The organism is Hahella chejuensis KCTC 2396 (assembly GCF_000012985.1).
Taxonomy (GTDB): Bacteria; Pseudomonadota; Gammaproteobacteria; order Pseudomonadales; family Oleiphilaceae; genus Hahella; species Hahella chejuensis.
In genome coordinates, this window is the sequence record NC_007645.1 from 2,664,906 (window position 1) to 2,722,576 (window position 57,671).

Below are 57,671 nucleotides of genomic sequence, written 5' to 3' on the forward strand. Positions count from 1 at the left end.
ATGCGTCGGCTGTCATACGGCTAACAGCGAATTGCCTCATGGACGCCCAGGCGCCCAGGCGCCATCTATCAATGTCGGCGCGGCCACCACCGGACAGCCTTTCCCGAATACGGCCCCTGCGTTGTTCACCGATATGGGCGAAACGATGGCGGAAACCTACGCCCGAATTAACGGGTTGCGTTACCTGAATCCAGACATTGTATTTGACGATGAGTGGACCGACGCTAATATTACTGCAAAAGCGGAGAGTTTCAGTTACGCCTATGCCGATTTGGCTGGTAGTGCGCCTATAACAAGCGCATGCGCCTCCCCTAAGGATGCGAAATGTCGTGTGGTGATTAATTACGAGACCCATATTCATCCTCTATGGGGTAAAAATCGTCAGGTCTTGGATGATGACGGAACTACTGTGTTGGCGGATAACACTTGTAACACATGCCACGGACTCACCGACGCCATGACGATGGTTCAAGTTCCCGCAGCACAATTGGATTTAGGCGATGGGCCTTCTACAGATCAGGCGGACCACTTTAAATCGTATCGTGAACTGCTGTTCAACGATGCGGAGCAGGAGCTTATCGAAGGAGTGCTTGTGGACCGTCAGGTTCCTGTCCTGGACAATGAAGGCAACCCAGTATTTGAGACGAATGGCGACGGCGATCTGATTCTGGATGACGATGGCAATCCAATCCCGGTGACGACCACTGTCGCTGTCAATCGCTCGATGACGCCGCAGGGAGCTGTCGCCAGCACTCGCTTTTTCGCGCCTTTCCAGACAGGGGGAAGCCATGAAGGATGGCTTGACCCGGTCGAGTTGAAGTTGATATCCGAGTGGCTGGATATTGGAGCGCAGTACTATAACAACCCATTTGACGTTCCACAGGACTAAAGACACTTGTTAGCGGTAAGAATATTCCCGGTTTGGTTGATTATCCTTTGTTGCTTTTCACTGAAGAGTTTTGCTGAAGACGATTATCAGACAGTAGATGTCGCCGAGCCCTACCTTGAGTTCCGTACGGGACCAGGTCGGGGCTACCCGGTGTTTTTCGTCGTCGAGCAAGGCGAGCAAATTGAAATTCTCAAACGGAAAACCGAATGGTTCAAAGTGCGCAACGCCAAAGGGCAGGAAGGCTGGGCCAGCCGTGCGCAGATGGAAATGACTCTGGATGGAAGCGGCGAACAGGTCGCTTTCAGCGAGCCGCGCTTTGACGACTTTTCCTCACGTAGCTGGGAGGGCGGCGTCGCTACCGGCGACTTTGGCGGCGCAGCGGTGAACTCCATGTATGTGGGTTACCTCTTCACTCCCAATTTATCAACAGAGCTTTGGGCTTCTCAGGTGTTGGGCGACTTTTCCCAGATCATGATCGCGGACCTGAATATTGTGCACCAGCCTTTCCCTCACTGGCGTATTTCTCCTTTCTTCACGTTGGGAACCGGCGCCGCGTTCATCAAGCCGAAAGCGACGCTGGTGAATGAAGACAACAGGGTTGAGGAAGCCGTACATTACGGGCTCGGGGTCAGATGGTACATGACCAACCGTTATTTTATCCGGATGGAATACAAAGACTACGTGGTCTTCACAGACCGCGACGAAAACGAAGAAGCAGAAGAATGGAAAATTGGATTAAGCGTATTTTTCTAACCAACGGCCGGCGCCCGGTCGCCGGCGCCGCACTGGCGTGCGCGATAGCGGCGGCGGGCGCCGGGCAGGCGTTTGCGGAGGAAGCGGATGCGGAGTCGGAGCCAGTTGTTAAACCGCTGATTGAGCCAGAAGTGACGCCGCGCCGCGTTCAGGAAGACCTGATTGACACGGAAGACTTTGAAGTCGGCGTATACACTGGCCTGATGAGTGTGGAGGACTTCGGCGTTAACTTCGTGATAGGCGCGCGCGTGGCTTACCATATTAATGAAGACCTGTTCGTTGAGGGCAACTATGGCTTTACCGACACCAGCGAGACCAGCTATGAAAAGCTGAGCGGCTCCGCCAAATTGCTGAAAGACGATGAGCGCGACCTGACTTATTACAACCTTTCTCTCGGATATAACATTTTTCCTGGGGAAATATTCCTGGGCAGTAAATACGCCTTCAATACCAATTTCTATGTCGTGGGTGGGTTGGGCAGCACTCAGTTCGCCGGCGATGATCGCTTGACGGCCAACTTCGGCTGGGGGTTTCAGGTGTTGGGGACTGACTGGTTGTCCCTGCATCTGGGCATGAGAGACCACATTTTCGACACCGATATCCTGGGCGAGGACAAGAAAACCCATAACCTGGAAATGACTACAGGCCTGTCTGTTTTCTTCTAGAAAGAGACTGGGAAGGATGGCGTCGTAGAAAGATTTGTTTGAGGAGTTAATGCAATGAAAACGAAATTCTTTAAAAGTGTGGCGGCGCTCTGCTTTGTGCTCTCCGCTTCCGTTTTGTCTCTGGGCGCGGGCGCTGCGGAGATCAAAGGACCGGCGGCGGACTTTACGCTGAAAAGCTCACTGGGCAAGAATCTGCGCCTGCAGGAATATCGCGGCCAAGTGGTGCTGATCAATTTTTGGGCTTCCTGGTGCGGCCCCTGTCGTCAGGAAATGCCGATACTGGAAGATATTTACAAGAAGTACGAAAAATTCGGCTTCACCATTTTCGCAGTGAATGTGGATGAAGATTCTTCTCTGGCTAACGAGTTCCTGAAAGACACCAAGGTCACTTTCCCGATTCTCTACGACAACCAGAATAAGGTCAGCCGCTTGTATGACGTAAAAGCGATGCCGACAACGGTCATCGTGGATAGAAACGGCAATATGCGATACCTGCACAAAGGCTACCAGCCAGGTACGGAAGATCATTACGTCAAAGAAGTCAAAGCGCTGATTCGCGAGTAAAACAACAATGAAAAAGTGGCTATTCCTGCTGTGGGCTCCCATGATTTTGGGAGGCTGCAGCAGTATCGAACCCTGGGTCATGCCTTATGAGCGTAATAACCTCGCCGACCCGATTATGAGCTTTGGCCGCATAGGCATTGCCGGCTCTTATATGCATCACGTCTATCAGGCCCGGGAGGGCGCGCGCGGCGCTGAAGGCGGTTCCGGCGGAGGCTGTGGCTGTAACTGATATGAGAAACCTACACCGCATTGTAGCGATATTCAGTTTATTGGCGACGGCGTTATCCGCCGGCGCCGCCGTATTGCCTGAAGAGAAAGCGGAAGCGATGTATCACCGCTACGAAGGCGGGGGTATGGAGATCGACGGTCCATCCGTCCTGGTAAGAAAGAACTTCGACGCCAGCTTCTCTTTGAGCGCCAATTATTATGTCGACTCAGTCAGCTCCGCATCCGTGGACGTACTGGCGCGGGCGACTCCCTATGAAGAAGAGCGGACGGAAGGCGGCCTGGGCGTGGACTATTTGTACAACAAGTCCATCATGAGCTTCGCTTATACCAACAGTCAGGAAAATGATTTCGACGCTGAGTCTATCCACTTCAATATCAGTCAGGACTTTTTCGGCGATCTGACCACCCTGTCAATGGGCTATTCGAAAGGGTGGGATAACGTACGGAGCAAACTGGACCCGTCTCTAAATGAGGAAGTGGATCGGCAACATTACCGTCTTGGCGTCACGCAGGTGCTGACCAAGAATGCGCTGCTCAACCTGGATATTGAGACGGTTACGGATGAAGGCTATTTGAATAACCCATACCGGGTATACCGTTTCCTGGATAGCAGCAGCCCGAAAGGCTACGAGTACCGAATAGAGAAGTACCCGAAAACGCGCACCAGCAACGCCGTGGCGCTGCGAGGCATGTACTACCTGCCATATCGGGCGGCTATCAAAGGCGAATTCCGGTATTTTTCCGACTCATGGAACATCAAGGGCTACAACTATGAATTGGCGTACGTACACCCGTTCGGCGATCAATTCATTACCGAATTCAAGTTCCGCCACTATGAGCAAACCAAAGCGGAGTTCTACGACGACCTGTTCGAAGGCGAAGACGTCCGTACTTTTATGGGGCGCGACAAGGAACTGAGTACGTATAGCGGCGACAGCGTCGGCGTTGGTCTGACTTATGAATTCAATAAAGGTTTCTCCTTTATCGAAAAAGGCAGCATCAACCTGTTTGTCGACTTTATGAAATTTGAATATGAGGACTTCCGCGACGTGACGCGAACCGGCTTTGCGCCTGGGGAAGAGCCTTTGTACGAATTTGACGCCACCGTGATTCGCTTTTTCGTCACCGCTTCCTACTGATAGCGGCGATGTTATCCATTACAGGATGCGATCAATTAAATTGGGATTGAAAGTATGAATTACAAAAACAGCCTGGCCCATGCATTGTTCCTGATTTTGCTGCTGTTGTCGGTCATGGCCCGGGCGGAGGAGGGCGCTGAAGACGCCGTCCCCGCTGACGCGATGCAGCTAGCGGATGACGCCGGCATGGCCTCCGTGGACCCCGACACGCCTATCGTGGATCAGGTGCAGTCGCTCAAACAGAAAGCGATTGAGTTGAACCGCGACCTGTTCATTCTTGAGGAAGACCTGCTGTTTCCCGCCAGTACGCAGTTTGTCGTGTTTCTTTCCGTCGACGTTGGCGAGTTTTTCCAGCTGGATGCGGTGGAAGTCAAAATCGATGGCGAAACGGTGGCCAGTCACCTCTATACCCAACGTCAGGCCAAGGCTCTGTACAAAGGCGGTATGCAGCGTTTGCACATTGGCAACCTGAAGACCGGTGAACATGAAATTACCGCATTTTTCACTGGAGTAGGGCCCGATAACCGCGATTATAAGCGCGGCGCCACACAAAAATTCGCAAAGGGCTCAGACATCAAAACGCTGGAGTTGCGCATTACCGACTCGACCAAGAAGTACCAACCTGAATTCACCGTCGTCGAATGGGAATAACTTTAACTGCGTCTGGTAGCCGGTAGTCACTGAGGCAATGAAAAGAATACTTAGAAAAACAATACCGTCTCTTCTCGTTCTGGCGAGCCTGGGGCAAAGCGTTTTCGCTGCGGATGAGAAGAAGCCTGAGCGGGCGCTGGATCTGCAGTACGGTAAAGTGCTGTTCGAGTTCTATCAGCAGCGTTATTACGGCGCGCTCACGGATTTATCGATCGGTGAGCTGCGTAACAATATCATCCATCATGGCGATCATCCTCAGGTGCTGAAAGGCGGCATGCTGCTTTCTTACGGCATGGTGGATGAAGCCAAGCGTATTTTTGAGAGTCTGCTGGAAGGCAAGGTGACCCCGGAAGTCCGGAACCAGGCCTGGTTTTATCTTGGTAAAGTGTATTACCAGATGCGGAAATGGGAGAACGCCAAGTTTTCATTTCAGCGCGTTGATCGCGAATTGTTAGAGGATTCCGACTCGGAGTTGCTGGAAGAGTATTTTTACCTTCAGGGACAAACCGCACTGGGGCTGGAGGATTTGAAGGCGGCGGAAGCGTTTTTACAGCCGTTGCCGAAAGACTCATACTGGCGCGCCTATTTGGAATACAACCTGGCTCTGAATCAAAGAAAAGCTGGTGATCTGGATGCGGCGCTGCGCCGATTGGCGAGGGTTAGCGCGCCGACGCCTCAGGAGGAGGACGACCCCAACGAGTTTTACGCGTTGCGCGACAGAATCAGCCTGACTACTGGCGTGCTCAGAATGGAGCAAAACGACTACGCCGGCGCCATGACGGAGTTTCGCAAGGTGCGCATCAATGGTCCCTGGTCGGATCAGGCTCTGTTCGGATACGCCCTGGCGGCCTCCAACTCCGGCGAATTCGGTCTGGCGATCCAGTCACTGCAGACTTTGAGCAGCAAGCAAGCCGCTAACCCCATCATTCAAGAATCTCACTTCGCCATTGGTTACGTCTATGAACAGCTTGGGCAGAAAGTAAAAGCGCTCAATGCCTACGCCAATGCCGTCACTCAGTATCAGGAAAGTCTGCGCCTGCTGGAAACCAATATCGCTGAGCTGGATGAAGATCGCTTGTTTGACAGTCTCGAATTTGGCGGAAATCCGGAGTTGCATATTACCCGCCTGGACGATGACAACATCCGCGTAGATGAATACGGGCGTCTTGATGTGCGCCCGGCTACCTACAGTCTGGCTCATCTGGTCGCCCAGGAAGAATTCCAGCGCGTGCTCAAAGAGTTGCGTGAACTGACCTTGTTGCAAAACACCCTGAACGAATGGCTGCGCAAGGTGGACAACTTTGACGTGATGATTGATACCCGCAAAATCGCCAGGGAAGAGCGCATACGGGAAACCCGGGAAAAAATGGCTTCACTGGACGCTGACCGCATTCGCGCTGAGCGCGACGCATTGGCGCAGGTCATTGCAGAAGGCGAGGCTGCTGGCGATGGCGCCTATTTCCTTACAGAAGATCAGCTGGGTTATAAGGCTATTATTGAGCGCTCCAGACGCACAATCGAATTGATGCGCCAAGATCCCGACTGGGTTGAAGATGTACCGGAATATGAAGAGAAGTTGCGTCGTATGGAAGGTTTCCTGAACTGGACCGTCAGCGAAGAGTTTCCCGAGCGGCTATGGGGAGCGAAGCAGGAGCTGGCGGCGCTGGATACGGCGCTGAAGGAATATTCGCTGCGTAGTGTGAGAATCAACAACCTTATCGCCAAGTCAGAGCAGTTGGAAACCCTTGAACAAAGGGTGGATAGCGCCAAGCCCCGCCTGCAGGAGTTGAGCGATCAGGTGCGCCGCGCGCTTACCCGGGCGAAAACTACTGTCAGCGACATGGCGAGAGATGAATTGTTGCGGCAGCGAGATCAGGTCAACTATTACATGACTTCCGCAAAACTGGCGCGCACTCGTCTGTCCGATGAACTTCTCGACGGAGAAGGGGGCGGCTTATGAGGGCGTTGACGTTAACCGCCATCGCGGTCGTGGTGAGCGGCTGTTCGCTGTTTTCCGGTTCTGAGGAAAGTCGTCGCGCTGCGGATCAGCCGACAATCGCCGATTTGAAGCCTGCGATCATTGAGGATCAGGGCGAAGAAACGGTGAACATCAATATTGATGAAGTCATCGCCAATTACACAGATCTGCTGACCGTTGTCGAAGATCCGGAAACCCGCACCAAGATTCTCTACCGACTGGCGGATTTGCAGATGATCCGCAATGAAGAGTCTTCCGTGACGCAGGAAGTGGTGGACTACTCGGAAGGCTCGGCGGCTTATTTCGCTGTGGCCATTTCCGCGTATGAAGGGTTGTTGAAGAAATATCCTAATCGGGCGGAAAACGACCAGGTGTTGTACCAGTTGGCGAAAGCCTATGACCTGGAAGGGCGTCGCGATGACTCCTTCAACGCGCTGAACCGCTTGGTGAAAGAGTACCCGCGTTCATCTTACTTCCATGAAGCGCAGTTCCGGCGCGGCGAGATACTGTTCACTAATGGCGACTATGACGCCTCTCAGCGGGCTTTTGAGTCGGTCATTCGCGGCGGCGCCAAAACCGGCTTTGAGCAACAGGCGCTCTACATGCATGGGTGGAGTCTGTTCAAGCAGGGGGAGTACGAGACCTCTCTGGACAGCTTTGTCAAAGTGCTGGATCTGGTGATGCCGGAATCGGATGACTTGGACGCGTTGTCTAAAGAGTCCCGTACTCTGGTGGAGGATCAGCTGCGGGTAATGGGCTTCGCCTTCAATTATCTGGATGGGGTGGATACCGTTACGAGTCTGTTTGCGAGAGTCGGCGCGCGTAGCTATGAACACCTGATTTATCAGCAATACGGCGAGCTGCTGGTCAAAGAGGAGCGTTATACGGATGCGGTTTCCGTCTATCGACGCTTTATCGAACTGCATCCACTCAGCAAATGGTCGCCTTATTACCAGGAGCGCGTCATTCAAACGCTCATCGTGGCGGGCTTCGGCAGCTCGGTGCTGCCGGAAAAGGCGGCGTTTGTGAAAAACTATGGCGTCACCAGCGATTTTTATTGGCGGCAGCAGGACGAGAAGGTTAAAGCCTTCACCGCCGACAAATTGCGCGTATATATCGACGAATTGGCGACGCATCATCACGCCGCCGCACAGACGCTGGACAGAAATGTTGCTGCAGGCCGCAATGGCAGAGCGAAAGGGCTGGACGGTAAGGAAATAAGCGCACAGCAGGCGCGTACGGCCATGCGCGATGAGTACGCCAGCGCCGCCGCCTATTATCAGGAGTTTGTGGATACCTTCCCGCAAGATCCGAAAGCGCCCCAGATGGTGTTCCTGCGTGGCGAAACCTTATTCGCTGTGCAGCGATACGAAGAAGCGATAGTCGCCTACGAAAAAGCGGCGTATGAATACCAGGGCTTCGCCAAAGGCGCAGAGGCGGGGTATGCGGCGATCACTGCTTTTGATGAATTGGCGTCCGGCTCTGCTGAAGCTGAGCGCGCGCAGATTGAACTGCGCAAAATTGAAAGCCAGATTCGCTTCGCCCAATCCTATGCGTCTGATCCTAGAGCAGGGGCCGTAATGGCGTCGGCGGCGGAGAAGCTGTTCGCCATGAAGGATTACCCCCGCGCGATCGACGTGGCGCAAAGGCTGACGCAACGCACGCCGCCGCCGGATAATGCGTCATTGCTGGGCGCCTGGTTGATCATCAGCCACAGCCAATTTGAACTCAAGCAATATGCGGAAGCGGAAAAATCCTATTCCCGCGTATTGGCGCTGATGCCGGCGAACGACAAGCGTCGCGGCGAGATCGCAGAACTGCTCGCCGCCAGTATTTATAAACAAGGCGAACTGATGCTGGCCGCCAATGACGTCAATGGCGCGATTGATCAGTTTTTGCGTGTTGGACAGGCGGCTCCCACAGCGTCAGTGCGCGCGAATGCGGATTATGACGCCGCCACCTACATGCTGCAGCAGGGCCAGTGGGATAGAGCGATCTCTGTGTTGAATGGTTTCCGCCAGCGTTATCCGCAGCATGAACTGGCGAAAGACGTACCCGCCAAGTTGGCGATGGCTTATCGCAATACCGAACAATGGGATGCGGCGGCAGGTGAGTTGGCGGTGATATCGCAGAGTCATCCTGACGGCGAAACCCGACGAGAGTCGCTGCTGTTGTCGGCGGAACTGTATGAAAAGAGCGGTCAGACTCAGAAAGCCATAGACACCTACCGGGATTATGCTAACAGCTACCCGGAGCCGGCGGATATGGCGGCGGAGGCGGGCTACACGTTGAGCGAGCTGTACGCCAAGGCGAATGACCCTATCAAGCAGCGTTTCTGGCTGCAGAAGGTGGTGCAAGGGTACGACGCAGCCGGGTCGAAAGGCTCTGATCGTATGCGCTATCTCGCGGCGAAGTCCTCCAGCGTCCTGGCGGATGACGCTTTCATACAGTTCAAGAGCATCAAGCTGACGGCGCCGCTGCAAAATTCTTTGCGCTCCAAACAGGAGGCGATGAAACGGGCGATGGCGGCTTACAAGAAAACAGCGAATTATCGTATTGCGGAATTCACGACACGTTCATCCTTCCGCTTGGGAGAAATCTATTCTCAGCTCAGCCGCGACTTGCTGGACTCTGAACGTCCCCGCAATCTCAATGAGCTGGAATTGGAGCAGTACCAGCTATTGCTGGAGGAGCAGGCGTATCCCTTCGAGGAAAACGCAATTGAACTGCATGAGGCGAACGCGCAGCGGAGCTGGAGCGGAACCTACGATGAATGGGTGAAAAACAGCTTTGAAGCGTTGAAAAAACTGTTCCCCGCACGCTATAAAAAATCGGAAGAGATCCCAGAGTTCAGTGAAAACATTCTTTAGTCGTATAAGCAGTCTTCGCGTCGGTTGTCTGGCATTGACTCTGTTGCTGGCGGCCTGTTCCGGCGCGCCTCAGAAACCGTCGAACAACGGCGGGGCGACAGGGGGGGCGGACCTCTCTCAGGTTCCCGAAGGCGCCCGCAATCAGTACGCCGCCGCATTGCGTGATCAAAAAGCCCGTAATTTCGGCTCCGCCCTGAAGAAATTTCAGACGGTCAGCGAAGACTATCCGCAGTTGTCCGGCCCGTACATCAATATGGGCATCATCTATATGAATACCGACGCGCCGGATCAGGCGCAGGCGATGTTCGAAAAGGCAGTCAGCGTGAACGGACTGAACCCGGAAGGGTATACCCTGTTGGGATATCTGGCCCGTCGTCAGGGGAAGTTCACGGAGGCGGAAGAATATTACCGCAAAGCGATCGCCGTTGACGGTTCCTATGCGCCCGCCCGGTTGAATCTGGGCATTACCTATGATTTGTACATGGGCAAACTGAAGGAAGCATTGGAGCAATATCAGATTTATCAAAGCCTGCAGGCGCAACCCGACGATGAAGTGAATCGTTGGATTGTCGATCTGCAGAGCCGACTACAGTGACAGGAGGGCAGGGTATGAGTCGTCAATCCCAGCCTAAGAACGTTTTTATCAGTCTGGCTCTGGTCGCCTCAGTCTGGGCGGTGAGCCCGGCGGCGCAGGCGGAGACAGAAGTGATTACCGTGGATGGCGCAACATTGCGTGGCAATCAGGAGCAGCCTCAGGTGCTTTATATTGTGCCCTGGAGGAAGCCCCGTAAGCTTGCGGGGTTAGGCGACTCCGCCGCGTCGTTGATCAACGATGAAGTATTGAAGCCGATTGACCGCGAAGAATTCGTGCGGCAGGTGGATTACTACGAACTGTTCAAAGACGATGCCTCCGCGCCGTCCGAAACGCCTAAGTAAGCTGACGTCCCCTAAGAGTTTTCCCCTGCCTCTTTTCTTTAAGTTGTCGCATCTGCCGATAAGCGCCCGCCCATAATGATTGGGCGGGCGCTTGCTCAGGACTCCGACTGAATCTTGATATCCAGCGCCTGCAGGACTTCCGGGTTAGGGTAGCCGTCTGCAATCATGCCCTGTTTTTCCTGAAATGCGCGGATGGCGTCTCGGGTGGCCGGGCCCATAATGCCGTCGGATTTACCCGCATCGAAACCTTTGTCTGTAAGCTTCTGCTGCAAGTCTGCGACGGCGGTTAAAGGCAGGCGCGGCAACTCAGGCGGCGTTTGCCGCAAACGACCTGCGCCGGCGATGCGGTCTGCGAGGTGGCCTACCGCGATGGCGTAGGATTCAGAGCGGTTCCAGCGCATGATGACTTTGAAGTTATCGTAAACCAGGAACTTGGGGCCAAGGTGGCCGGAGGGAATGATCAGAGCCGCCTGTAGGTCCAGATTCGGCATTTCGCGACCATCCGCATCAAGAACGCCTAATTCACGCCACTCGGACAAAGTTTTGCTGCGCTTCAGGCCTGCCTCGCCATAAGCGAAATTTTCCGGCAGCTTGACCTCGCGCCCCCAGCGAAAGCCGTTCTGCCAGCCTAAGCCATTCAGAAACAAGCCGGCGGAGGCGGCGGCGTCAGGCAGACTGCCCCATAGGTCGCGCTTACCGTCGCCGTCTCTGTCAGTCGCGTATTGGAGATAGACGGAAGGCATGAACTGGAAGTTACCCATGGCGCCGGCCCAGGAGCCAAGCATCTTGTCCACCGTCACATCGCCTTTCTCGATGATTTTCAACGCCGCCATTAATTCGCCGGTGAAATAGCCGCTGCGACGTGGATCACAGGCGAGCGTGGCGAGTGAGTCAAGAATGGGCATCTTGCCGGTGTAACCGCCATAGTTGGTTTCCAATCCCCAGAATGCGACCAGGTATTGAGCGGGGACGCCAGACTCTTTGGCGATCTGGTCGAGCAGGGGGGCGTGTTTGGCCAGCATTTCGCGGCCTTTGTTCACCCGTTCATCCGTAACGCGGCGATTAAGGTAGTTGGTGAAAGTGTCGATAAATTCAGGTTGCTTGCCGTCAAGTTCTATGACGCGCTCACTGAGCTTTACCTGACCTAACGCTTCGTCGACGATTTTCTCGGAAATCCCTTCCTGTTTCGCTTTTTCCTGCAGCCCCGCCACACATTCTGCGAAGTCAGCGTGGGCGGTATATGGCAGGGCAAGACCAATAGTAAGTAATAATAGACGGGATTGTTTGCAGAACCGGGTTACTGCAGGCATAGGACATCCTTCATCGGGAACTGGAGAAAGCAAAACTTTCGCAAGTGGCGCAGAGGGAGTCAATAGTTGCGGCCCGGGGCGATGCGCGCCAGGCCGTTAAATATAATTTAGAAAGGAATTTAAAGCGTGAAGATCTTGGATTGATTAGCGCTTACCGCACTCACGGGTGACGAAGTTGACTTGCAGCGCATCCGTGGCGCTCATACCCCATTGTCCGGTCAGGTCCCGTGGATCAACATCTTTGACTGCTTTACGGCTGTAGTTGGACTCAGTTTCCTCAGCGGGTTTGGCGCTGAGCTTTTGCAGCATTTTGATAAGTTTCATGGTTTGATCCCCCGAATCACTGTCTTTAACGCAGTGGTATCAATGAAAGCGGCGTGCGGTTGCAAACCCCGTCAGAGAAATTGATTGCGTATTGACCGGGTTACCTTGTGTGTAATCGAGCGCCGGGGGCGATATAGGCTGCTAAGGTCTACTCATATAGGGATGGTTACTTTATAATCCGCGGCTTTGAAGGTCACCGCGTTAAGCGTAAGAGTAGTGTTTACATGCCCCATATTCAGTTTATTAATAGTGATAGCCTGCTTAAATGGCTAAAAGACCTGGAAGTTGATCACTACCTTTGCGGGCAGTGTCAGGGTGTGCACATCGCCGACCTGCAAAGTCAGGAAGGGGTGTTGGAAAGTCGGGTGTTTCTGGAACAGGAGTGTCTGATATTTACTACCGAAGTGGAGTTGCGGGCGTCCGCTCTGTTGAATCTGGTTGCTGAATTGCCGCGTTTGAATGGCGCTTACGCCAATATCAAGACATTCGCTGACTTGGCGGATGATGGCGCTCCCCGGGTGATCATGTGCGATACCTTATGGGTGTCCGCAGGCGTCACCAAAGAGCAGTTGGGGGTTTTTCTGAGAAACGCCCTGGAAGCCAAGCAGGATATTCTTCGCGAGTGTCTCGACTGCGGATTTATCGCCACGGCGGATGCTGGCGCGCCCTCTGCGCCGATGGAACGCGCACTGCATTGATCCTTTCTCCGCGCAGTCCCGGCGTCGTCGGGTGCAGGAGCGCGGTTGCACTGTCCGTCGTCAGGAATTTGCCGCTTTACGGGCGAAGACGAAGAACTCCCGATTACCGTCTCCCCCTGTGATGGAGCTAGGAAAGTAATCCATCACTCTAAGTCCTGCGTCCGCGCAAGCCATTTTGATCTTCTCTTCCACTTCAGTATAAAGACTTGCGTCTTTCACGATGCCGCCTTTACCCAGACCGGCCGGGCCGACTTCAAACTGCGGTTTGACCAGACTGATCAGCGCGCCGTCATTGGCGAGCAGCGCAGCGACAGACTTCAACACCAGCGTTTGCGAGATAAAACTCAGGTCCATGACTGCAAAGTCATAACCCGCTCCATCATCAGTTAATTCGAGCAGGGAGAGGGGAATCTCTTTGGCGTTGATCCCTTCAAATACCCGGACTTGAGGGTGGTCCCTCAAGGATTGCGTCAACTGCCCGTGTCCGACTTCCACGCCCACCACCAGGGCGGCTCCTTGCTTGAGCGCGCAATCCGTGAATCCGCCGGTGGACTGGCCCACGTCCAGCACGGTTTTACCCTTAAATTCGGCTCCGACCTGCGCAATGGCTCCGGCCAGTTTAAGCCCGCCTCGGGAGACGTATTCTTGCAACTCGTTATCGAGAATTTTTATTTTGACGTCGCTGAGTACGGTCTGGCTGGGTTTGGTTACGGCCTCCCAGCCAGCGCCGACTTGCAACATGATTTTTCCGAGACTGATCAGCTCTCTGGCCTGATTGCGCGAGCGACAGTAACCCTGATCCACCAATAGTTTGTCGATTCGGCTCGCTTGCACGGTGGAGGTGGGGAAGCGTTCTGAAATATCAGGCATTTTTCCGTCTTGTACGTTTAGGGCGTTGTGAAATGATCACACCTGTGCGCAGACGATTCTGTCCGAACTGGGACATGCGGTCGAACTGGGCGCGGGCGATGGGGATGTACTGGTTGTCGATGGCGAGACGGTGCGACTCTTCATCCACATCCGGGTCATGAATATATACGAAATCTGAGTCGACGGCGCTGATCATCACCCAATGCGGCGCTTTTTTCTGGTCGAAGTGGTAGGTGCTGATCAGCACCAAGGCCAGTTTGCCTTGCTTGATTTCCCGTTCCAGGATTTCCTGAGTCAATACAGTGTTGTGAATGACGACATCGGTTTCGTCGAGCTGATGCATAAAGTCTTTGTGCACCAGCTTTAATACTTCTTTTTTCTCCGTGCGTCTGACGCCCTCGAGAAATAGCGGGCCTTCGTAATTGACGTAAATCTCCGCATTGAAACCGCGCTTATGAGCGGCCAGCGCGAGCCCATGGGGGCCGCAACCGCCGTGCCCGGAGGTCATGAATATGGTGGTGGCCTCGCGCCAGATCTGTATCTCTTCCCAGTTGCGGGGAATATATTCCGTATTCAGGGTCGCCATGGCCATCATCAACGACGCCGGGCCGCAAGTGAAATCCGTGCTTTGGCTATAGTAAGGGATCTGCAGCGTCTGATTCAGCGGCGCGAAACGAATGATCTGTTTCTGGAAACGATAGGCGTCCCGGTGATCTTCGTAATAATCGTGATAAACCCCAAACTGGCGATAACCGAGCTTCTTATATAAGCCGATCGCTTCCTGGTTATCGGTGCGTACTTCCAGGCGCATAAAAATACAGCGGCGCGATATCGCCGACTGCTCCGCCATATCCATCAGCGCCCGCGCGACGCCCTTGCCGCGGGACTCCGGAGCGATGGCGATGGAGTAGAGGCGGGCGAGACTGGTGCCGCGATGGAATAACGTAATCGCATAGCCGCACAGCTTCTCATCCATCTCACACAACACCACCGAAGCGGATTCGGATTTGATCATGTGGCGAAAACTTCTGCGGCTGAGCCGATCCGTCGTAAAGCATGATTCTTCAAGCTCCACCAGCTCGTCAAGATCTTCCATATGGGCTTCCCGATAGTGGGGCGCCAAAGAGCGAATTACGGTTTGCGGCTGGTTTTTATTCATGCTTCTGAAATAGTTGGGGGTAAGTTCAAATATGTAGTGGACAGGCTAATTAAGTTAAGCAAGACTTAGCAGAGATGCGCAAGTCTAAAGTGAACGCTCGTCATTTAATAGCGCTATAACTCCCTATCCCCAATGCTCCCGGAGGAATCCCAAGCCGTATGTCTCGTCTTTACATAGTCGTTGAGTCTTTAAAGGATTGGACCCCCTATTATCCAAGTGAAGACGTAATATCATTTGAAGACTACCTGGCTCTACCCATCAACAAAAATGACCGCGTCAGACTGATCAACCTTTGTCGCAGTTATAAGTATCTCAGCAAAGGCTACTACTGCTCATTGCTTGCCGAGGCGCGGGGACATCATGTCATTCCTTCCGTGCGCACGCTGAACGAAATTGAAAAGCGCTCGTTGTATTCGCTGATTCTCGACCTGGATGACGACACTGCGCTGTCGGCGCTGAAGAAGCTGGCTAACAAACCGGATCAGGAATTGACGTTCCGCTGTTTCTTCGGCAAAACCAGTGATCCGGATCTGGAGCCATTGGGCGCGCTAGTATTTGAGAAACTGCCTTGCCCGGTGGTGGAAGTGGAGATTGAGCAGAAAGGCGGCTGGAAATTGTCCGCTATGCGTCCAATCAGCCATAAAGGCTTTGACGATCAAGAGCAGACGCTGTTCGCCAATTCATTGGACGCCTTTAGCCGCAAAGTCTGGCGCAAGCCCAAAGAACGTAAGAAATATCGCTATGACATGGCGGTATTGGTTAATCCTAAAGAGGAAATGCCGCCCAGCGACAAAGGCGCGCTGAAGAAGCTGGCGAAAGTGGGCAAACAGCTCGGTGTGGCGGTGGACCTGATCGAACCCAAGGATTATCAGCGCATTCCTGAATACGATATGTTGTTCATCCGTGAAACCACCGCGATTGATCATCACACCTTCAAGTTTTCCAAGAAGGCGGAAGCGGAAGGTCTGATCGTAATGGATGACTCCACTTCCATCATGCGCTGCACCAACAAAGTGTATCTGGCGGATTTGTTGCGGGCCAATAGAGTGCCGACGCCCAAGACTTTGATAGTCAGCAAGGGCGACAAACAGCAGTTGCTGGCGGCGGCGCAGGAACTGGGCCTGCCTATGGTGTTGAAAATCCCGGACGGCTCGTTTTCTCGCGGCGTGGTAAAGGTTGAGTCGCCGGAAGAGTTGGAGCAAAAAGCGCATACGCTGTTCAAGCAATCGGCGCTGTTGTTGGCGCAGGAGTTCATGTACACCGATTATGATTGGCGGATCGGCGTGCTGAACGGCAAGCCTTTTTACGCCTGCAAATATTTCATGGCTCGTAACCACTGGCAGATTTATAAGCACGGCGAAGGTTCCACTGCCGCTGGCGCCTGGGCTACGCTGCCGACTTATGAAGTGCCCAAAGTCGTATTGAATGCGGCGGTGAAGGCCGCGGGGCTGATTGGCGATGGTCTGTATGGCGTCGATGTTAAGCAGAAAGGCAATCGGGCGGCGGTTATCGAAGTCAACGATAATCCGAGCATCGAGTCTGGCGTAGAAGATAAATATCTGGGGGACGAGTTATACCGTATTATCCTCGAAGAGTTTATCCGTCGAGCGGAAAAGAAACACAATTCCTAAGCGACGGAATTTCTGTCATTTTCATGCTTGAGCCCGCCATCTGACTTTGTTATGATGCGCGCCACTTGTGAAGAACAGCTGTTCTTGACTTGCTATGGTGGCTCTGCCGGTCCCCTCGCAACAAGAAACCGTGAACCTGGTCAGGCCCGGAAGGGAGCAGCCACAGCGGTGGATCTGTGTGCCGGGGTGTGGCTGGTAGGGCTACCTCCAACTCCTCCCTCACGTATCTAATTTCCCCGTTGATTTCACGATTCCTGCGATGGTTTTCCTGCGTCTGCGCAAAGTCGTTTCGGTGACAGAAAACCCCTTGCATGCTAATGTATGCGTTTGAATTTTCCGTTCTTCCAAAGAGAGCGCCGTATAGGCTATGGCGGGCCGGGTGAGCAATTTGAAGCAATATCGTAATCGCTATGAATCGATAGGAGTGGCATGGCATATCAGGTTCTAGCCAGAAAATGGCGTCCCGGCAATTTCGCGGAAATGGCGGGGCAGGAGCATGTTCTCAAAGCGCTGACCAACGCCCTGAATCAGGACCGTCTGCACCACGCGTATCTATTCACCGGTACTCGCGGCGTTGGTAAGACCACGGTTGCGAGAATTTTCGCCAAATGCCTCAATTGTGAACAAGGCGTTAGCGCTATTCCTTGTGGAGAGTGCGGGGTGTGCCGGGAAATCGCCGAAGGCAGATTCGTTGATCTGATTGAAATCGACGCGGCGTCGCGCACCAAGGTTGAAGACATGCGTGAGCTGCTGGACAATGTCCAGTACGCGCCTACCCGCAGCCGTTATAAAATCTATCTCATTGACGAAGTGCACATGCTCTCCAATTCCAGCTTCAACGCCCTGTTGAAGACCCTGGAAGAGCCGCCGCCTCACGTTAAGTTTCTGCTGGCCACCACTGATCCGCAAAAACTACCGGTTACTATCCTGTCGCGCTGTTTGCAGTTCAATCTCAAGAATCTGTCGCCGCAACGTATCGTTAGCCACTTGACCCATGTGTTGCAGGCGGAGAATGTGCCTGCGGAAGAAGCGGCCTTGTGGGAACTGGCGCGTGCGGCGGAAGGCAGCATGCGGGACGCAATGAGTCTTACTGACCAGGCCATCGCTTTTGGCGATGGCAAGCTGGAGGCGAAAGACGTCATTGAAATGCTGGGGACGATTGAGAAGCATGTAGTCATTGACTTGTTGCGCACCATCGCCGCGCAGGACTGTGCTGCGATGCTGGCGCAAGTCAATCATATGGCCCAGTTCGCGCCGGATTACGCCTATGTGCTGCAGGCGCTGGCGGAACTGCTGCATCGCGTGGCGGTGGAGCAGGCGGTGCCTGGCGGCGTCGACAACAGCTTTGGCGATCAGCAGCAAGTCTCCGAACTGGCGCAAACGCTGACGGCGGAAGATACCCAGCTTTATTACCAGATTGCCTTGATGGGGCGTAAAGATCTGGCCCTGGCGCCTGATCCGCGTACGGGATTTGAGATGGCCTTGTTGCGGATGATCGCCTTCCGCCCGAACATCAAATCAGCAAGGCAGATTCAAGCGCCTTCCGCTGCTTCGTCCGCAGCCTCGGCTGACGACGATAAGGAAAGCGCTCAACCCGGGCCATCCCAGACTGAGACGGCTGTAGCGGCGCAGCCGGCTCCAGCTGTAGAAGCCACGCCTGAGCCCAGGCAAGAGATTGCAGCGCCGCAGCCGGAACCGCCGCAGCAGGTTGCGGAAAAACGCGATACGCCGTCGCCGCAAGAGCCGCCCCGCCAGGGGCTCTCACAACAAGGGCCACAGAAGCAAGAGCCGTCTAATCAGGGGGAAGCGCCGGTCATTGACGCTGCGCCTGTAACGCCTGCTCAACCCATAGAGCGGCCACCCCCCGGGCATTCTGAAGCAGAACCGCCGCCAGTAGATGATTACGATGCGTACTTCGCCGATGATCCAGGGCCTTCCGACGCGGACTATGGTTTTTCTGGCTATCCAGCGGAAACCGGTTATCCCGACGATGGAAGTCATGCCGCGCCAGTGGCGAACCCGCAGCCAAAAGAGGAGAGACCTCAGGCGGCTGCGCCAGCCCGGGAGCCACAGGGAAGGGAGGCAATAGCCCCGCCCCCAAAGTCAGTAACTGAGTCTGTTCCAGGCCTGCACCCAGGACCTGGGGAGGCTGGGTCGGTGAATACGACCCCTCCCGTTGTCGCCGCGAATAGCGTTAAGAAGTCCCCGGCGGGTCCGCTGACGCCGCCATTGGAGGGCGAGCCTACCATGCAGGGAATGGTCTGGAAGGATGCGGTCAAACGCCTCGCCATTAGCGGAATGACCGCCACTCTGGCGCAGCGCTGCGCACTGGAGGCGGTGACCCCGGGCCTGGTCATATTCACGATTGATCGCGAGCATCTCGACTTTTTCAATGAGGCGCAACGCGAGCGCTTGCGCGCAGCGGTGTCGGAATTCATGGGCGAAGCGGTTAAAATCGAAGTTTCAGCCGGCGAATCGAAATGGTTGACGCCGCTGCAGTATGCGGAGCGACGCAGGGCGGAGCTGCAACAGCAGGCGGAGACGGCCATTCGCAATGACCCCAATATTCAGATGATGGCGGGGCGTTTCGGCGCAGCGGTCATCGAAAACAGTATTGAGCCTATTATTCAGGAGTAGACATATGATTAAAGGTAACATGGGCGACTTGATGAAACAGGCCCAAAAGATTCAGGAACAGATGCAGAAAGCCCAGGAAGAACTGGCTAACGCGGAAGTGAGCGGAGAGTCCGGCGGCGGTTTGATCAAAATTGTCATGAATGGTCGCCATGATGTGAAAAAAGTGGAGATCGACGCCAGTTTGATGCAGGAAGAGAAAGAAATCCTGGAAGATCTGCTGGCGGCGGCTGTGAATGACGCCGTGCGTAAAGTGGAAAAGAACAACCAGGATAAGATGTCCAACATGACTGCAGGTCTGGGCATTCCTCCTAATTTCAAAATGCCGTTTTAATGACGGAGTAGCATCCATATATGTCTTCCAGTCTGACGCCCGCCATTGATCAGTTGGTCCGTTGTCTGCGATATCTTCCCGGGGTGGGGGCGAAGACCGCCACTCGTATGGCGCTTAATCTACTGGAAAGAGATCAGGGTAGAGCGGCGGATTTGGCCATTGCCATCAGCGATGCGCTTACCAGAGTGAAACGCTGCTCGCGCTGCCAGAATTTTTGCGAAGCGGAATTGTGTTCAATCTGCGAAAGTCCTAAGCGGGATGATCGCGTGCTCTGTGTAGTGGAGTCGCCGACAGACGTGCTGGCGATTGAGCAGACATCGGACTATAGCGGTCGTTACTTCGTGCTGATGGGGCATTTGTCGCCGATAGACGGCATTGGCCCTGAAGACATTGGCGTCGATAAGCTTAAGCAGCTATTGCAGGAAAGCGCCGTCAGCGAGCTGATCCTTGCCACCAACCCCACTGTGGAGGGCGAAGCGACAGCGCATTTTATCGCCCACATCGCCAAAGACTTGAACATTCCTGTGTCCCGCATCGCCCACGGCATCCCCCTTGGAGGAGAGCTGGGCATGATTGACAGCGGCACGTTAAGTCACGCACTGCAAGGTCGAAAACCTTTTGCCTAACGATACGCCTCTCTCCGCTATATATCCGCCGGATTATGAAAGTCGCTGGATAGATACTCCCGCTGCGTTGCAGGAAGCATTGCTGCGCCTGGAAAAGACCGACTGGCTGGCGGTGGATACGGAATTTATCCGTGGAACCACGTTTTATCCCGCGCCGGCGTTGCTGCAGCTCTATGATCGCCAGTGCGTGTATCTGGTGGACATGCTGAAAATCACCGATTGGAGCGGTGTCAGTCGACTGTTCGAGAGTCGCGACATTCTTAAAGTAGTGCATGCCTGCAGTGAGGATTTGGAGTTATTTAACTGTGTTGGCTTATCCCAGCCATGCGGCTTGATCGATACACAGGTCGCCAATGCGTTGCTTGATGGTGAGCTGAACGAAGGGTTGCAGTCGCTGGTGCGACAGAATCTGGGTATTGAGCTGGAGAAGCACGCCACGCGTTCAGACTGGACGCAAAGACCGCTTACAGACAAGCAAATTCAATATGCTCAGGAAGATGTGGTGGTGTTGTGGCCGCTCTATCAGAAACTGGCGGAAGCGTTGCGTCTGTCCGGCAAGTATGAAATTGCGTTGGAAGAGGGCGAAGCCATGCGTCTGGCGGCGGCCGGCGTGCAGGATATGGGACGCTATTACTTGAAGTTGCGTGGCGGGTGGCGTTTGCGCAAAGGCGCTCAGCAATTATTGGCGAAGCTGGCGGCATGGCGTGAGCAGGAAGCAAGAGGAAGAGATATCCCGCGTAAGAAAATCTGCCCTGACGATGAGTTAATCGCAATCGCTCAACGCCGGCCCCGAACCTTGGGACAGCTGACTGAAATTACTTCCATCCAGGGCGCAGGCCTGCGTCGTTATGGGGCGGAGCTGGTGGGGATGGTGCGTGAGCATATGAAGGCCGATGGCGATGAGCCTGAGACTGGTTTTGAAATGATACGTCCGCCGATTCCGCGGGAATATCAGGACTTGGTAAAGAAAGTAAAAAAACTGACGCAAAAGCTGGCGCGAGAGCATCGCATCAACGTGGGTCTGCTCGCCAGTCGGGGATTGCTGGAAGAGTTTGTTTATTGGCATATCCAGGGCGGCGCGGGAACGCAACCGCAGTTGCTGCAAGGCTGGCGCGGTCGGATTTGCAGTGCGCCGCTCGAACGCTGGCTGCAGGACGACAGGTCGGTCCCACCACGGCAATCACCGTAAGACCCCGGTTATTCGCGTAAGGCGTAAAGTTAGTTATTGAGGTAAAAACAGATTATGACTCCGGATCGCAGACTGATTTCTATCTTCAGAAGCTCCAAAAAAGAGGAAATGTATGTCTATGTAGATAAGAAACAGGGCGTCGGCGCATTGCCGGAAGCGCTGTTGCAACTTTTTGGCAAGCCGCAGCATGTTTTTGACCTGTTGCTGACGAAGGAAAAGCCGTTGGCCAGAGCAGACGCGGCGGAAGTCATGAGCGCCATCGATGAAAAGGGGTTTTATCTGCAGATGCCGCCCGTCCAGGACGATTACATGATGGATGTAGTGCGTGCGCGTGAACAAACTCCAGCTGTAGGACGCAAGGATCTTGATGACTGAGGCGCGCTGGTGGGAACAGCCGCTGGATAGGCTGAGCCACGCGCAATGGGAGTCGCTCTGCGACGGCTGCGGCAAGTGCTGTCTGCATAAGTTGCAGGATGAGGACAGCGACGAGCTATACTTCACCGCCGTGGCCTGCCGTTATCTGGATGCTGAAAGGGTGCAGTGTAGTTGCTATACTGCGCGCGCATCGAAGAATCCGGACTGCCTGATTATCTCGCCGGAGAATCTTCCCAAAATTAGCGACTGGTTGCCAAAGACATGCGCTTATCGTCTGCGTTTTGAAAACCAGACGTTGCCAGCCTGGCATCCCTTGATCAGTGGGGGTCCGCGTTCTGTAGAAGCTGCGGGGCAGTCCGTGCGACATAGAACGATAAGCGAAGACGATATCGACCCGGATGATTGGGAAGAACTGATTCTTATCGATATGATTTGAACGCTTGAAGCAACTGTTATTGAAAAGTAGAAAATTATGCTGACAGATTTTGGTTATATCGCCGGTTGGGTTGCTTATCTCGTAGCGGCGCTGGCTTTATACGCATTAATGATGCCGTTGTTCAATTGTTGTGGTCCCCGTCCCGTGCAACTTTTCCTGCGCAGCCTGTTGGCGGTGGTGCTGTTTACGCCAGCGATGTCCGTTCCCAAAGACGGTCTGTGGGCGCCCGCCCATATTGTCGCCGCCTACAACTGGCTCCAGCATGATGATAACGCCGCCTTGCAAGCGGGCCTGCTGATGTTGGCCGCCTGGTGCGTCATCGGTCTGCTGTTCGCGCTGCAAGTGGTGCTTGGCAAGCTCTTCGTCACCGCCAAACCCGCGCCAGCTAAGCCTAGACGGCGTACATAATTACTTTAAAATCAATTAAATCCCTTCGCTTTTTTAAGCAATTCCTGCGTATTTTATTGTTGTTGCAACAAAACCTGCTATAACTTGAAGTAAGGATGGCCGCGGGCACGGCCGCGCTGCGCCCGCCAGCGGTCGATATTTCCAGCGGAGACGGCTGCTGAGCGGCTTCATTCGCCTGCGCCAACTTGGAATACGCTCGAATATGACATTGCTTTTCCGCCAGATTCTCGTTTGCCTGTGTTGTAGCTTGATGCTGTGGCGAGTCGCTGCTGCGCAGATGGAGTTGCCTCCGCCTGCGGATGTGCGTGTGCTCATCGATGTTTCCGGCAGCATGAAGAAGAATGATCCGAAAAATCTGCGGCGTCCGGCCCTGAATCTGGTGACGGAGCTGTTGCCTGAGGGTGACTCAGCGGGGGTGTGGACATTCGGGCAGTATGTCAATGAGCTGGCGCCTCATCAGGTTGTCGATCCTGGCTGGCGTCGCCTGGCTAAAGATAAAGCCAGGGAAATCAGCTCGACGGCGCTATACACCAATATCGGTGCGGCGCTGGAGAAAGCCTCTGAGGACTTTGTGGAAGGCAAGGATTATAGCAACACGCATTTCATTCTGCTCACCGACGGCGTGGTGGATATCTCGCAAAAGCCGGGAGAAAACGTAGCGGAGCGTGACCGTGTTCTGACCCAGGTGTTGAAAAGAGTCGCGGGCTTCGGCGCCAAGATTCATACCATCGCGCTTTCCAGGAATGCGGATCAGATGTTGCTGCAACGGCTTTCCATCGGCAGTAACGGCATCAACGCCATTGCCGAAAACTCCGAACAGTTGAGTCGTGTCTTTCTGCAAGCCTTTGAGCGTGCGGCCCCTGCCGAAGAAGTGCCTCTGGAAGATAATGCGTTTGATGTGGATTCCAGTATTGAAGAATTCACAGCACTGGTGTTTCGCGCCAAAGAGAACGCCGAAACCGCCATCATAGAACCCACAGGCAAACGCTTTACGGAAAAAGATCGACCTGAGTACGTAAAGTGGTTCAAAGAGGCTGGCTATGACCTGATTACTGTCCAAAGACCATTGGAGGGCGAGTGGAAGCTGGATGCGGAGCTGGCTCCGGGTAGCCGGGTGACGGTAGTGAGCAACCTGAAAATGGTGGTGGACCCGCTTCCGGCTAATTTTTACGCCGGAGATCACCTGGAGCTCAAGATCGGCTTTTTTGAAGACGGGGAGTTGGTGCGGAACAGGACTTTTCTGGATCTTGTGGCGGTGGATGTCACCATTCGCACGGAGGACAACAAGTCCGGCACCAAACGTATTTCCAAGGAAAGCGAGCCTCCAGCCGACGGCGTATTTCGCGAAAGCATCACCAAGCTCAAGCAGGTCGGCAGGTACGAAGTGCTGGTGCAGGCCGACGGCCGCACGTTCAAGCGGCAGTCGCGGCAATTGATCACCCTTAATGCGCCGATGGCGGTGGATCTTGAAGCCACTGGAGCCGGTGTGGATACCCGCTACAAAATTGTCATCAGTCCCCTCAGTCCAAACATCAACGAGGCGAAAACCTCGATTATCGCCAAGATAAAAGGGCCGGATGGCGGCAATCTGATTAAGTCCATTCCGTTTACCCAGGAAACGGGACGCTGGGAGTTAGAGGTCGACGCTACCCGGGGCGATGGCGTGTATGAAGTCATGTTGCGAGTGGAGGGGGAAACCCGTTCCGGCTCCGCTTTCCGTTTCGAGCCTGACAGCGTTATGGCTGAGTTTCCGCGCCAGGAGGCGTCGCCGAATGAATATCGCTCGCTGGTGAACGACAGCAGCGTTGAGCAAATGAATGAGACCCTGGTCGAAGAAGCCGCCAAAGCGCCAGAGCCTCCGAAGCAGCCTGAAGAAAATGCCATTGCGCCGCCCATCACGCCGGAAATGCAGGATCAAGCGGCGGCAGAGCAGCAGGATGCGGTGGTGCAGGAAGAGAGCGGCACCAACGCCATGTTGTGGATTATCATCGCCGCCGGCGGCGCTTCCATACTGTTGCTGGCTGTGGGAGGCGGTTACTGGATTTATCGTAAACGCCGAATTGAAAAAGAAGTTCGGGAGCCTGTAGATACCACCAAGCTGGATGACTCTGACGACGTTCCTTCTCTGGAAGAGTCCGGGCACGATCTGGAGGACGAGATCGAACAGTTGGAGCAGCCTATTGATGTCGCTGAAGAACCCTCTATGATGAGTGAGGCGGACGACATGGAATTCGGCATGGAGGAAGAAGCGGAGCCGAAAAAAGAGGAGGATGCGGAACCGCCCATGAGTTCATCCGACTCTGAAGAGACCGATGCCGAGGCGCTCGCTGACGAGATCCTGGCTTCCAATGAAAAAGCTAAAGACATGGATGACGAGTTCAACCTGGAAGATTTTGATATATCCGATACCGATGACCTCCCCGCCGGATCGGAAGACGAAGACAAAAAGTAGTTAACTTCTGAACATGTGCCAACTTCTTGGAATGAGCGCGAATGCGCCGACGGATATTTGTTTTTCCTGGACCGGTCTGATGTTTCGCGGCGGTCAGACCGGGCCGCATAAAGACGGCTGGGGCATCGCCTTTTATGAAGGCAAGGGGCTGCGTGAGTTTCGTGACCCCAATCCCAGCGCCACCTCGGAAATTGCGCGGTTTATCAGTCAGTATCCGATTAAAAGCCGCACGGTCATCAGCCACATCCGGCAAGCCAACGTCGGCGACATCAGCCTGGAAAACACCCATCCCTTTATTCGCGAACTGGGCGGTTATTACTGGTGCTTCGCCCATAACGGCCAGCTGAAATCCTATCAGGACCTGCCGCTGGGACGTTTTCGTCCGGTGGGAGAAACCGACAGCGAGCATGCGTTTTGCTGGCTGCTGGAGGATGTCGCCAGCGGCTGCAATGACTTCTCCAGCCTGGAATGCCTGGGGGGAAGGTTGTATCGGAACTGCCTGGAGTTGACGTCGAGAGGCGTGTTCAACATGCTTTTCACCAACTCGGAGTACCTGTTTGCCTACTGCTCAACCAAATTGCATTGGATCACCCGACAGGCTCCTTTCGGCTGCGCTTCCCTGGAGGATGGTGAGATTCGGGTGAACTTCGAAGAACATACCAACCCCACCGACAAAGTCACTATGATCGTCACGGAGCCGTTGACCGTCGATGAAGAATGGCGACAAATGCGCCCCGGGGAATTAATCGCTTTTAGAGATGGCGAAGTCGCCGCCAGATGGTATGAAGAAGGGGCGGTTAAGCTTGCTGATACTTGAGCGTGTTGTCTCGCTAAGAGTGAACCCGCCAAGAAAGTTATAACGCCGGCGCAAAGGCCGGCGCTTGTTGTTTACTGCACGTTTTCCGCTTCAGTAAAGAAGTTGTCGAATAAAGCAGTGGACAGATAACGCTCAGCGCTGTCCGGCAGGATAACCACGATATTCTTGTCTTTGAATTCGTCACGCTCCGCCAAACGGACCGCAACGGCCGCCGCTGCGCCACAGGAGATACCGCAGAGGATGCCTTCTTCACGCATCAGGCGGTGAGCCATTTCCATCGCTTCTTCGTTGGTGACCTGCTCAACGAGGTCAACCATGTCCAGATCCAGGTTTTTCGGTACGAAACCTGCGCCTATGCCCTGGATTTTGTGAGGGGCGGGTTGTAATTCCTGACCTTTGATGGTCTGGGTGATAACGGGAGAAGCGGTAGGTTCGACGGCTACGGAAGTGATGTTTTTACCCATGGCGTTCTTGATGTAGCGGGATACGCCGGTAATCGTGCCCCCGGTGCCGACGCCTGCGACCAGAACATCGATTGCCCCTTCCAGGTCCCGCCAGATTTCCGGCCCGGTGGTCTTTTCATGAATTTCCGGGTTGGCGGGGTTGTCGAACTGTTGCAGCATCAGGTGTTGCTGCGGGTCCTGAGAGACGATTTCCGCTGCTTTCTCAATCGCGCCTTTCATGCCTTTGGGACCTTCGGTCAATACGATTTCCGCGCCCAGGGCTTTCATCGCCTTGCGGCGCTCCAGACTCATGGTGGCGGGCATGGTCAGGATCAGTTTATAGCCCCGCGCGGCGGCGACGAAGGCGAGAGCGATGCCGGTGTTGCCGCTGGTAGGCTCAACCAGCGTCATGCCTGGCTTGAGGCGACCGGATTTCTCCGCATCCCATACCATGTTGGCGCCGATACGGCATTTCACGGAGTAGGCCGGGTTGCGGCCTTCAATTTTGGCGAACACGTTGCCTTTGGTGACGCGATTCAGCTTCACCAGCGGCGTGTTGCCGATGGACATGGAGTTGTCTTCGTAGACGTTCATTATTTATCTCCTTGCAGATTAAGTAGATTTCCCCGGCCATAACATTGCGAGCGTGAGAGATAGCTTAGCGGCTGGCATGAAATATTTGAATGTTTTCGGGTAATATATCCGCTTATAACTCCTCTAATAATGACGCATTCACACAACTAACAAGGTTTCACACATGAAGTTTTCCGGCACCAAGAACTATGTCGCCACTGACGATCTGCAATTGGCGGTGAACGCCGCCATTCGATTACAGCGGCCGCTTCTCATCAAAGGCGAACCGGGCACAGGCAAAACCATGCTGGCGGAAGAGCTGGCGGAAGCCCTGGGCGCGCCGTTGATTCAATGGCACATCAAGTCCACCACCAAGGCCCAGCAAGGATTGTACGAGTACGACGCGGTTTCGCGCCTGCGCGACTCCCAGTTGGGCGATGACCGCGTTCACGACATTCGCAATTACATCAAGAAAGGCAAGCTGTGGGAGGCGTTTGTGTCCGAGCAGCAATCGGTGCTGTTGATTGATGAAATTGATAAAGCGGATATCGAGTTCCCCAACGACCTGTTGCTGGAACTGGATAAGATGGAGTTCTACGTTTACGAGACTCAGGAGCGAATCCGCGCCACTACCCGGCCTATCGTCATCATCACCAGCAATAACGAAAAAGAGTTGCCTGACGCTTTCTTGCGACGCTGCTTCTTCCACTACATCAACTTTCCCGACAAAGACACCATGGAGTCGATCATCGACGTGCATTACCCAGGCATACAGCGCTCGCTGGTGAAGGATGCATTGGATGTTTTCTTTGACGTACGCAAAGTGCCGGGGCTGAAGAAAAAACCTTCCACCTCTGAACTGATCGACTGGCTCAAACTGCTGATGGCGGACAATCTGCCTGAAGACGTATTGCGCAACCACGATCCCAGCCAGGCGATTCCTCCTCTGTATGGCGCGCTGGTGAAGAACGAGCAGGACGTCCACCTTTTGCAGAAACTGGCGTTCATGACGCGCAGAAAAGGCTGATTGCGGCAATGAACGGACGCAATCATTGCGGCCCCGAGCAGAGGAGGACACCTATATGTTGATTGATTTCTTCCTGACGTTGCGCAAGAACAAAGTGCCGGCTTCCCTGCGGGAGCTGCTCGACCTGCTGGAGGCTCTGCAGCAGGGACTGGCGTTTGCGGATATGGATGACTTTTACTATCTGAGCCGCGCCTGTCTGGTGAAGGATGAGAAGCACTATGACAAATTCGACCAGGCGTTTGGCGTCTACTTCAAAGGACTGGAAGACCTGAATGCGGTGCTGGAGGCGCTGATCCCCGAAGATTGGCTGCGCGCGGAATTTGAAAAGCAGCTCACCGATGAGGAAAAGGCCAAGATTGAATCCCTGGGAGGCCTGGAGGAGCTGATCGAGGCGTTCAAGAAACGCCTGGAAGAGCAAAAAGAGCGTCATCAGGGCGGCAATAGATGGATCGGAACTGGCGGCACGTCGCCATTCGGTGCAAACGGCTATAACCCGGAAGGCTTTCGCATTGGCCAGAACGGCTCCCGTAATCGTCGCGCAGTGAAAGTGTGGGAGCAACGCACTTATAAGGATCTGGATGATTCCATCACCCTTGGCATTCGCAATATCAAGGTGGCGTTACGTCGTCTGCGCAAATTCGCGCGTCAGGGCGCGGCGGAAGAGTTGGACATGCCCGATACCATCCGCAGCACGGCCAACAACGCGGGATACCTGGATATCAAGATGGTGCCGGAGCGTCATAACTCGGTAAAAGTACTGCTGTTTTTCGACATCGGCGGCTCCATGGACCCGCATATTCGCGTGTGCGAGGAGTTATTCTCCGCTGCGCGCACTGAGTTCAAGCACATGGAATACTACTACTTCCACAACTTCATCTACGAAGGCGTTTGGAAGAACAATATCCGTCGTGTCAGCGAAACTATTCCAACCTGGGACATCCTGCACAAATACGCGTCGGACTACCGGGTGATTTTCGTAGGCGACGCCAGTATGGCGCCTTATGAGATCACCCATCCCGGTGGCAGTATTGAGCACTGGAACGAAGAAGCCGGCGCGGTCTGGATGCAGCGGGTGACGGACAAGTTCGACAAAGTGATCTGGCTGAATCCGTATCCCAAAGACTACTGGGGCATGGGCGGCTCTCTGGAGATCACCCGTCAGTTGGTCAACCAGCACATGTATCCGCTCACCATCGACGGGCTTGAGCAGGGCATGAAGTACCTGAGCAAGTAATCTTTTTTCGCTTTTCTATACGCGCCGTCGCTGGGCGGCGCGCCTTCATGGCTTATTTCTGAGGAACCTCTGAAAAACGTTGGCGTGGCCGCCAGCGCGAACGCTAACTATGTCTCGTTTTGTAAACATTTGTGTAGTTTGGTGAATCGAGTTCACACTATCGCCGGCGACCCGGTGCTACCATGGCCTTCGTCTCTTTCTGCGTTCACCCGAGAGTTCGGTTCTCATAAGGGTATAGAGGATGAAGGCTTTGCGAATAATTCCAAGAATAATCATCACAGCGTTGCACATACTGACATTCGTCATTTCCACTCAAGTCCATAGCGCCGCCGACAATGCGTCCGCGAAGGATATGGAGGCGCTCAAGCAGCGCGTCATCGAGCTCAACCGTGAGCTTTATAAGCTGCAGGAAGAAGTCCTGTATCCCATCGACACCCAAGTGGTGTTTTTTCTGGCCGTAGATGAAAACGTCGGTTTTGAGCTGGATTCCGTCGAGTTGACGCTGGATGGAGATATGGCGACCACCTACCTTTACTCTGCGCGTGAATTGCAGGCATTGCAGCGCGGCGGCGTGCAGCGTTTGTTCATGGGTAACCTGCCTGCGGGCGCCCATAAAGCCGTGGCTGTTTTCAACGGACGCAGCGCTGGAGATAAATACCTGCGCAAGGCGGCGACGCTGTCTTTCAACAAAGAAAACGGCTCCAAATATCTGGAGCTACGGGTGCAGGGCGATGGCGCCCGGCCGCCCCGTTTTCTGATCAGAGAGCTGCGCTAAGCGCCGCGGGCTAAGGTCGAACGCCATGAAAGGGGATGTAACGTCAACCATGCATCGAATGTGCGCTCTGTTGTTGGTTATGGCTTGTCTGGGTGGGCTCGTCAACGCCGCGCGGGCGGAAGAGGGCGCAGATGAGTTGTTGCACAGGGAGGCGTTGTTTCACTACTACACCAATGACTTTCTGCAATCTCTCGTGTTATTGGAAAACGAGCATGTCGGGTCCAACCATGTCGGCAATCAATATCACAACCTGAACCATATCCTCGCCATTGAATCCAGTCTGGAGTTTGGTCTGCGCCGCAATGCGGAAACGCTTCTGGAGCATTTGCAATTCACCGCCAGAGAGGCGGAAGTCAAGCAGCAGGCGCAGATGATCAAAGGACGTCTCGCCTATCGCGACGAGGAGTGGGGAACAGCGGTGGAGCTGTTTGAGGGAGCCATGAAGGGAATGAGCCGGGATAAAAAAGATGAAGCCCTCTATTACATGGCGAACAGTTACCTGCAGCTGCGCCGTCCTCAGGAGGCAGCCAAGGTGCTTGGCGACGCTTCCAAGGGAAGCTTGTGGGCCGCTCATGGCTATTACAACCTGGGCGTGAACTACGCCGCAGATGATCCGGATTCCTCCCGCGCTTTGGTGGCGTTGCGGATCGCCGCAGCCATGACCGACGACAGCTACGAAGGAAAGGAGTTAAGCGATCGCATCCTGCTGGCGGCGGGACATATCGCCTTGCTGGACAAGGACTACAACAAGGCCCTGTCATTCCTGAAAAATGTCCACGCTTCCGGTCCGGGAGCGCCGGCGGCGATCTATGACTACGGCATGGCGTTCGCGGGACTGGGGCGTTATCGCACCGCCATTCAGTCCTGGCATCGGGCCAAGAAGTTCGCACTCACGTCTTCCGGCGTAGCGGAGACTTTTCAGGCGATCGCCTATGGTTACGAACAGGAAAAACTGCGCGCAACCGCCCTTGACGCCTATCTGGAAGCGATCGCCGTGTATGAGAAGGAAAAGCGCCAGATTGACGAGGTTGTGGCCGAAATCAACGAGAAAGGCGTATTGGACTTGCTGTTGCAAGCGCCTTTGCAACATGGCGAAGTGGAATGGTATCTGGCCACAGATCTGCTCACTAACACGCCAAAGATCGCCTTTGTTCACTATTTGATGGATAAGCCGGACTTCTTTCCCTTCGCTAAAGAATTGCTGCAGATGCACGGGCTCTTGCAGTCCCTGCGCAATGGCGCGCAACGTATGGATATATTCGCCGATGCATTGGAGCAACGGTCGCGTCAGGCGAAACGCGACGCCGCTGGAGCGCTTGAGAGGATGCGCCCGCAACAGCTTAATCAACTGGTCTCTGAGCGCAATGCGTTAGCCAGGTCCGCCGCTCAAGCTCCCGACGAACAACGGGCGCTGCAACTGCTGGCGCTACGCGACCTGGATGAGGCGTTGACCCGGCTGAAAGAAAATTTTGTCAGCGCTCAGGGTGATCTGAGTCAGGGCGGAAACCTCTACAAGACGCAATTGCGCAAAGTTGAGTCTCTACAAAAAGAGTTCTCCTCTATGCAGCGAGAACTTGCAGGAAAAATCGATGACTATGACAAGAAGTTATCGCAACTGGCGGTCAAATTATTGCAGCGGCACTGGCGTGAAATAGACGGCTACCACGTGCGCAGCCAACTGGCCTTGGTGAATTTGTATGACGACTTGGCTGTGGCGGAGCTACGCAAGAAACAGCCTGTTTCGCCAGAGGCGGCGACAGCCGGGGAGGGGGCGTTATGAGAGCTGCGGCCCTGGTGCTCAGTGTGAGTCTTCTTGGCTTTATTTCTCTGCGAGTGATGGCGGACACGCTGGCGCCTATCGTCATCGTAGAGAAGGACGAGGCGGACAAAACAATCGGCGAATTAAAGCCCGCTTACATCGATTTCAGCTATCGAGTGGCGCCGCGAACGCCGCTGAATGAGGTGGCGTTGCGTTACAGTCGTCTGATTCGTGAAGCTTCCGATCCGGAAGTACGCATAAAAGCGTTGCATCGACTGATCAATCTGGAGGAACTTTTCTACGACGCCAAGCCTCAGGGACTGATCGACGATGACATCTGGAACATCGCGATAGAGAGCTACGAAGCCCTGTTGCAGCGTCAACCGGGGGACAAAGGCAACGACCGCGTTCTCTATCAGCTGGCTCGGGCCAACGGCATGCTGGGGCAAACGGACAAAGCGCTGATAAGCCTGGAGCGGTTGGTGGGGCAGTATCCGCGTTCGGGATACGCCACTGAGGCGTGGTTCAGAATAGGTGAATTGCGATACAGCGCGGGCGAGTATGTCAAAGCGCAATCCGCCTACAGTCGTGTGCTGGCGGATCGGAGCGCTGGCGATCTGTCGTCCAAGGCGCGTTATATGTTGGGGTGGACGCAGTTTAAACAGGAAAACTTCAGCGCGTCACTGCAGACTTTTTTGCAGGTGCTGTCGCATTTGGAGTCCAACGCCAACCCAACCGGAGAGGAAGAGCCCGGCGTACGCGAAGCGGGCGATGACGCTTTGCGCATTATCAGTATCATGGCCAGCTATGGCAAAGGGCCGGAAACTCTGAAAGCGGCCATTGCCTTGGGCGACTATCGTTCATTAGCCCCTAAATTGTATGCGGCTTTGTACAACTACTACCTGCAGCGCGAGCGCTATCAGGACGCCTCCGCCAGCGCGCAGGCTTACATCGCCGCCTATCCGGCGGCCACGGATCGCAGCGATTTCCATGATCGCATAATCGCGGCATACGAGCAGGGCGGTCTGCCTTCGCTGGCATGGGAAGAGAAAGCGCGTTTCACCCGCGAACTGGGGCTTGCCTCAAACTATTGGCGATCGCAACAAGAAACCGCCAAAACCCGTTTACGTCCCTCTCTCTATCAATATCTGGATGATCTGGGACAAAGAGAATATGCCCTTGGCCTGAAGGCGGCGGGGGTCGAGCGTCGGACTCATTTGCAGAATGCGGTGGCGTATTTTGACGGCATGGAGGAGATCTTTCCCTCTGAAGGGAAAACCGCAGAGGCCTTATATCTGCAGGGTGAAGCCTATTTTCTGCTGGAGGAATGGGAGCTTGCGGTGAGGGCTTATGACAAGGCGGGCTATTTCTATCCTGACTTCCCCAAACGCAGTGAAGCCGCCTATGCCAGCGTGAACGCGTTGAGCAAAGCGGTGGACGCCAATCTGAAAGATTCGGCGTTGCGAAGCCGTCGTGTGGATGCGCTGCTGCGGTTTGCGAAAACTTTCCCCCGAGACTCGCGCGCCACTGAGAGTCTGCTATTCGCCGCCAATGAACTCTACGCCATGGAGCAATACGGCGCTGCGCTGGATGCAGCCACGCAGACTGCTTCCTTTACGGAAGATAAGGCGATTCGTAACGCAGCATGGACCATCGCCGGCCATTCCGCTTTTGCGTTGAGCCGATATCAGGGCTCTGAGCACGCTTATCGGCAAGCGTTATCGTTGCGCTCCCGCAAAGCGTCGGATTATGACGTGTTGATGGAAAATTTCGCCGCCAGTATCTATAGCCAGGGCGAGCAGGCGGAGGCGCGCGGGGAGATTGCAGCGGCGTTTATGGAATATAAAAGGGTTATTGATGAAGCGCCGGAATCCCAGGTGCGCATCAGCGCTCAATACGATGCGGGCATGCGTGCGATTGACCTCGGGCGCTGGAAAGAGGCCATTGACCTGCTGAATGACTTCCGCACTCGTTATCCCGACCACAAACTGACGGCGGGCATCGGCGAAAAGCTGGTGTACGCCTACCAACAGCACCAGCGTCCAGAATCCGCCGCGGATGAGTTGTTGCGCATCGCCGCAGGGGAAAAAGACCCTGAGCGCAAGCGCAAGGCCCTGTTGCAGGCGGCGGAACTGATGGAAAACGCAGGACGGGAACAGCAAGCGGCTAAGGTGTACCTGCAATATGCGAACGAATATCCGGCGCCGTTCGAGACCGCTATTCAGGTCAGGAACGCGTTAATTGATTACTACGCCAAGTCAGCGCAGCCGCAGCAAGCGGATCAATGGCGCGAGAAGCTGATTCGATTCGAAGAGGGCGGCGGCGCTGATCGCACCCCCGCTAGTCGCTCTCTGGCGGCGGAAGCCAGTTGGACGCTGGCGCAAAAAGAAAAGGCGGCGTTTGACGATGTGCGCCTGACCTTGCCATTGAACAAGTCGTTGGCGGCCAAGCAAGCTGCGCTGAAGAAAGTCATGCAGCGGCTCAATCGCATCAACAGTTATGGCGTGAGTGAATACGCCACTGCGGCGACCCACATGATGGGAGAGGTTTATCGCCAATTGGGCAGAGACATCGTTGACTCCAATCGCCCCGCTAACCTGAGCGACCTGGAACGGGAGCAATACACCCTGCTGTTGGAGGAACAGGCGTTTCCCTTTGAGGAGAAAGCCATTGAGTTTCTCGAGCTCAATGCCAGCCGGACGCGCCAGGGGGTATACGACGAGTGGGTTAAGAAAAGCTATCTGGCGTTGCGGGAAATTTTACCCGCCAGATATGACAAGCAGGAGGTAAAAGTGGATGTCGCGCATACGTTGCAATAAACATGGCGTCATAACTTTGGCGTTAACAGCGGCCCTGTTGCTGGTTGGCTGCGCAGGTGCGCCTGCGCGTAAGGACGCTTCCGCCGATAAGTCACCGGCGGGAGAACAGACGCAGATGAAGTACGATCAGGCGCTGACGGCATTAAACAATAATCAGGTCGCTCTGGCGGAAAATTTATTCAAGCAGGTGATCGCCGACAAACCGGGTCTCAGCGCGCCTTATTTCAACCTGGGCGTCATCGCGGAAAAGCAGGGGGATCTGCCTTCCGCCAAGACATGGTACGGGCAAGCGCTGGATGTAAACCCCAAAGACGCCAGAGCTTTGAATCAGTTGGCAGTTTTAGCGCGGGAGGAGGGCGATTTTGAGAATGCCTTGGCGTTTTATGAAAGAGCGCTGCAGGCGGAACCAAATGAGCCGGTTTATCATCGTAATATAGCTATACTTTACGACATGTATCTGGGTGATTACGTGCGGGCGTTGGAGCATTACCAGCGCTGCCAGGAACTTCGATCCGCTCCCGACGAGCAAGTGGCTATGTGGATCGCCGACCTTGAGCGGCGTATCCAGTAGGCGGAGAAGGTATGAGATTTCAAATACTTGCCTTATGCCTCTGCGGTCTCTACAGTAACGCAGGTTTTGCGGCTGAGTTGATCGAGCTCGAAGGAACGGCGTTGAGAGGCGAACAGGAGCAACCCAAGGTCTTGTATCTGGTTCCCTGGGGAACGCCGGATAGTCCGGCGATTGAAGTTCCGGAGCCGGAAAAAGAATTGGACGGCGCGCTCAGACCGCTAGATAGACAGGCGTTTCGGCAAAGTCTGTACTATCGTAAAAACCTTAAGATAGGCGATTTAGACCAGCAATAACCTAGAAGTGATTAAGGAGTCAGCGCGATATGTTCGAGACTATCGTTCGCTTTTTTAAAGATGGCGGTATTTTTATGGTTCCAATCGGCATAGTGCTCGTTGTTGGGGCCGCTATCGCCATTGAGAGATATGTTTATCTCAGCATCGCCAAGTTGAGCAATCGCGCAGACTTTAATAAGTTGATCATGCTGATCGGGCGCAAAGATTACCTCAATGCATTAAAACAGGCTAAGCAGTCTAAAACCGCAATGGCCTCGATTGTAGAAGCTGGCTTGTCTCGATTGCTGAATCGTCAACCTCGCGACCAGATTGAATACGCCATGGAAGAAGGGCTGATGGAGGTCCTTCCTCGTGTGGAAAAGCGTACGCAATATCTGGCCACCCTTGCCAATATAGCCACTCTGTTGGGACTGTTGGGCACCATTATTGGTTTGATCGATGCATTTACCGCGGTGGCCAACGCTGATCCGGCTGAGAAGGCTAACCTGTTATCTCAGAGTATTTCTCTGGCGATGAATACGACTGCTTTTGGTCTGATGACCGCTATACCTTTACTGCTTGTGCACGCCATCCTGCAAACCAAAACCAATGAAATCGTGGATAGTTTTGAGACGGCTGGCATTAAGATCATGAACCTGATTTCGGAAAAGCCAGCCCAGGCCCCAGTAGCGAAAGCCGCTCCAGAAAGAACATAGGACAGACCGATGCGTCGTAAACACCGTCGTCCGGAGGCTGTCGCTGACCTGGACATCACGGCGTTCATGAACCTCATGATCGTCCTGGTGCCGGTGCTGCTGATCAATCTGGTGTTCTCTCAAATCAGCGTTCTGAACCTGAACTTCCCTGAGTCCGCCGCCAACTCCGCCCAGGATAATAAAGACCAGCTGCAATTGCAGGTCATGATCCTGGAAGAGCAGTTGGTGATTGCGGATAACAAGGGCGGGGTCATCATGCAGATCCCGAAGCAGGCGGAAGGCGAGCATGACTATAAGACGCTCGCATTGGCTATGCAGGACATCAAAGCCCGGGTCCCGGAGAAAAAAGACATTACCCTCCTGCCTCAGGAAAGCACGTCCTATCAAACACTGGTTAGTGTGATGGATAAGGTGCGTTCCTACAAAACCGTCGTGGCGGGCAGCGTCGTTAACGCGGAGTTGTTCCCGGATATCTCCATCGCCGATGCGCCTGAGATCATTCCGGCAGGAGGCGCGCAATGAAGCAGTCAGGCCGCGCCAAGCGTTATCAACGCCATTACCGCAGAATGCACAAAACAGCGTCGCTGAATCTGGTGTCGCTGATGGATATTTTCACTATCCTGGTGTTCTTCCTGATGGTGAACTCATCTGACGTTCAAGTTCTGAAACAAAGTGGTTCTGTTCAGTTGCCTGTATCTATTGCAGATCAGCCCCCGACGGAGCAGTTAACTGTCACTGTGACCGATGACGATATTTTGGTTGGCGGGCGCGTAGTCAGCAAAGTCGCTGTTGCCTCCAATCAGGAACCACTGTTGATCAATGGTCTCAAGTTGGAGTTGGACTATCAGGTGTCTCGAGTCACCACGCCAGTTCCGCCTGAAGGTAGACCGATTACCATCATGGCGGACAAAGAGTTGCCCTATAAGCTGTTGAAGAAAATTATGTCCACCTGTGTTGAGGCAGGCTATAGCAGCATCTCTTTGGCGGTAAGACGTGCGGCGGATAAGGAGGCCTAGTATGGTGAAAACTAGCGTAGGCTTTCCTTTGCCGTGGGACGTTGACGTTAAGGAACGTGATCGTTTTCACCTGATTTTGGCGTTCTCCATATTACTGCTTTTGATTGTTGGTGTTGTTATCTCTTTAGTGCAACTACCGGAGAAAACTCGCCAGGAGTTGGAAGAGTTGCCCCCACAGCTGGCTCGCGTTGTGATTGAAAAGCGGGAAATGCCCAAACCGGAGATCAAAAAACCGGAACCGAAGCCTGAGCCGGAGAAGAAGGAAGAGAAGAAAGAAGAGCCCAAGCCGAAACCCGAGCCAAAGCCAGAACCCAAACCACAGCCCAAGCCTGAGCCGAAACCTGAGAAAAAGGTGACGCCGAAGGCGGAGCAACCCAAGCAGCAGACCGTGGATCAGGCGCGCGAAAAAGCGCAAAGCTCGGGTTTGTTGGCGCTGAGCGATCAGCTTTCCGATATGAGGGCGCTTGCGGACACGACGGATGCGTCAGATCAGCCGCTGTATACGGCGACGCCTATCAGCAAGAAGGCGTCGGATAAGCTGGTGAATAACGTCTCTACCTCGGGTAGCGGGGGCGTCGACGCCAACAAGCTGGATAAATCCACCCAGCAAGTGGCGCTGGCCTCGCGGAAGGTGACGGAGGTGCAGGAAAAAGCCCAGCCAGGCGGCGGTGGGTCTACCAATAAGTCGTCAGGCTCCGGCTCGAGTAATCAACGCAGCGCCACGCGGACGTTGGAAGAAATCCGGAAGGTTTTTGACGGCGCTAAAGGAGCGCTGGCCTCGATTCACCAGCGCGCCCGTCGTCAGGACCCTACATTGAAAGGGACATTAGTGCCTGAATTGATGGTGGAGGCGAACGGCAGTGTATCGCAATGCAAGATTGTGGAAAGTAATCTGAATAACCCAGACTTTGAGAAGAAGATCTGTGCGCGTTTAAGGTTATTGAACTTCGGCGCCAAATCGAACGCCAGTAAGCAGGCGATCAGATATCCCATTGATTTGCTGTAAGCCCGAGCAAACAAAAAAAGAAGAATATCGTAAAAACCATGTAAGCGAATTGCTTGCTGACTGAATGCCCTAATAGCAAAGGATTGACGGGCATTTTTAATTTTTACACAGTGTGTAATCTAGTGTGTATAAAATCTAAGGCTCTCTTATCATGAGGGCCGCGCCCTTTTCAAGACAGTCAGACTCAAATCTCTTTTTAGTCTATTTGGAGTCCCGGGCGAGTAGACTTGCCCGGTCGCCCGAGCAAGTATCTCCTCAGAACCAGGCTTGCAGAACTACCTCATCCGGCTCCCGATAGATCAGCACCCCCACATATATTCAATGAGCTAGAACATCGATACAGTTTTCAATTGTGACGAAGGCTATTGCCTTGAGCGGCCTTTAGTGCGTCATGACAACTTCGGCCAGGGCGGTAACCAAAGGAGTACGTGGCTGGCATCGCTTGAATCGAATATAATGATCGAATCGAACGATATTAATGAGGTAACAACCAGTGGACGCACTTTCTGCCAAGGAAGATCAAACCCAGTTTGGTGACTTGCAGCTTAGGGCGCAGCGTGCTCCGGTTCAAATCAATAAAAATGGCAAACCGGTTGCCGTAGTTATCTCCATGGATGAGTACGAGAGTATTGAGACACTCAAGCTTAAGTTGCTCCAATCAAGAGCTGCGCAGGCAAAAGCTGATATTGAAGTGGGCAACACAGTCGACGGTGAAGCATTTTTTGATGAGTTGGAATCAGGACTGCACGACTGATCGCAAAAATCGAAAAAAATATGTCGAGGCCAGCGCACAGCCCTAGTAGTAGGGACAAAGGCCGATGGGCAAAAGATGATCTAATGATAGAATGGTCAAAACTGCAACTTCAAAAGGAGACATGTAATGCCCGATTTCAGTTTTAAAGAGCCAAAGAAGAATAAGGTCCCTTATTTGACAGCGGCGGACATGATGGAGTTGAAAAGAGCGCTAAAGAAGGCGAGAGAGGAAGTCAGGAAGAATCCAGGAAAGTATGAGGAGTTTAGCAAGTAATGGCGGTGGAAGTATTTTTTGTCTATCCCCCTACAAATTGCTCGCAAAACTGATCCAAGAATCAATGAAAAAGGCAAACATTATGTCTCAAAAGACTATTAAAAAGACTGATCAAAAAAATAAGAGAATCCCAAGAAACCAGTTAAATCCAACGATTCATACTTTCGACAGCATAGCCAAAAGCTTAGACGAAGCGGAGAAGAGGCTGAAGGGTGCTCCAAGTGACGGAGAGAAATGGATATTATTTGTAGGGTGACAAATGACAATTAAGGTATTTGAAGTACCGAAAATCAGGGAAGCAAGAAAGCAAAATCCTTATTTATCACAGTTAATTAAAGACTTTTCAGCATATAAGAATGGCGGTTTTATTAGCTATTTTGGGAGGGATACCCTTTACCTGGAGCCTCGTTCATTAATGAATGATGCAAAAGTTTTGCACATTCATCTTCTTCATGAAAATCATAAGTGGTACAAGGCCCAGCAGGAAGCCATTAAAAGTGGCAGGGAACCGATAGATAATTATATGCTCAGGTGTGATGTAAACCCTCCTGAATTTGATCGGGCACTTATTTATACGCAGGGAAGAAAAAACAAAAATTATTACTTAATACTAGATTTTCTTAATGGGTATGCTCATGCGAGAACCACTATAAGTGGGAAAAATCGCCTCAATAATACGATTTACATGGAAGAGTTAGTGAAAAAGGCGGAGGACTTTAGAAATGCATTCTGATTATGAGTGGAAAGAAGGAACGCCCTATGGCAGAGGGATGTATTTAGCCGCAACAAATGATGATGGTTTTAAGGAAGTAGAGTTTCTTTTATGGGAAGGAAAAGAAACTGGCTGGTTTCGCTTTATAACTTCCGATGTGCCACCAGAGCCTTTGGCTAGTACCACAAAAGTTATTGGCTATATCCCTCTTAGTGAAGTGGCTCAGAGTGTTAAGACTTGGCCGGAATGGGATTTGGAATAAAAAAAGATTTAGGGCGAGGTATTAAAATGGAATGGCAAAGCGGGACTCCTAAAAAGCCTGATTGGTATGTGGTCGCTATTTTGTATAACAACGGACTTGGAATCTTTGGGTGCGCCAATTGGGACGCTGACCATGGGTGGTCATTAAAGGATGACAATATAATTGCTTATATTCCGGTGATTGATTTGCTGCGAAATTCCAAGGTTGTATGGCCGGAACACCTAATGCCAGAGCATAAAGAGTGAGCTGTGCTTGGGGTGGAAGGCTATCAGAAGCACATTGAGATTATATGACGGACTAATGGTCGGAGCTACTAGCCTCTGCAACCCAGATGTAGCGCCCAGCCACAAGCCACATAACCCCGCTTACTTATTTATCAGGGAGAACCAATGTCCGTCATTGAGCTCAGTTCAGAGCAACTTCAGATGGTAAAAATCATCCATGAGTATGCTCTTCAGTTCCCGCGCACCGAAACCGGCGATGCGCAATTATTGCAGACGTACTATGACTATATGGATGGATGACCCTGTAATCCTGCCCCAAGGCGCGGGGAGAAGTTGTGGGCGCTTTTTTTATGGAGAAAAATGAGCGGCGGATGTAATGAAGTCGGCCGCTCTTGGCAGGCGAATCAGTGGTCGCCGCTGATGGATATGGCCGGCAGTGTGGGCCTTTCCAGTGAAATCTTCTCATCTGGGGCGATGACCTTCGCCTGACCTTCCACCACCAATACGCCATTCTGATTGTGAATGGCGCAATCCAGCACGACCCGTTTCTTCGACAGCTTTTCCGTCACTGTGAGGGTGACCGTCAGGATGTCGTTTAATTTTACGGGGCGCTTGAAGCTCAGTTGTTGCTCCAGGTAGATGGTGCCGGGGCCAGGGATTACGGTGGCCAGGGCCGCCGAAATCAATGCGCCGGACCACATCCCGTGGCCGATTCTCTCCTTGAATACGGTGGACTGCGCGTACTCGGCGTCCAGGTGCACTGGATTGATATCACCGGATACGGCGGCGAACAGGACGATTTCCTGCTCTGTCAATGTACGGGTGTAAGTGGCGGAGTCGCCCACATGAAGTTCGTCGTAGGTAATGTTTTCTAGCGCGTCCATAATGAACTGATAACTTGATTGGGTTGCTGACAACACACGCCGGAGAGGCGATGCAGGGACTAACTTTCCTTCATATATAAGTGTAATCCAAATTTCTCTAACGCGTCTGTAACGGAGTGTGCGCGGCTACCCACGAGGATAAGTCGTTCAGCACTTGCTGGCGGTTTATCTCATTGAGCATCTCATGACGCCCATCAGGGTAAAGCGTGCAACTGAGGTCGCGTACGCCGGCTTCGCGTAAGTGGCGCTCCAGTTTTCTTACCCCTTTGCCGAATTCGCCAACCGGATCTTTATCTCCGGCAATCAGATAAATGGGCAGATTAGGATTGATGCGGGAAAAACTGGCGGGTGTGAAAATACTGCGTAAGCCATCCAGTAATGCGATCCAGGTGGCGGTGGTGCAGATGAAGCCGCACCATGGGTCATTGATGTAGTTGTCCACTTCGGCGGGATCACGGGAAAGCCAGTCGAATTCTGTGCGATTGGGGGCGAAGCGATGATTGAATGAGCCGAATGAAAGCTGATCCAGCAGGCGACTGGCGCTGCGTGCGCCCAGGCGTAATTTTTCCGCTCTGGCGATGGCCGCCGCAGCGAGATATTTCAGTGGCGCGCCGTAATTGCTGCCGGAAAGTATAACGCCGTGGAAAGGCGGGCGGTGTGCGATCAGGCATTGCAGGCTAATGAAAGATCCCATGCTGTGGGCGAAGAGAAAGTGCGGAACGTCCGGATGCCAGCTTTTTATCTGATTGGCCATAAACAGCAGGTCCGAGGCGACTTTGTCCCAGCCGTCGCGATCGGCGTAATGGCCAGTGTGGCCGTTGGCGATAGAGCGGCCATGGCCACGGTGGTCGTGGGCGACGACTGCGTAGCCCTGAGCGCAGAAGTGCTCAGCAAGAACTCGATAACGTCCGGCGTGCTCCGCCATACCGTGAGAAACCTGAATAACGCCACGTATGACGGGGGCTTCCGGTATCCATTTGTAGTACCCGATTTTATGGCCGTCCGTGCTGGTCAGGAAATCTTCCAGGTTGCGCATGATGTTTGCTATTTATAGGATTTTATTGGTGTTTTATCCGCTGATTCGCAACAATTTAGCTATCGGCGGCATCAGCGTCAACGATAATTGTTGCGGTATTTACGCTTTGCATGGTTTCTGTGAGTCAGAGGAATCTCCGATAATTAAGTAATACTTTTGTCTACATAAGGCAAAATAAAGCTGCTATTCTAGCGCGCACTATAAAAAACGAGCCCACTATACCGTTCCGGCTTAATAGGGGTAATCACCCGACCGGGTGACTCTCCTGAAAATAGCGCCGCCCGATGACAGAAGTAAGAATGGGGTAGTGGTCGTCAGGGATTCGATGATTGGCTTATATATGATCGCGAGTAAGAGTTTCTAATGTGGGTGTCGCTGCAACCGCCGGTTGCGGTAATTAGCGTTGCCCAGTGCAGTGAAATTCACTCATTTTAAGGGTTACGGCGCAATTTCGAGCGCCGGACGCATCCAGCGTCGATTAGCAGCGGCATTGCTCCGTCATCCTTGAAGCCGTCGCCTTGGGCGACGCGGTTATATCTCAGCCAGTCCCGTTTTCTCAACAACTACAAATAAAAATCAGATTGCCTATTAACAGCGTTGGCCAGGAGATAGCGGTATGGATAATTTTTTCAAGGATAAATATCCCCCCGGAGTTCCATCCGAAGTTGAATTGGGGAAATACAAATCGGTTGTCGATATGTTTGAGCAGGCGTGCAAACGATACGCGGACAAACCTGCGTTCACCGCCGTCGGCGCCACTATGACTTATGGCGAAATGGAGAAGTATACTCGCGCGTTCGCCGCCTACCTGCAGAATGAAACCAACCTGAAACCCGGCGATCGCATCGCCATCCAAATGCCCAACCTGCTGCAATATCCGATCGCGGTTTTTGGCGCAATGCGGGCGGGGCTGATTGTGGTCAACACCAACCCCCTGTATACCCCGCGGGAAATGGAGCATCAGTTCAACGATTCCGGCGCCAAGGCGCTGGTGGTTCTGGCCAATATGGCTTCGCAGGCGCAGGAAGTGCTTCCGCATACCGGCGTGGAACATGTCATTGTGGCTCAGATTCCAGACATGCATCCGCCAATTAAGCGTATGGTGATGAACGCGGCGATCAAGTACATCAAGAAGATGGTGCCGCCCTATAACATTCCCAACGCCGTCCCTTTCACGAAAGTCATGTCTATGGGCGCGCGCTACACCTTCAAGCCCGTTGACGTTAACCCTGAAGATATCGCTGTGTTGCAGTACACCGGCGGCACCACCGGCGTCGCCAAAGGCGCTATGCTGACCCACCGCAACCTGGTTTCCAACGTGGCGCAATTGAAGCCGCTGCTGACAGTGCGCTTAGGCGAAGCCATTGAGACCGTGATTGCGCCGCTGCCGCTGTATCACATTTATTCCTTCACTATGAATTGCGGCGTCATGCTGGATACCGGCAACCATAGCATTCTGATCCCTAACCCACGGGACTTCGAAGGCTTCATCAAAGAACTGGGCAAATGGAAGTTTACTGCGTTCCTGGGCATCAACACCCTGTTTGTGGCGCTTTGCAACAATGAAAAATTCCAGGAGCTGGATTTCACCTCTTTGAAAGTGACGGCGGCGGGGGGCATGGCTCTTACCAGCGACACAGCCAAAATGTGGAAGAAGGTCACTGGCTGTGATGTGACGGAAGGCTACGGCATGACGGAAACGTCGCCAGTGGTTTCCATCAACCCCATGAACGCTATTCAAATCGGCACTATTGGTTTGCCGATTCCCAATACCATGGTGAAAATCATTGACGACGAAGGTAAGGACCTTACCGTTGGAGAAGTGGGGGAACTGTGCGTCAAAGGACCTCAGGTCATGAAAGGCTATTGGCAGCGCCCGGATGAAACCGCTAAGACCATGACCGAAGACGGCTGGTTGAAAACCGGCGATATCGCCATGGTGCAGAATGACGGTTATCTGCGCATCGTAGATCGTAAGAAAGACATGATTCTGGTGTCTGGATTCAACGTCTACCCCAACGAAATAGAAGATGTGGTCACCAGCCACCCCGATGTGGTGGAGTGTGCAGCAATAGGCGTCCCTGATCTGAAAAGCGGTGAGGTGGTGAAAGTATTCGTTGTGAAGAGCAATCCCAACCTGACTGAGAGCGCGCTGAAAGAGTTCTGCCGCGAACGTCTGACCGCATACAAGGTGCCCAAAACCATCGAGTTCCGCGATGAGTTGCCGAAAACCAACGTCGGCAAGATTCTGCGTCGGGAGCTGCGTGACGAGGAAATCAAAAAGCAGAAAGACAAAGCAGCGTAACACTGAGCAGCGAGTCTGAGACTACTGAAAAGCGGGCGAGAGTCCGCTTTTTGTGTTATTAAAGGCGGGTTCTTTCGGTAGTAGAGCGTTGTTAATTGATTATGCAGAAAGCGGTCAGTCTGTTCGCCCTTGGTTTTCTGGCGTTTATTCTATGGATTATCTATCTGGCGGATACCGGTGGAGCGAGCATATTTTTCGTTTTCGTCCAATCCATTCCCTATGGCGATAAACTGGGGCACTTTTGCTTGTTTGGCGTCCTGACCCTGGCTGCTAACTTCGCCTTCAAAGCCAAGCATCTTAAACTGGGGCCAATTCCTCTCTACGTCGGCGCGATTTGCGTGCTTACATTCGCAATAGGCGAAGAACTGACGCAGGCGTTTTTGCCGTCCCGTACGCTAGATATCACTGATGTCATGGCGGATGTGGCCGGCATTGCGTTTTTTTCCTGGGTGACGCTATTGCTGACCGCCAACAAGTTGGCTGAATCTTAAAGTTACCTTGGACTTTTCCTTGATATTCAGTATGCCGCTTAACTATTAATCCATTTCCCGCTAACATCCGCATCCTGAATTAGTATTGGTTGAAAAGTATATTACATGTCGAGTGAAACTCGTTTTGACCCGTCCCTGGTGTTGATCAAAGATCGTTTTAGACTACAGAGACAGTGGCGGGAAATCGCAAAGGGTTCTGTTGCGGAAAAGGACGTCGAAAAGTTCTGGCGCGCGACATTGCGTTCTATGGAAATTCGTGCGGCGCGTCTGCAAGCAATGCCGCAGGTGCGTTATCCGGATAATCTGCCGGTCGCCGATAAGCTGGAAGAAATCAAAAAGGCCATTTCTGAGAACCAGGTGGTCATCATCGCTGGTGAGACTGGTTCGGGTAAGACCACGCAGTTGCCAAAAATCTGTCTGGATTTGGGGCGTGGCGTGGAGGGGTTGATCGGTCATACCCAGCCGCGCCGGCTGGCGGCGCGTTCCGTGGCCAACCGCATTGCGGAAGAGTTGGGCTGCGAAGTCGGCAAACAGGTGGGTTACCAGGTGCGTTTTACCGACCATACGGACGACAGCACCTTAGTGAAGCTGATGACAGACGGGATTTTGCTGGCGGAAACCCAGAATGACCGTTTTCTTAATCGCTATGACACGATTATTATCGACGAAGCCCATGAGCGCTCGTTAAACATCGACTTCCTGATTGGCTATCTGAAAAACCTCCTGCCGAAGCGTCCTGATCTCAAAGTTATTATTACCTCCGCCACGATCGACCTTGACCGCTTTTCCGAGCATTTTAACGGCGCGCCAGTGGTGGAAGTCTCCGGCCGCACCTATCCGGTGGAGCTGCATTACCGTCCCTTGACCACCATGGACGACGAGGTGGATATCGGTCTTCAGGATGGCGTTGTGCATGTGATTCGGGAAATCGAAAGGATGGAGCGGGAACAACGTAAACCGCCCGGGGATATCCTGATATTCATGGTGGGCGAACGAGAAATCCGCGAGACGGCGCAACGGCTGCGCAAGGAGGAGTTCCGTAACACGGAAATCCTTCCGTTATACGCCCGCCTCAGCAATCAGGAACAGAACCGGATCTTTCAGTCTCACGGCGGTCGTCGCATCGTCGTTTCCACCAACGTGGCGGAAACGTCCCTGACGGTGCCGGGCATTCGTTATGTGATTGATCCGGGGCAGGTGCGCATCAGTCGCTATTCCTATCGCTCCAAAGTGCAAAGGCTGCCGATAGAGGCGATATCGCAAGCCAGCGCCGAGCAGCGTAAAGGACGCTGCGGTCGTGTGGCGGAGGGCGTGTGTTTCCGTCTGTACTCTGAAGAGGACTTTAACGGTCGCGACCCTTTCACTGATCCGGAAATTCTGCGCACCAACCTGGCGTCGGTCATTCTACAGATGCTCTCGTTGCGCCTCGGCGATATCCAGAAATTTCCTTTCATGCAAAAGCCGGACAAACGTTATATCAACGACGGCTACAAATTGCTGGAAGAACTTGGCGCGGTCAACGCGCAGCGCCAGATGACGCCCATTGGGCGCACGCTGGCGCGCTTCCCCATTGATCCTCGTCTGGCGCGTATGCTGGTGGCTGCGGCGGAAGGACATTGCTTGAAAGAAATGCTGATCATCGTATCAGCCCTGGCCGTGCAGGACCCGCGCGAGCGCCCCATGGAGTTCCAGCAGGCGGCGGATGAGAAACACGCGCAGTGGGCGGATGAGCAATCCGACTTCGTCAGCCTGCTGAACCTGTGGAACGGCTATGAGACGCAGCGTCAGGAGCTGAGCGCGAATCAGCTGCGTAACTACTGCAAGAAAAACTTTCTGTCGTTTCTGAGAATGCGCGAATGGCGCGACACACATCGGCAGCTGCTGTTGCTCTGTCATGAACAGAACTACAAAGAGAATACTGAGCCCGCTGCTTATGACGAACTGCATCAGGCTCTTTTGGCGGGGCTGATCACACAAATTGGTCAGAAAGACGAAAAAGGCGAGTACGCCGGTCCTCGTCAACGCAAATTCGTGATCTTTCCAGGATCGAAAGTACGCAAAAAGGCGCCGAACTGGATTATGTCGGCGGAAGTGGTGGAAACCAGCCGCCTGTTCGCCCGCACGGTCGCTCGCATGGAGCCCGGCTGGATTGAGAAAGTGGCGCCGCAACTGCTGAAGAGCAGTTATCTGGAGCCGCATTGGTCGAAGAAGCGTGGCGAGGCGTTGGCGTTTCAGCAGGTCTCTCTGTATGGGCTGATTGTCGTGCCGCGTCGCCAAGTGAGCTACGGGCGTATTGATCCGCAGTTCAGTCGTGAGGCGTTGATCAGGGAAGGGCTCATTGAAGGTGAAATCAACAGCCGCCTGCCGTTTATTCTGCACAATGCGGAATGCCGGGAAGAAGTGGAGCAGATCGAAGCCAAAGCCCGTCGTCGTGATCTGTTGGTCGATGATGAAGTGCTGTTCCAGTTTTACGACGAGCAACTGCCCGCGGACATCACCACCGTCAAAGGGTTGGAGTATTGGTACAAGCGCTTGCCGGACGGGGACAAGAAGGCGTTGCTGTTGTCGCCGGAAGCGCTGTTGCGCGTACTGCCCGAAGTGAAGCTGGAAGAGCAGTTTCCGGACGCACTGCTTTGGAATGGACAGCAGTTCCAGTTGAGCTACAGGTTTGAGCCGGGCGCGAAAGACGATGGCGTGACAGTGCGCATGCCCGCCGCAGCGATGGCGCAAGCGCCGGTTGGCCTTCTGGACTGGCTGGCGCCGGGAATGCGTAAAGAGAAGTGTGAGGCGTTAATTCGCTCCTTACCGAAGGCGATTCGGAAAAACTTTGTGCCGGTTCCGGATTTCGCCAAGGCGGCCAGTGACGCCATGGTTCCGGATAATCACCCCATGTCTCTGGCGTTAGGGGAACAGTTGCGCAAAATGACCGGCATACAGGTGGCCCCTGAACAATGGGATGAATCCCTGCTGCCGCCTCATCTGCGCATGAATATCCAGGTGGTGGACAGCCAGGGGGGCGTGATTGACCAGGGGCGTGATTACCATGAACTGGTTAAACGACTTGAGGGGCGCCTGGAAAAGCTGGCGCAAGAATCCGACAGTCTGTTCAAAGAGAAGGCTGGTCTGACGGAATGGACATTCGGCGTTCTGCAGGAGAAAGTCGCCGTCAGCCAGGCGGGCGCCAGCCTGTTTCTGTACCCTTATTTGCAGGATCAGGGAGCGACCGTAGCGTTAAAGTCGGCGTTCGACGCGGGGTTCGCGCAGGCGCAACATCGTCTCGGCATGGCGCGGCTGATCATGCTGAGGCTGGCGGATACGGTGAAGTATCTGAAGAAGAATCTGCCCAAACGGAAAGAGATCGGGCTTTACTATGCGCCAACCGGGAAACTGGACGGTCTGGTGGACGAACTGGCTTTGACCGCTTGCATTGAGGTTTTCCTCAAAGATAAGCCCGCCATCGCCAATGCGGATGAGTTCGCTCGGCGAGTGCAGCAGTATAAGGCGGATTTGATCCCCAAAGCGGAAGAGCTGGCGTTGTTGCTGCATGAAATTTTGCAGGCCTATCACCGGATAACCAAAGCTTTGGGTAAAAATACAGTGTTAGCGCTGGCGATGTTCCTGGGGGATGTAAAACGACAGCTGCAGCACTTGATCTACCCTGGGTTTCTCACGGAAGCGCCGCTGGAATGGTTGCGGCAATATCCACGCTACCTCGCTGCGATTGAAGAGCGGTTGGACAAAATGCCGCGGCAGATCGCCCAGGAGCGCCAGTTTCAACTGATGTTCGAGACGCTATGGTCGCAATACAATGCGAGAAAAGAGAAGCATCAACGGGAGGGCTATGTGGATGAAGAGCTCGCCAATTTCCGCTGGATGCTGGAAGAGTTTCGGGTTTCCTATTTCGCGCAGAAGCTTGGCACACTCATGAGCGTGTCGGAGAAGAAGCTCCAGAAGCAATGGGAAAAAGTCCGAATTTAGTTCCGCTTCTTAACACAACGGTCATATTCTTGTGGGCGCTCTGGGGCAAATTCATCCAGCCCTGCCGCTGTTATGTGCTAAGATTTCTCGTCAATACGCGAGTGCAATAATTAATTAAATAAGTAGAGGCTTAATCGTGAGTTCTGTAGTCATTAGCGGCACGGGCCTGTTTACCCCGGCTTACAGCATTTCCAATGAGGAGCTGGTGGCTTCGTTTAACGCCTATGTGCAACGTTTTAACGAAGAGAACAAAGAGAAAATCGAGTCAGGGGAAGTTATCGCGCTACAAGAATCCTCGGCTGATTTTATCGTCAAAGCATCCGGCATCAAAAGTCGCTACGTTCTGGACAAAGAGGGCGTATTGGACGTAGATCGCATGCATCCCTATATCCCTGAACGCAGCAATGAAGAGCCGAGCGTGCAGTGTGAAATGGCTGTCGACGCAGCGAAGAAGGCGATGGCGGAAGCGGGTAAGACTCCCCAGGACATTGACGCAGTCATCGTCGCCTGCTCCAACCTGCAGCGCGCTTATCCCGCCGTAGCGGTGGAAGTGCAGAGCGCACTGGGCATAGACGGATTTGCGTACGATATGAACGTAGCCTGTTCCTCTGCTACATTCGGCATACAGGCGGCGGTCAATGCGATTGAATCCGGCTCAGCTCGCGCAGTGCTGGTGGTGAATCCGGAAATCTGCTCCAGCCACCTGAACTTCAGGGATCGCGACAGTCACTTTATCTTTGGCGACGCCTGCACGGCGATTGTTCTGGAGAAGGCGGACACCGCCACCAGCCAGCACCAGTTCGCGGTTATCGGAACCAAACTGAAAACGCTGTTCTCCAACAATATCCGCAATAACTTCGGCTTCTTGAACCGTTGCGATGAGTCCGGGGTTGGCAAGCCAGACAAGCTCTTCGTGCAGAATGGCCGCAAGGTGTTTAAAGAAGTGGTGCCAATGGTCTCTGAGATGATTGTGGAGCATCTGGCCGGTAACGATATCGACGCCTCCAGACTCAACCGCATGTGGCTACATCAGGCCAATTTGAGCATGAACCAACTGATTTCAAAGAGAGTATTGGGGCGGGAAGCGACGGCGGAGGAAGCGCCAACCATTTTGGATACCTACGCCAACACCAGTTCAGCCGGCTCTATCATCGCGTTCCATTTGAATAAGTTGGATTTGAACAGCGGTGCATTAGGCGTGATTTGCTCCTTTGGCGCAGGTTATTCAGCCGGCAGTATTATTGTTCGCAAGGTTTGATTCACTCTCGAATCTAATCCATTTTTAGACTGGCCGTGGCGATTGCGTCACGGCTTTTTCGTTTCTAGCGCGGGCTCCCATTTTTTTCGAGACTGTTGATGCAACCCGTTGCATTGAACTGTAACTATTCATAAACGTCGTTTTGATGCAGACTCACGGACGAGAACAGGGTTGCCTGGCTAAAGAATAAGTCTTGAGTCATCAGGCCAGGGCTACAGAGGAATACTTACTTTGAAGTGGATATTTTGTCAGGTAGACTGCTCGGCACGTTGCAAAAATGTGCGCTAGCCCGCATATTAATCAGGCCTTTGAGCCAATTTGCCGCCATATCCAATAAAAATAAGCGCCCGCGGCCAGTTCAGTATTCCGCGTAGCGACGACGTTGAGAGGTCGCCACAAGAAGACGGAAGCTTTGAGAGTCTTGAATACCGCCGAAGTTAAGCCAGACTGAAGAATATAGAGAGCCCCCAAGGCGCTTAAGTGGGATTTATGGATACGAGTAAACCGCAGCACACAAGGCGTTTGTCCGCCGTTTTGTTATTGTCGATGGCCGCGCCCGCAGGGGCGATGACGCCTCATCCGCAAGATCCGTGGGAATCTTACAATAGAAAGGTTTTCGCTTTTAACGAATTTCTGGATGACTACCTTCTGCGTCCAGTCGCCAAAGGCTATCGGGCTGTCACGCCGGAAGTCGTCGATCGCTCGGTTACAAATTTTTTCGGCAATCTTGGCGATGTCGTCACGCTAGCCAACAATATCCTGCAGTTGAAACATCATGAAGCCGCAGCGACAGCCAGCCGCATCATGTTCAACAGCACCTGGGGAATTGGCGGTCTGTTTGATGTGGCGACAGCCTTCGATATCTCCGTCGACAAAGAGGATTTCGGCCAGACGCTGAGCTACTGGGGCGTACCCCAGGGTAACTATCTGATGCTGCCGTTCCTGGGGCCGGGCACCGTCACCGACACCATTGGCCGCATTCCTGACAGTTATGCGGACCCCGTGGGGTACCTGTTTCCTGAGCCGGAAAAGTACTTCGCCAGCGCGACCCGCATTGTCGACAAACGCGCCGATGTTATTCCGGCGGAAAATCTGATTCAGGGCGACCGTTATACATTCGTCAGAAATGCGTATCTGCAGCAGCGTGAATTTCTGATTAATGACGGCAAAGTCGAAGATCCTTTTACTTCCGACGACTTCGACGAAGATTATTGATCCTTTCAAGCGGGAACCGGGCTCCCGCTGTCTCTTTCTCATCGACTTCTCACTCTTATAGCCACATAGCCACATAGCCACTTGCGGCTCTTCCCGTCCGATAAGCTATATTTAAGCTAAGGAATTAATAGCTGGGTGGGACTGATGTCGAGATATTTGAACACGAAACTTCACAAGTACCGTAAAGCGATGGCTGAGGCCCGAGACTACGCCACTTGGCGTGACGCCGCACTGGAACTGGATTATCTGGAAGGGCATGTGGAGTGGAAGGAGTCATTCGCCAGCGATCTATACAATTATGAGTTGATCTATGACCGCCTGATGGAGCTTCGCAACGCGATGCAAGGCCGAGATCATTCCAAGCTGATCCGCAGCTTGCGTGAAGGGTTGCACCATGATCTCGGCAATATGGGGAACGCTTTGCTGTATCAGCACAGTTACATCGGCACCAAGCACTTGATCGAGGAATACGTCAATCAGGTATGCGACGCGCTCAATTATGTCTGTGACAACGATATCCCCGAGTTGCCGCCTCGGCAGAAACTGGAGTTTTTCAAAGACACATCCATCAGCTTCGGCCGGCCCTCGTTGCTGCTGAGCGGAGGAGCGACTCTGGGGCTGTTCCATCTTGGCGTGATCAAGGCGCTCTGGGAGCGGGGTCTGTTGCCCCAAGTGATCGCCGGCTCCAGCGTGGGCTCAGTTATTGCGGCCATGTTGGGAACCCATACTGATGCGGAAATCCCGGAAATGCTGGAGCCCAGTCGCCATAACCTGAAGGCCTGGCGCTGGACGGGGCTGTTTAATGGGTTGCGCGGGCGCGGATTTATGGATGTTCGGCAGTTGGAGAAATGCCTGCGCTCCAATATTGGCGAATATTCGTTTCTGGAGGCTTATCAGCGTACTGGGCGTAGCATCAACATCTCCGTTTCGCCGGTTCATCACCATCAGAAAGAACGCCTGCTCAGCGGCTATACCTCGCCTTATCTGTTGGTATGGAGCGCGGCGTTGGCGTCGTCTGCGGTTCCCGCCGTATTCCCTCCCGTACGCCTGATGCGTAAGGATGAGAACGGCGGCATTGTTCCCTACATGCCGAAGCTGCGCTGGGTGGATGGCTCGGTGGTGAGCGATTTGCCCATAGAGCGACTCAAACATTTGTATGACATCAACTTTTCTATTGTGAGCCAGACTAATCCTCATATCGTTCCCTTCATGAATGCGAAGAAGCGGGACCAGAAAATCAGTCTGGTCTCATTGCCGTTTCGGATCGCCAGGGCGGAGATGCAGTTTCATGGCATGGGCGCGTTTGACTACTTACGGAAGCAGGCGGAGCCTGAGCTGCTGCGGCAACTGTGCGGTCAGGCCTATACGATCCTGGCGCAGCGCTATTATGGCGATGTCACTATTGCGCCCCGTTATAGCTTCTGGCATTTTCGCCGGATGCTCTCCAACCCCTCGCCGGATGTGGTGGAGCGCCTGGCGCTGGAAGGCGAGCGCGCCACCTGGCCGAAGATTTCCATGATCCGTACGCACTCTAAGATCAGTCTGACCCTGGAGAAAGGAATCAAACGATTGAAAAACAGGCTGCAGGGGCGCAAAGCGGAATTGCGGGTGGTGAACGTTACCAAATAGACATAATGGGACGCAGCCGCGACGCTGACGGGGAAATTGTATGATTCACGGACGAATCCCGGAAATTTGCAGTTTCTATAATTTAACTCCGCCGTCCGGCGCGTTACACTAGCGCGTTGACAGTAACTATGCCCGCGCCAACAGGCGCAATTTTGGATTCCATGTACGAAGCGTTTTTCGGTTTAAAAGAAAGCCCATTTTCCATCGCGCCTGATCCCCGTTATCTCTACATGAGCGAACGCCACAGAGAAGCGTTGGCGCATTTGTTGTACGGCATTGAAAGGGAGGGGGGCTTTGTGCTGCTGACCGGTGAAGTAGGCACCGGTAAGACCACCACCTGTCGTTGTTTTCTGCAACGGGTGCCGAAAAACACGGACATTGCTTTCATCCTGTATCCGAAACTCACCGCCAGAGAGCTGCTGGCCACGATCTGCGATGAGCTGCATATCGCTTATCCCGCTCAGTGCTCCATCAAGATCCTGATTGACGTTATTCACAAACACTTGTTGAAGGCGCACGCCGCCGGCAAGCATACGGCGCTGGTTATCGATGAGGCGCAGAATCTGTCTTCAGATGTGTTGGAGCAACTGCGTTTGCTCACCAATCTGGAAACAGAAAAAAAGAAACTGTTGCAGATTATTTTGCTGGGGCAGCCGGAACTGAAAGAGCTGCTGCAACGGCCGGAATTACGCCAGTTGGTGCAGCGCATCACGGCGCGTTACCACCTCGACGCCCTGTCTCCCGTAGACGTGCGCGCTTATATCGGCTACCGCCTGTCGGTAGCGGGCTGCCGCAAAGAGCTGTTCAGTAACGCGGCGATCAATAAAGTCTATAAGCTCAGTCGCGGCATACCCCGTATCATCAACCTGATCTGTGATAGGGCGCTGTTGGGCGCTTATTCGGAAAACAGTCAGGTCGTGACCCCCGCGCTGGTTAAGATGGCGGGCAAAGAGATTGGCCTTAACGCCAAACGCACTACCATGAAATGGTTGGATAACTGGGTCGTCAAAGGTTTCGCCGCAGGAGCGTTGGCGGGAGGTTTGACCTTGGTGCTGGGGTTGTCCCTCAATCAAGACCGTCGCCAGCCGGACAAGGCCATCGGCGCCGTTGCGCAGGCCTCCGCATTAGCGGGCGAGGGGGAAGGTCAGGTGCAGAGGGATGAAGGAACGCTCAAAGACGCAGCGTTGCCATCTGAAGAGAAAGGGGCGGCGACGGAAGCCTCCGCCAGCGGCGAGTCTGCAACCGCCGCCGCCCAGACCGCCGCCTGGGTGTCGCCTGTAACCACTTCGGCCTCAAAGGTGTTAGGCGCCTACCGACCCAAAGGCGACAATACGCGTAAGGCCTATCAGTCCGTGATGCATATCTGGGGACTGGCTGACAGCGCCGGCGCTCGCGGTTTGGTGTGTGAATTCGTGGAGACTCGCGGGCTGCGTTGCCTGCACCGTCAGGGCAATTGGCGCAGCCTTTTGCAGCTTAATCGCCCAGCCGTGTTGAAATTGATGAATAATACCGGCGAAACCTTCAGCGCTGCGCTAATCTCCGTATCGGCGGATCAGTCCGCGGTGATTGAACTGGATGGCGAACGTCATACTATTCCCCTGGCGGAGCTGGATGGGCACTGGCAGGGGGATTACAGTATTTTGTGGAAAGTCCCTCCCTATGCGTCAATGGTGATTCAGCCAGGAGAAATGCAGGGTGAAAATGAGTGGATTGACGGCAAGATCAAACGGGTGAATGAGATTTGGCTGTCTCAAGACGAGAAGCCCTCACTGGAGCCCCTGCCGGACACCTCATTGAAAGACCGGGTGCGTTGGTTTCAGCAGGAGGTCGGGATATTGCCGGACGGCATCCCGGGCGCCATCACCCTGATCATGTTAAATAGCTGGACTGACAGCACAGCGCCTCTGCTTATTCCGATCAAGCGCTCATAGGAAAACGACATGTCCTATATACTTGAAGCCCTGAGACGTTCCGAATCAGAAAGATACCAGGAAAAGCTGCCTGACGTGGTGCAAGGCGGCGCATTCATGATGCCTCGCAAAGAGAAGCGCGCGCCCTGGGCGCTGATTCTCATTTTGTTGCTTAGCCTCAACGCTATCGCCCTGACGATCTTCTTTTTTATGAATCGTCCCTTTGAAAAAGAGACGCCTGTAGAAACAGTCTCCGTTGACGCCGCTCCTGCTCCATCTACAGCCTCATCGGCGAGTGCTCCAGCGACGCCGGCGCAACCTCAGTCTGCGCAGCCAATGGCTGGAAACACGCCGACACAGGCGGTTTCCGTGCAACCAATGAGCGCCAATAGTTCTGATTTCATGGTTGATAAAGTGCCCTTGGATACCGCCTCGAATACGGATATCTATGTGGACCTCGGCGGTGAGGAAGAGGAGGAGACGTTCACAGCGGATGGCGGCATGCTTATCGCGCCTTCCAATGGCTCTTCACGCAGAACGATGATTGTTCCCGGCTCCGGAGCGGCGGAAGCGACCCAGAATGTGGAGGAGCAGTATCCCAATATTTCCGAGCTGAGCGCCGCTTTCCAGCAGCAGATTCCGGCGATGGAATTCAATAGCCATATCTACAGCGCCAGTCCAGACGACCGTAGAATCATGATCAACAATAACTATCTTCGGGAAGGACAACGTTTCTCCGGCCTGAAGGTGTATCAGATTACCGAGAACGGCGTAGTGCTGGATAAAGGCGGCCAGTTATTCTGGATTCCCGTCATCCGCAACTGGGCTCCCGAAAGTTAGGCGAGCATGGTTAGTGAAGGTATAAAGGAGCAGATTCAGTCCGCCTATCGAAAGTATATCGCCGCCCGCAACATCAAACCTCGCTCCGGGCAGCGGCATATGATCGCCGAGATAGCGCGTTATCTGTCCTCCATCGAACTGGACGGCGAGTTTCGCCGTAGCAATGACGCCACCACCTGTGTCGTGGAGGCGGGGACTGGCACAGGAAAAACCCTGGCCTATTTAATGGCGTCCATTCCGTTCGCAGCGGCGTTGCGCAAGAAAATCGTCATTTCCACCGCCACGGTGACCCTTCAGCAGCAGGTAGTGCAGCGCGAGTTGCCGTTGCTGGCGGAGCATACGGATCTTGAGTTCAAAGTCGCGCTGGCGAAAGGGCGTGGGCGCTATATCTGTCTGCATAAACTCGATTCGTATCTGGCTGGCCAGGAGCAAGGCATTCTGCTGCTGGACGGGCCGCAGGAAAGCAGCGGGCCGGATGTCGATGCGGAAGCCTACCAACGGTTTATGAACTGGATGGTGGACAAGGGATGGAGCGGAGACTGGGATAGCGCCCCCGAGCCCATCGAGGAGTCGCTCTGGTCGACAGTGACCACGGATCATCGCCAGTGCCTGAATAAGCGTTGTTCGTTCTTTACCCAGTGCGCCTACTACAAGGCGAAGATGGAATCCGAAAAGGCGGAGATTATCGTCGCCAACCACGATCTGGTGTTCGCGGACCTGGCGTTAGGCGGCGGCTTTGTTCTGCCGCCGCCGGAAGAAACCATCTACATCTTTGACGAAGCCCACCACATGGCGGATAAGGCGCTGAATCATTTCGCCTTCAGCGCGGGCTTGAAATCCTCGCAGAAGATGTTGCGTGGGTTGAGCCGGGCTCTGGTGGAGGGGCAGAGCGTTTTCGCCTACGACGAGCAGATCACCAACCGAGTCAGTCCGATGGCGGCGTTGTCGCAGGAAGTGCATCACCATCTCGACGCCGTCGCCCGGTTTCTGAACGAAACGATTGAGTGGGAAGAGAACGACGAGCGCGCCACTTTTCAATACCGTTATCCCATGGGCGTGATTCCTGAAGAATTGCGCAAGCTGTCCGCAGCAATGGCGGATAAGGTCGGCGAGATGACCAAGGAGCTGGAGGCGGTGCTCAAGCGTCTGCGGGAACTTGCGGAAAAAGAACAGCCGGGCGGCGCGCAGCGACAGGCTTACGATCAGGCGGTGATGGCGCTGTCTGTATATCAGTCCCAAGTGGAGAATCTGGAAGACGTATGGCGAATCATGGGCGAGGAAGTCCAGGAGGGCCATACGCCCACCGCCCGCTGGCTGACGACCTGGGCTAAAGAAACGGATAGCGATGTGGTCGTGCATGTCAGCCCCACCAACGCGGCGCATTTGTTGCGCAAGCGGCTGTGGTCGCGAGCGTTTGGCTGTGTGCTGACATCCGCGACGCTAAGCGTAGCGGGGCGTTTTGATCGTCTGGCGGGGCAGGTGGGCCTTCCCGACGGTAGCACATTCGCGATTCATCACAGTCCGTTCGACTTCAATAATAACTGTACTCTGGAGCTTTGCGATCTGGGGCGCGACCCGCAGGATTCCGAGAGCTATCTGGAAATGCTGAGCCAGGCGCTGTTGCGCATCATTGATGAAAAACAGGCCACGCTAGTCCTGTTCAGCGCTAGGAAACACATGCAGTTCGCCGCTCGCGCTTTGGCGGACACCAAACTGGGAAGTCTGATCATCACCCAGGATTCAGGCAACAAAG

The 57,671-nt window shown here is 53.8% G+C and carries 56 protein-coding genes and 1 other RNA gene (2 of these 57 cut by a window edge); 50 read left to right on the plus strand and 7 right to left on the minus strand.

Going from position 1 to position 57,671, the window contains the following annotated elements; genetic code table 11:
• The 11 genes in view from HCH_RS11745 to HCH_RS11795 are tightly spaced (at most 54 nt apart) and all read left to right on the plus strand, a layout consistent with a single transcriptional unit that may run on beyond the window.
• Window positions 1–889, plus strand: the end of a protein-coding gene (locus tag HCH_RS11745; RefSeq protein ID WP_011396455.1) for a PD40 domain-containing protein. Its footprint begins 1,817 nt before the window's first position; only the last 889 of its 2,706 coding nucleotides appear in the window; the start codon falls outside the window, past its left edge; the stop codon is at window positions 887–889.
• A 6-nt stretch (window positions 890–895) separates the two neighbouring features.
• Complete coding sequence (locus HCH_RS11750; protein WP_011396456.1) at window positions 896–1,642, plus strand: SH3 domain-containing protein; 747 nt, start codon at window positions 896–898, stop codon at window positions 1,640–1,642.
• Window positions 1,612–2,307: an outer membrane beta-barrel domain-containing protein gene (locus HCH_RS11755; RefSeq protein ID WP_011396457.1), complete on the plus strand. Its 696-nt coding sequence runs from the start codon at window positions 1,612–1,614 to the stop codon at window positions 2,305–2,307. The genes HCH_RS11750 and HCH_RS11755 overlap by 31 nt, the downstream gene beginning before the upstream one ends.
• 54 nt (window positions 2,308–2,361) lie before the next feature.
• Entirely contained in the window at window positions 2,362–2,871 is a 510-nt protein-coding gene (locus tag HCH_RS11760; RefSeq protein WP_011396458.1) for a TlpA family protein disulfide reductase, read from the plus strand.
• Between the two features lie 7 nt (window positions 2,872–2,878).
• Window positions 2,879–3,100 (plus strand): DUF4266 domain-containing protein, encoded by a 222-nt coding sequence (locus HCH_RS11765; RefSeq protein WP_011396459.1) that lies wholly within the window; start codon window positions 2,879–2,881, stop codon window positions 3,098–3,100.
• A 1-nt stretch (window position 3,101) separates the two neighbouring features.
• Window positions 3,102–4,238 carry a DUF3570 domain-containing protein gene (locus HCH_RS11770; RefSeq protein WP_011396460.1) on the plus strand — a complete coding sequence of 379 codons (1,137 nt, stop codon included), beginning with the start codon at window positions 3,102–3,104 and terminating at the stop codon, window positions 4,236–4,238.
• Between the two features lie 54 nt (window positions 4,239–4,292).
• Entirely contained in the window at window positions 4,293–4,889 is a 597-nt protein-coding gene (locus HCH_RS11775; RefSeq protein ID WP_011396461.1) for a hypothetical protein, read from the plus strand.
• Between the two features lie 37 nt (window positions 4,890–4,926).
• Window positions 4,927–6,849 (plus strand): tetratricopeptide repeat protein, encoded by a 1,923-nt coding sequence (locus HCH_RS11780; RefSeq protein WP_011396462.1) that lies wholly within the window; start codon window positions 4,927–4,929, stop codon window positions 6,847–6,849.
• Window positions 6,846–9,737 (plus strand): tetratricopeptide repeat protein, encoded by a 2,892-nt coding sequence (locus HCH_RS11785; RefSeq protein WP_011396463.1) that lies wholly within the window; start codon window positions 6,846–6,848, stop codon window positions 9,735–9,737. Before HCH_RS11780 ends, HCH_RS11785 begins: the two co-directional genes overlap by 4 nt.
• Window positions 9,721–10,332, plus strand: a complete 612-nt coding sequence (locus tag HCH_RS11790; RefSeq protein ID WP_011396464.1) for a tetratricopeptide repeat protein — start codon at window positions 9,721–9,723, stop codon at window positions 10,330–10,332. The genes HCH_RS11785 and HCH_RS11790 overlap by 17 nt, the downstream gene beginning before the upstream one ends.
• Before the next feature lie 14 nt (window positions 10,333–10,346).
• Window positions 10,347–10,673, plus strand: coding sequence for a hypothetical protein (locus tag HCH_RS11795; RefSeq protein WP_011396465.1), 327 nt, complete (start codon window positions 10,347–10,349; stop codon window positions 10,671–10,673).
• A 95-nt stretch (window positions 10,674–10,768) separates the two neighbouring features.
• On the opposite strand, the gene HCH_RS11800 is transcribed toward HCH_RS11795, so the two are convergent.
• Window positions 10,769–11,983 (minus strand): lytic murein transglycosylase, encoded by a 1,215-nt coding sequence (locus HCH_RS11800; protein WP_011396466.1) that lies wholly within the window; start codon window positions 11,981–11,983, stop codon window positions 10,769–10,771.
• A 144-nt stretch (window positions 11,984–12,127) separates the two neighbouring features.
• Window positions 12,128–12,307 (minus strand): hypothetical protein, encoded by a 180-nt coding sequence (locus tag HCH_RS11805; RefSeq protein WP_011396467.1) that lies wholly within the window; start codon window positions 12,305–12,307, stop codon window positions 12,128–12,130.
• A 224-nt stretch (window positions 12,308–12,531) separates the two neighbouring features.
• Between HCH_RS11805 and HCH_RS11810 the strand changes: the two genes are divergently transcribed.
• On the plus strand, window positions 12,532–13,005 hold the full coding sequence (locus HCH_RS11810) for a YbjN domain-containing protein (protein WP_011396468.1): 474 nt from the start codon (window positions 12,532–12,534) through the stop codon (window positions 13,003–13,005).
• A gap of 60 nt (window positions 13,006–13,065) precedes the next feature.
• On the opposite strand, the gene HCH_RS11815 is transcribed toward HCH_RS11810, so the two are convergent.
• Window positions 13,066–13,875, minus strand: coding sequence for a TlyA family RNA methyltransferase (locus tag HCH_RS11815; protein ID WP_011396469.1), 810 nt, complete (start codon window positions 13,873–13,875; stop codon window positions 13,066–13,068).
• Entirely contained in the window at window positions 13,868–15,034 is a 1,167-nt protein-coding gene (gene rimI / locus HCH_RS11820) for a ribosomal protein S18-alanine N-acetyltransferase (protein ID WP_011396470.1), read from the minus strand. Before rimI ends, HCH_RS11815 begins: the two co-directional genes overlap by 8 nt.
• A 158-nt stretch (window positions 15,035–15,192) precedes the next feature.
• On the opposite strand from rimI, the gene HCH_RS11825 reads away from it, so the two are divergent.
• From HCH_RS11825 to HCH_RS11870, 11 genes are all read left to right on the plus strand, one after another.
• Complete coding sequence (locus HCH_RS11825; RefSeq protein ID WP_011396471.1) at window positions 15,193–16,665, plus strand: RimK family alpha-L-glutamate ligase; 1,473 nt, start codon at window positions 15,193–15,195, stop codon at window positions 16,663–16,665.
• Window positions 16,666–16,769: 104 nt separating this feature from the next.
• Window positions 16,770–16,866, plus strand: an RNA gene (gene ffs / locus HCH_RS33110) — signal recognition particle sRNA small type.
• Window positions 16,867–17,094: 228 nt separating this feature from the next.
• Window positions 17,095–19,302 (plus strand): DNA polymerase III subunit gamma/tau, encoded by a 2,208-nt coding sequence (gene dnaX / locus HCH_RS11830; protein ID WP_011396472.1) that lies wholly within the window; start codon window positions 17,095–17,097, stop codon window positions 19,300–19,302.
• A 4-nt stretch (window positions 19,303–19,306) separates the two neighbouring features.
• Window positions 19,307–19,633, plus strand: a complete 327-nt coding sequence (locus HCH_RS11835; RefSeq protein ID WP_011396473.1) for a YbaB/EbfC family nucleoid-associated protein — start codon at window positions 19,307–19,309, stop codon at window positions 19,631–19,633.
• Between the two features lie 20 nt (window positions 19,634–19,653).
• Complete coding sequence (recR, locus tag HCH_RS11840; RefSeq protein ID WP_011396474.1) at window positions 19,654–20,259, plus strand: recombination mediator RecR; 606 nt, start codon at window positions 19,654–19,656, stop codon at window positions 20,257–20,259.
• Window positions 20,252–21,448: a ribonuclease D gene (locus HCH_RS11845; RefSeq protein ID WP_011396475.1), complete on the plus strand. Its 1,197-nt coding sequence runs from the start codon at window positions 20,252–20,254 to the stop codon at window positions 21,446–21,448. The genes recR and HCH_RS11845 overlap by 8 nt, the downstream gene beginning before the upstream one ends.
• Window positions 21,449–21,502: 54 nt before the next feature.
• Window positions 21,503–21,823 carry a YcgL domain-containing protein gene (locus HCH_RS11850; protein ID WP_011396476.1) on the plus strand — a complete coding sequence of 107 codons (321 nt, stop codon included), beginning with the start codon at window positions 21,503–21,505 and terminating at the stop codon, window positions 21,821–21,823.
• Entirely contained in the window at window positions 21,816–22,259 is a 444-nt protein-coding gene (locus HCH_RS11855; protein WP_011396477.1) for a YcgN family cysteine cluster protein, read from the plus strand. Before HCH_RS11850 ends, HCH_RS11855 begins: the two co-directional genes overlap by 8 nt.
• A 36-nt stretch (window positions 22,260–22,295) precedes the next feature.
• Entirely contained in the window at window positions 22,296–22,667 is a 372-nt protein-coding gene (locus HCH_RS34360; RefSeq protein WP_011396478.1) for a hypothetical protein, read from the plus strand.
• Window positions 22,668–22,869: 202 nt separating this feature from the next.
• Window positions 22,870–25,119: a VWA domain-containing protein gene (locus tag HCH_RS11865; protein WP_011396479.1), complete on the plus strand. Its 2,250-nt coding sequence runs from the start codon at window positions 22,870–22,872 to the stop codon at window positions 25,117–25,119.
• A 13-nt stretch (window positions 25,120–25,132) separates the two neighbouring features.
• On the plus strand, window positions 25,133–25,936 hold the full coding sequence (locus tag HCH_RS11870; RefSeq protein ID WP_011396480.1) for a class II glutamine amidotransferase: 804 nt from the start codon (window positions 25,133–25,135) through the stop codon (window positions 25,934–25,936).
• Between the two features lie 71 nt (window positions 25,937–26,007).
• On the opposite strand, the gene cysK is transcribed toward HCH_RS11870, so the two are convergent.
• Complete coding sequence (gene cysK, locus HCH_RS11875) at window positions 26,008–26,973, minus strand: cysteine synthase A (RefSeq protein ID WP_011396481.1); 966 nt, start codon at window positions 26,971–26,973, stop codon at window positions 26,008–26,010.
• A gap of 163 nt (window positions 26,974–27,136) precedes the next feature.
• Here cysK and HCH_RS11880 point away from each other — a divergent pair, with 163 nt between their 5' ends.
• From HCH_RS11880 to HCH_RS35010, 18 genes are all read left to right on the plus strand, one after another.
• Complete coding sequence (locus HCH_RS11880) at window positions 27,137–27,979, plus strand: AAA family ATPase (RefSeq protein WP_011396482.1); 843 nt, start codon at window positions 27,137–27,139, stop codon at window positions 27,977–27,979.
• A 55-nt stretch (window positions 27,980–28,034) separates the two neighbouring features.
• Window positions 28,035–29,213: a vWA domain-containing protein gene (locus HCH_RS11885; RefSeq protein WP_011396483.1), complete on the plus strand. Its 1,179-nt coding sequence runs from the start codon at window positions 28,035–28,037 to the stop codon at window positions 29,211–29,213.
• Between the two features lie 241 nt (window positions 29,214–29,454).
• Window positions 29,455–29,988 (plus strand): hypothetical protein, encoded by a 534-nt coding sequence (locus tag HCH_RS11890; RefSeq protein ID WP_011396484.1) that lies wholly within the window; start codon window positions 29,455–29,457, stop codon window positions 29,986–29,988.
• A 25-nt stretch (window positions 29,989–30,013) separates the two neighbouring features.
• On the plus strand, window positions 30,014–31,768 hold the full coding sequence (locus HCH_RS11895) for a tetratricopeptide repeat protein (protein ID WP_011396485.1): 1,755 nt from the start codon (window positions 30,014–30,016) through the stop codon (window positions 31,766–31,768).
• Window positions 31,765–34,566 carry a tetratricopeptide repeat protein gene (locus tag HCH_RS11900; RefSeq protein WP_011396486.1) on the plus strand — a complete coding sequence of 934 codons (2,802 nt, stop codon included), beginning with the start codon at window positions 31,765–31,767 and terminating at the stop codon, window positions 34,564–34,566. Before HCH_RS11895 ends, HCH_RS11900 begins: the two co-directional genes overlap by 4 nt.
• On the plus strand, window positions 34,544–35,137 hold the full coding sequence (locus HCH_RS11905) for a tetratricopeptide repeat protein (RefSeq protein ID WP_011396487.1): 594 nt from the start codon (window positions 34,544–34,546) through the stop codon (window positions 35,135–35,137). The genes HCH_RS11900 and HCH_RS11905 overlap by 23 nt, the downstream gene beginning before the upstream one ends.
• A gap of 11 nt (window positions 35,138–35,148) precedes the next feature.
• Entirely contained in the window at window positions 35,149–35,430 is a 282-nt protein-coding gene (locus HCH_RS11910; RefSeq protein ID WP_011396488.1) for a hypothetical protein, read from the plus strand.
• A gap of 29 nt (window positions 35,431–35,459) precedes the next feature.
• A complete protein-coding gene (locus tag HCH_RS11915; RefSeq protein WP_011396489.1) occupies window positions 35,460–36,125 on the plus strand; it encodes a MotA/TolQ/ExbB proton channel family protein in 666 nt (221 codons plus the stop codon).
• 9 nt (window positions 36,126–36,134) lie between these two features.
• The gene (locus tag HCH_RS11920) at window positions 36,135–36,647 is read left to right on the plus strand and encodes an ExbD/TolR family protein (protein ID WP_011396490.1); all 513 of its coding nucleotides are present in this window, start codon (window positions 36,135–36,137) and stop codon (window positions 36,645–36,647) included.
• Window positions 36,644–37,141 carry an ExbD/TolR family protein gene (locus HCH_RS11925; protein WP_011396491.1) on the plus strand — a complete coding sequence of 166 codons (498 nt, stop codon included), beginning with the start codon at window positions 36,644–36,646 and terminating at the stop codon, window positions 37,139–37,141. The genes HCH_RS11920 and HCH_RS11925 overlap by 4 nt, the downstream gene beginning before the upstream one ends.
• 1 nt (window position 37,142) lies before the next feature.
• Window positions 37,143–38,147 carry an AgmX/PglI C-terminal domain-containing protein gene (locus HCH_RS11930; RefSeq protein WP_011396492.1) on the plus strand — a complete coding sequence of 335 codons (1,005 nt, stop codon included), beginning with the start codon at window positions 37,143–37,145 and terminating at the stop codon, window positions 38,145–38,147.
• Between the two features lie 493 nt (window positions 38,148–38,640).
• Window positions 38,641–38,901, plus strand: a complete 261-nt coding sequence (locus HCH_RS11935) for a type II toxin-antitoxin system Phd/YefM family antitoxin (RefSeq protein WP_011396493.1) — start codon at window positions 38,641–38,643, stop codon at window positions 38,899–38,901.
• 126 nt (window positions 38,902–39,027) lie between these two features.
• Complete coding sequence (locus tag HCH_RS34425) at window positions 39,028–39,174, plus strand: hypothetical protein (RefSeq protein WP_011396494.1); 147 nt, start codon at window positions 39,028–39,030, stop codon at window positions 39,172–39,174.
• Complete coding sequence (locus HCH_RS11940) at window positions 39,155–39,430, plus strand: hypothetical protein (protein ID WP_148212549.1); 276 nt, start codon at window positions 39,155–39,157, stop codon at window positions 39,428–39,430. Before HCH_RS34425 ends, HCH_RS11940 begins: the two co-directional genes overlap by 20 nt.
• Before the next feature lie 3 nt (window positions 39,431–39,433).
• Window positions 39,434–39,907 (plus strand): type II toxin-antitoxin system YafO family toxin, encoded by a 474-nt coding sequence (locus HCH_RS11945; RefSeq protein ID WP_011396496.1) that lies wholly within the window; start codon window positions 39,434–39,436, stop codon window positions 39,905–39,907.
• Window positions 39,897–40,148 carry a hypothetical protein gene (locus tag HCH_RS32285; RefSeq protein WP_011396497.1) on the plus strand — a complete coding sequence of 84 codons (252 nt, stop codon included), beginning with the start codon at window positions 39,897–39,899 and terminating at the stop codon, window positions 40,146–40,148. Before HCH_RS11945 ends, HCH_RS32285 begins: the two co-directional genes overlap by 11 nt.
• A complete protein-coding gene (locus tag HCH_RS11950) occupies window positions 40,133–40,393 on the plus strand; it encodes a hypothetical protein (protein ID WP_238384991.1) in 261 nt (86 codons plus the stop codon). The genes HCH_RS32285 and HCH_RS11950 overlap by 16 nt, the downstream gene beginning before the upstream one ends.
• 144 nt (window positions 40,394–40,537) lie before the next feature.
• The gene (locus HCH_RS35010) at window positions 40,538–40,672 is read left to right on the plus strand and encodes a hypothetical protein (protein ID WP_011396499.1); all 135 of its coding nucleotides are present in this window, start codon (window positions 40,538–40,540) and stop codon (window positions 40,670–40,672) included.
• Window positions 40,673–40,776: 104 nt separating this feature from the next.
• Here HCH_RS35010 and HCH_RS11960 read toward each other — a convergent pair whose 3' ends face one another.
• Window positions 40,777–41,256 (minus strand): MaoC/PaaZ C-terminal domain-containing protein, encoded by a 480-nt coding sequence (locus tag HCH_RS11960; RefSeq protein WP_011396500.1) that lies wholly within the window; start codon window positions 41,254–41,256, stop codon window positions 40,777–40,779.
• Window positions 41,257–41,353: 97 nt separating this feature from the next.
• Window positions 41,354–42,292, minus strand: a complete 939-nt coding sequence (locus HCH_RS11965) for an alpha/beta hydrolase (RefSeq protein WP_011396501.1) — start codon at window positions 42,290–42,292, stop codon at window positions 41,354–41,356.
• Between the two features lie 616 nt (window positions 42,293–42,908).
• On the opposite strand from HCH_RS11965, the gene HCH_RS11970 reads away from it, so the two are divergent.
• From HCH_RS11970 to dinG, 9 genes are all read left to right on the plus strand, one after another.
• Complete coding sequence (locus tag HCH_RS11970) at window positions 42,909–44,597, plus strand: long-chain fatty acid--CoA ligase (RefSeq protein ID WP_011396504.1); 1,689 nt, start codon at window positions 42,909–42,911, stop codon at window positions 44,595–44,597.
• Window positions 44,598–44,698: 101 nt separating this feature from the next.
• Window positions 44,699–45,088, plus strand: a complete 390-nt coding sequence (locus HCH_RS11975) for a VanZ family protein (RefSeq protein WP_011396505.1) — start codon at window positions 44,699–44,701, stop codon at window positions 45,086–45,088.
• A gap of 105 nt (window positions 45,089–45,193) precedes the next feature.
• On the plus strand, window positions 45,194–49,066 hold the full coding sequence (gene hrpA / locus HCH_RS11980) for an ATP-dependent RNA helicase HrpA (protein ID WP_011396506.1): 3,873 nt from the start codon (window positions 45,194–45,196) through the stop codon (window positions 49,064–49,066).
• A gap of 136 nt (window positions 49,067–49,202) precedes the next feature.
• Window positions 49,203–50,324, plus strand: a complete 1,122-nt coding sequence (locus HCH_RS11985; RefSeq protein ID WP_011396507.1) for a beta-ketoacyl-ACP synthase III — start codon at window positions 49,203–49,205, stop codon at window positions 50,322–50,324.
• A gap of 489 nt (window positions 50,325–50,813) precedes the next feature.
• A complete protein-coding gene (locus HCH_RS11990) occupies window positions 50,814–51,539 on the plus strand; it encodes an MlaA family lipoprotein (protein WP_011396508.1) in 726 nt (241 codons plus the stop codon).
• Window positions 51,540–51,683: 144 nt separating this feature from the next.
• Window positions 51,684–53,168 (plus strand): DUF3336 domain-containing protein, encoded by a 1,485-nt coding sequence (locus HCH_RS11995; RefSeq protein WP_011396509.1) that lies wholly within the window; start codon window positions 51,684–51,686, stop codon window positions 53,166–53,168.
• Between the two features lie 161 nt (window positions 53,169–53,329).
• On the plus strand, window positions 53,330–55,099 hold the full coding sequence (locus HCH_RS35015) for an ExeA family protein (RefSeq protein WP_041598599.1): 1,770 nt from the start codon (window positions 53,330–53,332) through the stop codon (window positions 55,097–55,099).
• A 9-nt stretch (window positions 55,100–55,108) separates the two neighbouring features.
• Window positions 55,109–55,918, plus strand: a complete 810-nt coding sequence (locus HCH_RS32290; protein ID WP_011396511.1) for a general secretion pathway protein GspB — start codon at window positions 55,109–55,111, stop codon at window positions 55,916–55,918.
• 6 nt (window positions 55,919–55,924) lie between these two features.
• Window positions 55,925–57,671, plus strand: partial view of an ATP-dependent DNA helicase DinG gene (gene dinG / locus HCH_RS12010; RefSeq protein ID WP_011396512.1) — the 5' portion only. It continues 410 nt past the right edge of the window; 1,747 of the gene's 2,157 nt are visible here — the first part of the coding sequence; it begins with the start codon at window positions 55,925–55,927; its stop codon lies off the right edge, out of view.

Coding starts and splice junctions, on each gene's coding strand:
- HCH_RS11755 (WP_011396457.1), top strand. CDS start 1,612: ATGGAAAATTGGATTAAGCGTATTTTTCTAACCAACGGCCGGCGCCCG.
- HCH_RS11760 (WP_011396458.1), top strand. CDS start 2,362: ATGAAAACGAAATTCTTTAAAAGTGTGGCGGCGCTCTGCTTTGTGCTC.
- HCH_RS11765 (WP_011396459.1), top strand. CDS start 2,879: ATGAAAAAGTGGCTATTCCTGCTGTGGGCTCCCATGATTTTGGGAGGC.
- HCH_RS11770 (WP_011396460.1), top strand. CDS start 3,102: ATGAGAAACCTACACCGCATTGTAGCGATATTCAGTTTATTGGCGACG.
- HCH_RS11775 (WP_011396461.1), top strand. CDS start 4,293: ATGAATTACAAAAACAGCCTGGCCCATGCATTGTTCCTGATTTTGCTG.
- HCH_RS11780 (WP_011396462.1), top strand. CDS start 4,927: ATGAAAAGAATACTTAGAAAAACAATACCGTCTCTTCTCGTTCTGGCG.
- HCH_RS11785 (WP_011396463.1), top strand. CDS start 6,846: ATGAGGGCGTTGACGTTAACCGCCATCGCGGTCGTGGTGAGCGGCTGT.
- HCH_RS11795 (WP_011396465.1), top strand. CDS start 10,347: ATGAGTCGTCAATCCCAGCCTAAGAACGTTTTTATCAGTCTGGCTCTG.
- HCH_RS11800 (WP_011396466.1), bottom strand. CDS start 11,983: ATGCCTGCAGTAACCCGGTTCTGCAAACAATCCCGTCTATTATTACTT.
- HCH_RS11805 (WP_011396467.1), bottom strand. CDS start 12,307: ATGAAACTTATCAAAATGCTGCAAAAGCTCAGCGCCAAACCCGCTGAG.
- HCH_RS11810 (WP_011396468.1), top strand. CDS start 12,532: ATGCCCCATATTCAGTTTATTAATAGTGATAGCCTGCTTAAATGGCTA.
- HCH_RS11815 (WP_011396469.1), bottom strand. CDS start 13,875: ATGCCTGATATTTCAGAACGCTTCCCCACCTCCACCGTGCAAGCGAGC.
- rimI (WP_011396470.1), bottom strand. CDS start 15,034: ATGAATAAAAACCAGCCGCAAACCGTAATTCGCTCTTTGGCGCCCCAC.
- HCH_RS11825 (WP_011396471.1), top strand. CDS start 15,193: ATGTCTCGTCTTTACATAGTCGTTGAGTCTTTAAAGGATTGGACCCCC.
- dnaX (WP_011396472.1), top strand. CDS start 17,095: ATGGCATATCAGGTTCTAGCCAGAAAATGGCGTCCCGGCAATTTCGCG.
- HCH_RS11835 (WP_011396473.1), top strand. CDS start 19,307: ATGATTAAAGGTAACATGGGCGACTTGATGAAACAGGCCCAAAAGATT.
- recR (WP_011396474.1), top strand. CDS start 19,654: ATGTCTTCCAGTCTGACGCCCGCCATTGATCAGTTGGTCCGTTGTCTG.
- HCH_RS11850 (WP_011396476.1), top strand. CDS start 21,503: ATGACTCCGGATCGCAGACTGATTTCTATCTTCAGAAGCTCCAAAAAA.
- HCH_RS11855 (WP_011396477.1), top strand. CDS start 21,816: ATGACTGAGGCGCGCTGGTGGGAACAGCCGCTGGATAGGCTGAGCCAC.
- HCH_RS34360 (WP_011396478.1), top strand. CDS start 22,296: ATGCTGACAGATTTTGGTTATATCGCCGGTTGGGTTGCTTATCTCGTA.
- HCH_RS11865 (WP_011396479.1), top strand. CDS start 22,870: ATGACATTGCTTTTCCGCCAGATTCTCGTTTGCCTGTGTTGTAGCTTG.
- HCH_RS11870 (WP_011396480.1), top strand. CDS start 25,133: ATGTGCCAACTTCTTGGAATGAGCGCGAATGCGCCGACGGATATTTGT.
- cysK (WP_011396481.1), bottom strand. CDS start 26,973: ATGAACGTCTACGAAGACAACTCCATGTCCATCGGCAACACGCCGCTG.
- HCH_RS11880 (WP_011396482.1), top strand. CDS start 27,137: ATGAAGTTTTCCGGCACCAAGAACTATGTCGCCACTGACGATCTGCAA.
- HCH_RS11885 (WP_011396483.1), top strand. CDS start 28,035: ATGTTGATTGATTTCTTCCTGACGTTGCGCAAGAACAAAGTGCCGGCT.
- HCH_RS11890 (WP_011396484.1), top strand. CDS start 29,455: ATGAAGGCTTTGCGAATAATTCCAAGAATAATCATCACAGCGTTGCAC.
- HCH_RS11895 (WP_011396485.1), top strand. CDS start 30,014: ATGAAAGGGGATGTAACGTCAACCATGCATCGAATGTGCGCTCTGTTG.
- HCH_RS11900 (WP_011396486.1), top strand. CDS start 31,765: ATGAGAGCTGCGGCCCTGGTGCTCAGTGTGAGTCTTCTTGGCTTTATT.
- HCH_RS11905 (WP_011396487.1), top strand. CDS start 34,544: ATGTCGCGCATACGTTGCAATAAACATGGCGTCATAACTTTGGCGTTA.
- HCH_RS11910 (WP_011396488.1), top strand. CDS start 35,149: ATGAGATTTCAAATACTTGCCTTATGCCTCTGCGGTCTCTACAGTAAC.
- HCH_RS11915 (WP_011396489.1), top strand. CDS start 35,460: ATGTTCGAGACTATCGTTCGCTTTTTTAAAGATGGCGGTATTTTTATG.
- HCH_RS11920 (WP_011396490.1), top strand. CDS start 36,135: ATGCGTCGTAAACACCGTCGTCCGGAGGCTGTCGCTGACCTGGACATC.
- HCH_RS11925 (WP_011396491.1), top strand. CDS start 36,644: ATGAAGCAGTCAGGCCGCGCCAAGCGTTATCAACGCCATTACCGCAGA.
- HCH_RS11930 (WP_011396492.1), top strand. CDS start 37,143: ATGGTGAAAACTAGCGTAGGCTTTCCTTTGCCGTGGGACGTTGACGTT.
- HCH_RS34425 (WP_011396494.1), top strand. CDS start 39,028: ATGCCCGATTTCAGTTTTAAAGAGCCAAAGAAGAATAAGGTCCCTTAT.
- HCH_RS11940 (WP_148212549.1), top strand. CDS start 39,155: ATGAGGAGTTTAGCAAGTAATGGCGGTGGAAGTATTTTTTGTCTATCC.
- HCH_RS11945 (WP_011396496.1), top strand. CDS start 39,434: ATGACAATTAAGGTATTTGAAGTACCGAAAATCAGGGAAGCAAGAAAG.
- HCH_RS32285 (WP_011396497.1), top strand. CDS start 39,897: ATGCATTCTGATTATGAGTGGAAAGAAGGAACGCCCTATGGCAGAGGG.
- HCH_RS11950 (WP_238384991.1), top strand. CDS start 40,133: ATGGGATTTGGAATAAAAAAAGATTTAGGGCGAGGTATTAAAATGGAA.
- HCH_RS35010 (WP_011396499.1), top strand. CDS start 40,538: ATGTCCGTCATTGAGCTCAGTTCAGAGCAACTTCAGATGGTAAAAATC.
- HCH_RS11960 (WP_011396500.1), bottom strand. CDS start 41,256: ATGGACGCGCTAGAAAACATTACCTACGACGAACTTCATGTGGGCGAC.
- HCH_RS11965 (WP_011396501.1), bottom strand. CDS start 42,292: ATGCGCAACCTGGAAGATTTCCTGACCAGCACGGACGGCCATAAAATC.
- HCH_RS11970 (WP_011396504.1), top strand. CDS start 42,909: ATGGATAATTTTTTCAAGGATAAATATCCCCCCGGAGTTCCATCCGAA.
- HCH_RS11975 (WP_011396505.1), top strand. CDS start 44,699: ATGCAGAAAGCGGTCAGTCTGTTCGCCCTTGGTTTTCTGGCGTTTATT.
- hrpA (WP_011396506.1), top strand. CDS start 45,194: ATGTCGAGTGAAACTCGTTTTGACCCGTCCCTGGTGTTGATCAAAGAT.
- HCH_RS11990 (WP_011396508.1), top strand. CDS start 50,814: ATGGATACGAGTAAACCGCAGCACACAAGGCGTTTGTCCGCCGTTTTG.
- HCH_RS11995 (WP_011396509.1), top strand. CDS start 51,684: ATGTCGAGATATTTGAACACGAAACTTCACAAGTACCGTAAAGCGATG.
- HCH_RS35015 (WP_041598599.1), top strand. CDS start 53,330: ATGTACGAAGCGTTTTTCGGTTTAAAAGAAAGCCCATTTTCCATCGCG.
- HCH_RS32290 (WP_011396511.1), top strand. CDS start 55,109: ATGTCCTATATACTTGAAGCCCTGAGACGTTCCGAATCAGAAAGATAC.